Consider the following 57,671-nt stretch of genomic DNA (forward strand, 5'->3'; position numbering starts at 1 on the left):
GGCCCGTTCGGTTCGGCTCGGGGAGCCGGGTGCTACTGGGACAGGAGCTGAGCGCAGCGGATGAGACCCAGGTGGGAGTAGGCCTGCGGGTGGTTGCCCAGCGAGCGCTCCGCGATGGGGTCGTACTCCTCGGCGAGCAGCCCGGTCGGCCCGGCGGTGTCGACGATCTGCTGGAACAGCTCCTCGGCCTCGGTGCGCCGCCCGATCAGCAGGTACGCCTCGATCAGCCAGGCCGCGCAGAGGTGGAAGCCGCCCTCGTCCCCCGGGAGCCCGTCGTCGCGCCGGTACCGGTACACGGTGGAGCCGCTGCGCAGCTCCGACTCGATCGCGGTCACGGTGGCGCGGAAGCGCTCGTCGGAGGGCTCGATCAGCCCGGACAGGCCCACGTGCAACGAGGCGGCGTCCAGGTCGGAGCCCTCGTAGGCGGTGGTGAACGCCTGCACGTCCGGCTGCCAGCCGTTCTTGATGACGTCCTGCGCGATCTCCTCGCGCAGCGCGCCCCAGCCCTCCTCCACCGGGCGGTCGTACCGCTCGGCGAGGGCGATGGCGCGGTCCAGCGTCACCCAGCACATCACCTTGGAGTAGACGTGGTGCCGGGGCTGGTCGCGCTCCTCCCAGATGCCGTGGTCGGGCTCGACCCAGCGGTGCGAGACCGCGTCGGCCATCGCCTTCACCAGCTCCCAGTCGCGGTCCCGCACGCCGCCGGTGGCCACCGCGAGGTGCGCGACGAGCTCCACGACCGGCCCGAACACGTCGAGCTGGACCTGCTGGTCGGCGAGGTTGCCGACGCGCACCGGCCGCGAGCCGGCGTAGCCGGGCAGGCTGTCGATCACGGCCTCCGGCCCGAGGCTGGTGCCCTGCAGGGTGTAGAGCGGGTGCAGCCGCTCCGGCCCGGGCAGCGTCTCCAGCACGGCGTGCAGCCAGTTCAGGAAGCCCTCCGCCTCGGCGGTGGAGCCGAGAGTGACGAGCGCCTGCGCGGTCATCGCGCCGTCCCGGAGCCAGCAGTAGCGGTAGTCCCAGTTGCGGACGCCGCCGATCTCCTCGGGCAGCGAGGTGGTCGCGGCGGCCATGATCCCGCCGGTGTCGGTGTTGCACAGCCCGCGCAGCGTCAGCGCGGACCGGCCCACCAGGTCCCGCTCGAGGGCGGGCAGCGTCAGGGTCTCCAGCCAGTCCGACCAGTAGACGTCGGCGGCGGTCCGGCGCTGCGGCTCGGACTGCTCGGACGGGGTGAGGTCCTCGGTGCCGCAGCGCAGTTCCAACACGATCGGGGCCGCGTCCGAGGCCTCCACGACGGCCGAGGCCGACTCGTGCATCCCGTCGGAGGTGATCTCCCACTGGACGCCGGGCGAGTACAGCACCATCGGCTCGGAGGTGCCCATCACGCGCAGGCCGCCGGCCTCCGGGCGCAGCCGGACCGGGACCTGGCCGAACTCGGGGCGCGGGGCGAACTCGATGCTCGCCGTGCTCCCACCGGTGATCACCCGGATGAGGTCGGTGCGGTGCCCGTCGACGCCGTGCTCCAGGTAGTCCGTCACCAGGAGCCGGGACCAGCGGGTCTCGACGGTCATGGTGCCGGGGACGTAGCGCTGCCCGAGCGGCAGCGGGCTGCGCGGCGCGGCGTTGCCGCCGTGCGGGCGGATGCTGAAGTGCCCGGCGGTGGGCCCGCCGAGCAGGTCGGCGAACACCGCGGCCGAGTCCGGACCGGGGTGGCACATCCACGTGAGCCGCGCGTCCGGGGTGACCAGCGCGACGGTGCGCTCGTTGGACAGCATCGTCAGCCGCTCGATCGGCGGGGCCTGCTCGCCGTAGAGCCAGGTGCGCCGCTCCTCCATGAGGAACGCCAGCGCGGTGGCGACCTGCGTGGTGTCGGCGACGCGGAAGTCGGCGAGCGTGTCGCCCTCGCCGACCTTGATGCCGATGTCCGGTCCGTGCAGCCGGGAGAAGGCCTTCTCATCGGTGACGTCGTCCCCGAGGAAGATCGCGGCGGTGGCGGCGACCTGGTGGCGCAGCGTGTCGAGGGCGTTGCCCTTGTCGGTCTGCACCACGGCCAGCTCGATCACGGCCTTGCCGTCGGTGACCTGGACGCCTTCCCAGGTCGCGGGGCCCGAGCGGACCTGGTCGAGGACCTGCTGCGCGACGGCGTCCTCGGCGCGGCGCACGTGCACCGCGACGCTGGCGGGCTTCGCCTCCAGCTGGACCCCTTCGTGGTCCGCGACGATCTCCTGCAGCCCGCGCTGCAGGCGGGTGCGCAGCTCGGTGGCCTGCGGTTCGAGCTCGTGCACGAAACCGGCGTCGAACTCGGAGCCGTGGCTGCCGACGAGGTGGACCTCGGAGGGCAGCCTGGACAGCGTGGCCAGGTCGCGCAGGGCGCGGCCGGAGATCACGGCGGTGGTCGTCGCGGGCAGCGATGCCAACGAGCGCAAGGCGTGCACCGATTCGGGGAGCGGCTTGGCCGCGTTCGGGTCGGCCACGATCGGGGCGAGGGTGCCGTCGTAGTCGCAGGCGACCAGCAGTCGAGGGGTGCGCGCGAGCTGCACGATGGTGCGGCGCAGCTCGGCGGGGAGAGCTTCGGCGGTCAACGCCATACTCCTCTGGGGCGGTCGGACGGGTCTACGGGATCGATCCGGTGGGCGGCCTGCCAGTCGGGTCCGGGGATGGTTCCCGCTGCGCGCCCGCCGGCGAGCCTCGTGGGCCTCGCGTGGTGGCTCCCGTTCTCCGGAAAGCCCGCGATGCCAGCATTAGTTGGTGGGCGTGCCCAATGCTTCGAGAAATGATCGCGCCCAGCGATCAACATCATGAGTGAGCACCTGCCTACGCAATGCTCGCATCCTACGGCGGCCTTCGGCCTGCTCGATGTCGAGGGCGGACAGCAGCGCTTCCTTGACCCCGTCAAGGTTGTGCGGGTTCACGAGGAAGGCGCTGGTGAGCTCGGCGGCCGCCCCGGCGAACTCGCTGAGCACCAGCGCCCCGCCGAGGTCGTGCCGGCACGCGACGTACTCCTTGCACACCAGGTTCATGCCGTCCCGGACCGGCGTCACGACCATGACGTCGGCGGCGCAGTAGAACGCCACCAGGTCCTTCTTGTCCACCGAGGTGTGCAGGTAGTGCACCGCGGGGTGCCCGACCCGGCCGAACTCCCCGTTGATCCGGCCGACCTCGCGCTCGATGCCCTCGCGCATCTGCTTGTAGTGCTCGACCCGCTCCCGGCTGGGCGTGGCGATCTGGATCATCGCCACGTCCTCGGCCCGGACCTGCCCGTCGGCGAGCAGCTCGTGCATCGCGTGCAGCCGCACGTCGATGCCCTTGGTGTAGTCGAGCCGGTCCACGCCGAGCATGATCCGGCGCGGATTGCCCAGCTCGGCCCGGATCTCCTTGGCGCGCTGCTGGATCTCCTTGCTGCGCGCCATCTGGTCCAGCTCGGACGAGGCGATGGAGATCGGGAAGGCGCCGACCCGCACCGCCCGGTCGCCGACCTGCACCACCCCGGGCCGGGACCGCACGCCGACCTGGCCGCGGCTCGGCTCGAACCCCGCGAGCCGCCGCGCCAGCCACAGGAAGTTCTGCGCCCCGCCCGGCCGGTGGAAGCCGACCAGGTCGGCGCCGAGCAGACCGCGCACGATCTCGGTGCGCCAGGGCAGCTGCATGAACAGCTCGACCGGCGGGAACGGGATGTGCAGGAAGAAGCCGATGCGCAGGTCGGGCCGCAGCTCGCGCAGCATCGCGGGCACCAGCTGCAACTGGTAGTCCTGCACCCACACGGTCGCGCCCTCGGCGCTGACCTCGGCGGCGGCCTCCGCGAAGCGGCGGTTCACCCGCCGGTACGCCTCCCACCACGATCGGTCGAAAACGGGCGGAACCACCACATCGTGGTACAGCGGCCAGAGGGTCGCGTTCGAGAAGCCCTCGTAGTAGTCCTGGAACTCGTCGGACGAGAGCCGCACCGGGTGCAGGTGCAGGTCCTCGTCGGTGAACGGTTCCACGTCGACGTCGGCCACCCCCGGCCAGCCGACCCAGGCCCCGTGCCGGGCGCGCAGGAACGGTTCCAGAGCCGTCACCAGGCCGCCGGGGCTGTGCTTCCAGCGCTCCGTGCCGTCCGGGAGCTTCTCCAGGTCGACGGGGAGCCGGTTGGCCACGACGACGAAATCCGCACGGGCGGGCGTGCTGCCCTTAGTCACCGGTGTGCCTCCTCGGGAGACTTCAGCTGTCTCGGGCGGGATGGGCTGCGCCGGCGGCATCGTGTCCTCCAGCGGCGGGGACCGGCAGCGTCCGGGCTCCGGTCCCGTCCCGGATCACTCACTACCCGCAGGCGAGGCTAGCCAATCTATCCATCGCTCGCGTCGTTCGTGTGGGCCAACCACGCCGAGTTCTTGATCACTCCTGCGCGGCGGCGGCCGGCGTCCCGCGCACCCGACCGGCTCGGCTGAGCGGCTAGTCCGGCGCCGTCCGGGACGCCGGGCGAGGAACCCACCTCATTCGAGGCGGCGGCGGGTGGGGCGAAGCGGGCCGGAGAGGCGGGGGCCGGCCAGCCGGCGCTCCAGCCGCCCGAGCCGGCTGCGGACCGGCTGCGCGAGGTACTCGCCCAGCACGACACCCGCGCCCAGCGCGAGACCGGTCGCGGCCGCCAGCATCAGCGTGGACATCCCCGCCGGGTCGCTGACCACGGCGATCTCGTACAGCCCTCGGTAGGTGGCCAGTCCGGGCAGCAGCGGGGCCACGCCGGAGACCGCGATCACCAGGGCCGGGATCCGCAGCCGTCGGGCCACCACGCCGCCGGTGAAGCCGACGACCGTGGTGGCGATCGCGCCCGCGAGCACCGGGTTCACCCCCAGCGCGGTGGAGGTCAGCGCACCCGACACGCCCGCCGCGACCGCTCCGCCGAGTCCGGCGATCACGAGCGGCCGGGGCGGGGCGTAGCTGGCCAGCGCGAAGCAGGCCGAGGTGGAGGCGCCCGCGAGCGCCTGCACCGGGATCAGCAGCACCGTCGACTCGATCCGAGCGGCGCCCACCGTCTGCAGGAGATTGGCCGTGTCGCCACCGAACTGGTCGAAGATCTGCACCCCCACGTAGAGCGCGAGCACCACCCCGGCGATCAGACCGGCCGACATCAGCGCGAGCTCCGCGATCCGGCCCGCGGCGGTCACGTTGTACCCGGTGATCGCGTCCTGCATCGAGCCGACGACGGTCATCCCGGACAGCAGCACGATGATGCTCGCCGCCACCGCGAGCGCGGGCGTGGGCAACAGCTTGGCCGCGTAGCAGGCCAGCGCGATGCTCGTCGCGATCATGCCGCCGACGGCCTGCTGGAAGAAGAACGGCAGCGCGCGCTTGTTCAGCATCCGGCCGATGCGGTCCACCAGCGCCGTGGCCACCGCGGCCACCGCCGCCAGCCGCGGGTCGCCGCCACCGAGCAGCACGGACAAGGAGGCGGCCATGCCGGCCCAGGCCAGCGTCGCCACCCAGCGGGGGAAGGGGTGCGGGGCCGAGGTGATCCGGTCCAGTTCGGCGTAGGCGTCCGAAGCGGAGATCTCGCCCGCGGTGATCTTGCGGACGAGGTCCTCCACGTCCGCGAGGCGGGTGTAGTCGATGGAGCGGTTGCGCACCACGCGCAGCGAGGTGATCGGCACCTCTTCGGTCCCGCGGTAGCAGGAGACCGTGATCGAGGTGTAGATGACGTCGACCTCGCAGTGCGGCAGGCCGTAGGCGCCGACCACCCCGATGATCGTCGCCGTGACGTCGGAAGCCCCGGCACCGCTGGCCATCTGGACCTCGCCGATGCGCAGGCCCAGGTCCATGACCAGGTGAACGGTTGATTCCTCGGGCAGTGCCGGCCCGTACACGGCGTTGCGGGTCCCGACCGTCTCGACCGGGTCGCGCCGCCGCAGCACACCACGGGCGCGCTGCGTGATTCCCACCGCAGACCTACCTTCCTGCTCGCCGCCCCGCGGCGGCCGTGTTGATCGTCCCCTCGGCCATCGGCCCGCGCGGTGCGGCCGTTGCACGTCCTGTTGGTGTCCTCCATCACGAGCCTGACACCCAGGGCCTGCGCGGCTCCGAGCGAGGGCGGACCCGGTCCGGCCGCCTGCCCGGGGCGGTCCGGTGCCGATTACGATGTGCGCGCGCGGCCACGCCGTGCGTGCCGCTGTAGCTCAGTTGGTAGAGCACCCGCCTTGTAAGCGGACGGTCAGGGGTTCGAGTCCCCTCAGCGGCTCACATCCGGCGGGCGCGTGGTCGGGGAGGGGCTGAGCGGCGTCGAAGGGGCACGACGTCGCGGACGGGAACACCCGGCGGGGGCCGGCGGTCGGTGGCCGGTGGACTCGCCGCTTCCAGTGAGTTCGGACGTGGGCGCCCGCGGCGCGGGAACCGGCTTCGGCGGGCCGACCGGTGCGGCCGCGGGTGCGACCCGCCATTTCGCCTCCTGATGATCGGTGATCCGCGGCCGGATCTGTACTACCCGATCGAGCGACGACTCGGTACCCCCGTGCCCGCGGCGGTGTGCCGTCCGATCACGGCAGCGGGGTGACCAGCACCCGGACCGCGGTGGTGGCGCTGCCCGCGGCGCGGTGACCCGACCGGGGTGGATCGACCTCGCCCCCGGGAGCGCGCGTGCTCGCGTGGGACGGGTCCGGCGCGACCTCCGAGGGCGAGTCGCCGGTGCTGAGCCGCCGTCCGCCACCTCGTCGCCCCGGTCGCGCAGGTCCGGCGGGGCGGCGGAGCTCCGGCGGCCGCTTCGCTCAGCCGGCCGGCTGGATGACGCCGAAGACGGCCCACGCCGGGTCGCGCACGACGGCGAAGCGGCCCGGTTCGATCTCGTGCGGTCCGTTGAGCACCGCACCGCCCAGGCGGGCGAGTTCGTCGAGCGAGCGGTCGAGGTCGGCCACCGCGAAGTACGCGAGCCAGTGCGGCGGCACCTCCGCGGGCCAGTCCTCGCCGATCCGGATCATCCCGCCGATCTCGCGGTCGCCCAGCCGGAACACCCGGTAGTCCGCGCCGCCGATCTGACGGGCGACCGCCTCCCAGCCGAAGACGGCCGAGTAGAACTCGGTGGCCCGCTCGGGGTCGCGGGTGGCGAGTTCGTGCCAGCACGGGGTGCCGGGCTCGTTGACGGTGCCCGAGCCGAGGTGTTCGCGGGCCTGCCACAGCGCGATGTCCGCCCCGGTCGGGTCCGCGCAGAGGGCCATCCGGCCGGCGTCGAAGACGTCCACCGGCCCGGCTCGCACCTGGCCGCCCGCGCCGCGCACGGCCTCGGCGGTGGAGTCGGCCGACGTGGTGGCGACGTAGGTCGTCCAGAACGTCGGTCCCGGCGGGCGCTCGTCGCTCGGGCCGATGCCCGCGATCGGTCGGCCCGCCAGCGTGCAGACCCGGTAGCCGCCCGCGTCGGGTCCCGAGTCGTGCACGGTCCAGCCGAACAGCTCGGCGTAGAACTCCGAGGTCGTGCCGGGGTCGGGTGCGCTGAGGTCGACCCAGCAGGGCGTGCCGGGCCGGTACGAGGTGATCTCCATGAGCGTCTCCGGGGCTGGTGGTGAAGGGCCGCGCGGCTATTGACGGTCTGGTGCGCCCGGGGGTCATAGTGGGCACCCGATTGTTGTTTGGATCCTTCTAACGGCGCATCTCGATCAGGATTGATCACGAAGCGCAGTGGCGAATTGTGACCAATTGGTTGACCCATTACCTGTTCGGGTGAGGTGATGTGGCGACCTGTCCGTCCCCACAGCGTTTCGCTGCTACCCAGAGGAGATCAGCGTGTCCCTGGCACGAGTGCTGACCGGCGCCGCCGGCGTGGCCCTGGCCGCCGCCGCCTTCGCCGCCCCCGCCCAGGCCGCCGCTCCCGCGGCGCCCGCCCCGTCGTCCGACATGCAGCCGATGATCATCGACGGCGAGGAGGCGACGGACGCTCCGTGGGCCGCCCGCCTGCTCAACGCCGGCCAGGAGGCCTGCACCGCGACCGCGATCTCCGCCGACTGGGTGCTCACCGCGCAGCACTGCGTCGAGGGCGCCGGTGACGACATCAGCTTCAAGATCGGCAGCCTCAACCAGCACGAGGGCGAGGAGTACAAGGCCAAGGCCGGGGGTGTGCACATCCACGACAGCGTGGACCTCGCGCTGGTCAACGTGGACCACGCGATCAACGTCGACTTCGCCCCGCTGGGCAGCAGCGGCGACGTGAGCGTCGGGGACACCGTCCAGACCTACGGCTGGGGCGCCACCTGCACCGACCAGCCCGAGGCGCAGTGCCAGGCGGAGAACCTCAAGGTGGCCGACGTCGACGTCACCGACATCGCCTGCACCGACTACCGCGGGGGCACCGCCGTGTGCGCCAGCCGCGGCAACGGCATCCCGGCCGGTGGGGACTCGGGCGGCCCGATGTTCTCCAACGGCGTCCAGGTCGGCGTGGCCTCCACCAGCGACCGCGCCACCTCCACCGCGTACACCAACATCACGGAGTACCGCGACTGGATCAAGGAAGTCGCCGGCGTCTGATTCCTCCGGCACCACCCGGTCCGCGTCCGGGGTCGCTGCGGCGGCCCCGGACGTGTGCGTTTCGGTCGCGGAATGTGAGAGCCATCGCACCGCTGGTGGCCGCCAGGCGGGCGAAGATCGCAATTCCGGAGCGCCGGAGCGAAATTCACCCGGGCAATCGGCACGATCTCGGGCGCGCGGACTCCGCGGACGTTTTCGCTGGTCACGGCCGCTGCGCGCGAATTCGATCAGCGCACGGGTAGATCCTTATCATTGCGCTGATGCGCGGCGCAACAATCCTGTCGTGCTCATCACGTGTGAAAACGGGTATCGCCTGGTGGAGGCGTCAAGAAACGGTCACGTACCTGACGCGTTACGGATGTTCTGTTAAGTTGGCACAGCATGACCGGCGACATAACCAGCCATAACGGCGACGGACCGAATGGCGGACGGAATGCGGGGAGCGGTTCTTCCGACTCCGGAGAGATCGGCATTCCGGTCGTCGAGGACGGTCCCGCACTCTACCGGATCACCCGTGATTCGCGCGTGCTCGACGTGAACTCGTCCTACGCCTACCTGCTGTGGTGCCGGGACTTCGCGCGGACCAGCGCGGTGGCGCGGGAGGACGGCGAAGCGGTCGGCTTCGTCACCGGCTACCTGCGGCCCGACGCCCCGGACGTGCTCATGGTCTGGCAGGTCGCCGTGGACGCCTCGCAGCGCGGCCGCGGAGTGGCGGGCAAGCTGCTCGGACACCTGGTCGACCGGCTGGTGCCGGAAGGCGTCCGCTACCTGGAGACGACGATCACGGCCGACAACACCGCCTCGATCAAGCTGTTCTCGGCGCTGGCGCGGGACCGCGGGACCGAGCTGGCGCGCAGCGAGCTCTTCCGCGCGGAGCTGTTCCCCGACGCGCACCTGGGCGAGGACCTGTACCGGATCGGCCCCTTCGCGGCCCCCGGGGCCTCGGTGGGCGAGTCGGTCGCGACGCCGCGTCCGGCGGACTGAGCGCGAGCACGTCCCACAGGCGCGGTCGGTGGCCGCGCAGCACAGCCGAAACGAGTTCCGACCGGCGGGTCTCCCGGCGGGGACCATGACCGATTTGCAGCCGGTGGCCGATCCGGCCGCCGCGAACGGAGGATCGTGAACGACATCTTCGCAAGCCTCGAATCCGAGGTCCGCAGCTACAGCCGCACCTGGCCGACGACGTTCGACACGGCGCGCGGGAGCTGGCTCTACGGCGAGGACGGCACGCCCTACCTGGACTTCTTCGCCGGTGCGGGGGCCCTGAACTACGGGCACAACAACCCGCAGCTGAAGCGCAAGCTGATCGAGTACATCGAGCGCGACGGCGTCACCCACGGCCTCGACCAGGCCACCGCCGCCAAGCGGCAGTTCCTGGAGACGCTCGACGAGAAGCTGCTGAAACCGCGCGGGCTGGACTACAAGGTCCAGTTCCCCGGGCCGACGGGCACGAACTCCGTGGAGTCCGCGCTCAAGCTCGTCCGCAAGATCACCGGTCGCGAGTCGATCATCAGCTTCACGAACGCCTTCCACGGCATGACGCTGGGCTCGCTGTCGGTCACGGGCAACTCGATGAAGCGCGGCGGCGCCGGCATCCCGCTGGTGCACTCCACGCCGATGCCGTACGACAACTACTTCGACGGCCAGTACCCGGACTTCCTGTACTTCGAGCGGCTGCTCGAGGACAGCGGTTCCGGCCTCAACGAACCCGCCGCGGTGATCGTGGAGACGCTGCAGGGCGAGGGCGGCATCAACTCCTCCCGCCCGGAGTGGCTGCGCGGTCTGCGGGAGCTGTGCGACAAGCACGGGATGCTGCTCGTCATCGACGACGTCCAGATGGGCTGCGGGCGCACCGGCCCGTTCTTCAGCTTCGAAGAGGCGGGCATCGTCCCGGACGTCGTCTGCCTGTCGAAGTCCATCGGCGGCTACGGCCTCCCGCTGGCCCTGACGTTGATCAAGTCCGAGCACGACGTGTGGGAGCCCGGCGAGCACAACGGCACCTTCCGCGGCAACAACCCCGCGTTCGTCACCGCCACCGAGGCGCTGAACCTGTACTGGAGCGACGACGAGCTCCAGCGCTCCACCATCGCCAAGGGCGAGCGGGTCGGTCAGGTCCTCGACGAGATCGTCGCGAAGCACGACGGCGCGCTGGCCAAGGGCCGCGGCCTCGCTCGTGGCCTCGGCTTCGAGGACCCCGAGGTCGCGGGCAAGATCTCCAAGGCCGCCTTCGACCGCAAGCTGATCCTGGAGACCTCCGGTCCGCAGAGCGAAGTGATCAAGATCATGCCGCCGCTGACCGTGTCGGATGAAGAGCTCGAACAGGGGCTTCAGATCATCGTCGATTCCGTGCAAGCTGTGCTTGCCTGACACCACGCGCGCGATGGCCGGCCCGGAAGCCCGGGTCGGCCGTCTCGTTCGGCACCACCGGCACCACGAAGGAGGGCATTGTGTTCGTCCGCAGCCTCGAAGAGGTCGAGAACACCGACGACGACATCCAGAGCGAGAACTGGCGCAGCAAGCGCATCGTGCTGGCCAGGGAGAAGGTCGGCTTCTCGGTGCACGAGACCACCCTCTACGCCGGAACCGTGAACGACTTCTGGTACGCCAACCACATCGAGGCCGTCTTCGTGTTCGAGGGCGAGGGCGAGGTCGAGGACAAGGCCACCGGCGAGGTCCACCAGCTCAAGCCCGGCACCCTCTACATGCTCAACGAGCACGACAAGCACCAGGTCCGCCCGAAGACCGACATGCGCACCGTCTGCGTGTTCAACCCCCCGGTGACCGGCCGCGAGGTGCACGACGAGAACGGCGTGTACCCGCTGGTCGTGGAGGACTGATCCGGTAACTCCGGCGCTCCGCCAGAGCCGCCCCCGAACCGCTTCCCCGCGGTTCGGGGGCGGCTCTTCTCATGCCCTCTCGGCGTCTCCGCCGAGCTCCGATGCGTAACGACCGCGCGGCCCGGGTAGCACTGAAGAACCAGGTTGCCGCTGCGGTGCGCGATTTCTCCCGAAATCGCCGGGGGTCCGCGACCGGCCGAGTAACCGAGAAATGGCGGCCGATTTCCGGGAGATCGGGAATCGGCCGCTCCGGCGGTGATTCGCGAAGGAGGCGACACTGATGACCGTCGCGGACGTGACGACTCAGGACCGTTATCCGACCCGGCGCGGTACCGGGTCCGCATTCCTCGAACGCACCGATCCAGTCGTCTGGCCCGGGGTGAGCTCCGGGCCCGCGACGGCGGCCGAGCTCGGCGAGCACGACCGCGACGGCTTCCACGTCGTCCCCGGCCTGCTGTCGCCGGCCGAGGTCCAGGACTACTGGCGGGAGCTCGAACGGCTCACCCGGGACCCCGAGGTCCGGGCCGACGAGCGCACCGTGGTCGAGAAGCACTCGGGCGAGGTCCGCTCCCTGTTCGAGGTGCACCGCACGAGCGGGCCGATCGCCCGGCTGGTGCGGGACCCGAGGGTGCTGGACCGCGCGCGGCAGATCCTGGGCTCGGACGTCTACGTCCACCAGAGCCGGATCAACTACATGCCGGGCTTCAAGGGGACCGGGTTCTACTGGCACTCCGACTTCGAGACCTGGCACGCCGAGGACGGGATGCCCGCCCCGCGCGCGGTGAGCATGTCGATCGCGCTCACCGACAACCACCCGTTCAACGGCGGGTTGATGGTCATGCCCGGAGCGCACCGCACCTACGTGTCCTGCGCCGGACGAACCCCGGGGGACAACTACAAGTCCTCGCTCCGGGAGCAGAAGGTCGGTGTGCCGGCGGAGGAGGACATCACGCGCCTCGGCTACGAGCACGGGATCGAGCAGTTCACCGGCTCGGCGGGCTCGGCGCTGTGGTTCGACTCGAACACCATGCACGGCTCGGGCAACAACATCACGCCGTTCCCGAGGTCGAACATCTTCATCGTGTTCAACAGCGTGCACAACCGGCCGGTGGCGCCGTTCGCGGCGCGGCGGCCGCGGCCGGAGTTCATCGCCGCCCGCGACACCGCCGCGCTCGCCCGGTGACGTGACCACCCGGCCTGGTGCCGGGCCGGGTGGCCGCGGGGGTTGGAATCGTGATCTCCATGGGCGAACCTGGGAGCGGTTCCACGGCGTCCCCGCGTGCGGGGCGGTCCAGGAGAGCGGATGAGCACACTGCACGACCCGGTTCCGGCGGTTCCCGCCGGGATGCGGGACAGCGTCACCACGCCGAGCGCGGCGCGGGTCTACGACTGGTTCCTCGGCGGAGCCCACAACTGGGAGATCGACCGCGCCTTCGGGCGGAAGGTCGTGGAGATCGTGCCCGGTATGAAGGCCTACTGCCGGGAGAACCGGCGCTTCCTCAACCGCGTGGTGCGCTGCGCGCTGGACTCCGGGATGCGGCAGTTCCTCGACATCGGATCCGGGCTGCCGACCGCGGGCAACGTGCACGAGGTGGCCGAGCTGCACCGCCGCTCGGCCACCTCGGGTGACCCGGACGGGGCGCGGGTCGTCTACGTGGACAACGACCCGGTGGTGCAGTCGCTGGGCGGGCTGATCCTCGAACGGGAGGGCGACCAGCGGCGGCACCGCGCGCTGCGCGCCGATCCGATCGCCGATCCCGACGGGTTGTGGCCCCGCCTGGAGGCCACCGGCGTGCTCGACCTGGACGAGCCGATGTGCCTGCTCATGACCTCGATGCTGCACTTCTCGAAGGACGCCGGCCGGCCGCACGCCGCGCTGGACGCGCTCCGGGCGCGGTTGCCGAGCGGCTCGCTGCTGGCGGTCTCGCACTGGACGACCTCGGACGAGACCGAGGAGGAGCGGGAGCAGAACCGGCGACTGGTGGAGGCGTACGAGCGCTCCACGCACCCCGGGCAGCTCCGCACCGCCGAGGAGGTCCGGGCCTTCTTCGGGGACTTCGAGATGTTGCCCCCGGGGCTCGTCTACGCGCCGCAGTGGCGTCCCGACGGCAACGAGGAGTTCGCCGACCCGGCGCGCTCCCGAATGCTCTGCGGCGCGGCCCGCAAACCCTGACCCCCGCCCCGCGAACTCACCCCACCACGCCCACCCGCGATTTCGCGAGAAATCGCGGCCCCCACCCCCGGACACCGGCAATTTCATGAGAAATCGCGGCCCCCACCGAGGGCGAGCCCCCGATTTCTCGCGAAATCGCGGTTCCGGGGGAGGCGTGCGGTCGCCGTCCGGCGGCGCGATTTCTCACGAAATCGCGGGTCCCGGGGGCGGGGAGGTGGTGCGCGGGGGCGGGATCAGGTGGTGGCGGGGGCCGGGTCGAGACCGAGGTAGCGGCGCTCGTTGAACTTCTCGCCCGCGCAGGACGCGCCGATGTCGTGGCCGATGCGCTCGACCACGTCGGCCAGCTCCAGCCGGGACAGCCAGTTGCGCGGGAGCGCGGCCGTGCCGTGCCGGGCGCCGAGCAGCGCCCCGGTGATCGCGGCCGTGCTGTCGCTGTGCCCGGAGTGGTTGGCCGCCAGCCGCAGCGCCGCGGGGAACTGCTCCGGTCGGGGCAGCGCCAGCGCGCAGTACGCGCCGATGGCCAGCGCCTCCGGTCCGATCCAGCCCTGGCCGAGCCGTTCGACGTGCGCGACCGAGGCGCCCATCCGGGCCAGCGAGGAGGCCTCCGCGAGCAGTCCCGCCGTCTCCCCGTCGTCGCGCAGCACCCGGCCGGTCGCCTGGTCCACGGCCTCCGGCAGCCGCCTGCCCTGCACCGCGACGAGGTGCACGATCAGCGAGAGGGTGCCCGCCGAGGCCCAGCCGCCCGCCCCGCCGTGGGTGAGCGCGGCGAGCCGGCAGCCGAGCCCGTAGGCGATGGTCGCGCTCGGCGCGAAGCCGATCGGCGTGCTGCGGTCCACGCCGCCGCAGCCCTTGGAGCTGTTGCGCGGCCGGTCCGGGCTGCCGAGCTCCGGCTCGCCCAGGGCGCGCAGGCTGGTGAGCCCGGGGGCGCGACTGGCGTAGAGCTCGCCTTCGGCGAGCAGGCCGGTCGCGCCCGGCGGCGGCTTGGACTCCTGCTGGGTGATCAGCCAGCGCCGGTAGGCGGCGGTGACCGTCTCGACCGGGCGCCACTGGCCGCCGTTGTTGCCCTGCGTCCAGGCGCTCAGGTAGCCCTCGCCGGTGAACAGCGTCATCTGGGTGGCGTCGCCGAGCAGCGCCTGCGGTGGGGGTTCGGTGATGCCCTGCTCGCCGTGCTCGGCGCGGATGCCGTCCAGCTGCTGGAACTCGACGGGTGCCCCGAGCGCGTCGCCGAGCGCGCCGCCGAGCAGACAGCCCACGGCCCGATCGACCACTGTGGACGGTGTGGGCACGCGGCGGGCTCCTTCTCGGGCGCTGCTTCGACGGTGTCGATCAGGGGCCGACTCTACTGGGCGGTACCGCGGGCCCGGCATCGATCCGGCGTCCGTGAACATCTTCGCCGCGTGAGGCCTGGCACCCCCGGTTCCGGGGCCGGATCCGTGAATGATCAACTTTTCGGGCCTCGGGGTGGCCGGGGGTGAGCGGCGGTGCCGCCGAACGCGCGACGCGGGCGACCCGGCGTTCGGCTGATCGGGTGACGCCATGGCCGGTCCGGGCAGCCGTTGACCCGAAGATCGCTACCGTGTGTCGGCTGCGCCGGGAGTGGACGCCGCGAGCCCGGGTGACCGAAACTGACGAGGATCGAATTCGCAGCGAACGGCAGGTGTCGAGGGGCATGCAGGGGCAGGACGCTACGCCCGCGCGGGGCGGCACCGGCCAGGCGAGCGGTCTGCCCGCGCACGGCTTCACCTTCCAGGTGCTGGGCCCGCTCGAAGTGCGGCTGGACGGTGCGCCGCTGCGGCTCGGCTCCGCCGCCGTCCGCGGCGCGTTCGCCTGCCTGCTCCTGGAGCCGAACCAGCTCGTCTCCATCGACCGGCTCATCGACACCCTCTGGGGTGACGACCCGCCCGCCACCGCCCGGACCATCGTGCACGGGTACATCTCGCGGATCCGCCGCCTGCTGCACGAGCACGGTGACGAGAGCACTCCCGGGCGTCCCGAGATCCTCACCCGCGCCCCCGGCTACCTGCTGCGGATCGACCCCGAACGGGTCGACGCGCACCGCGTGCGGACGCTCATCAACGAGGCGCACGGCAAGGACCCCGCGACCCGCGCGGCACTGCTGGGCGAGGCGCTGCGGCTGTGGCGCGGGCCGGTGCTCTCCGGCATCGCCGCCGAGCGGCTGCCGCAGCTGGTCGGTCCGAACCTCGACGAGCTGCGGCTGCTCGCCCTGGAGGAGCGCATCGCCGCCGAGCTGGAGCTCGGCAAGCACCACCGGCTCGTCGTCGAGCTGTCCGCGCTCGTAGACCACCACCCGTTGCGCGAGCGGCTGACCTACCTGCTCATGCTCGCCGGGTACCGGGCGGGCAACCGCGCCGAGGCCCTCGCCCGCTACCACGCGCTGCGGGAGCGGCTCTCGCACGAACTCGGCATCGACCCCGGTCCCGAGGTGCGCACCCTCTACGAACGGCTGCTGCGCGACGACGAGGCCCTGCTCAGCGGAACCCAGCGGCAGGCCGACCGCGAGGTCGCCCCGGTCGGGCCGGTCCCGGCGGAGCTGCCGCCCGCGGTCGCCGGGTTCGTCGGCCGGGAGCGCGAGATGGCGGTGCTGGACCGGATGGTCGAGCGGGACCGCGGCGACGCCACGCTGCTCGCCGTGCTCACCGGCACCGCCGGCGTCGGCAAGAGCGCGGTGGCGATCACCTGGGCGCACCGGGTCGCCGCCTCGTTCCCGGACGGCCAGCTCTACGCCTCGCTGCGGGGCTTCGACTCCGAACGCGCTCCGCTGTCCCCGGGTGAGGCGCTCACCAGCATGATCAAGACGCTCGGCGTGGCCGCCGACGCCATCCCGGTCGACCTCGACGACCGGGCCGCGCTGTTCCGCTCGTTGCTGGCGGACCGCCGGGTGCTGGTGCTGCTGGACAACGCCCGCGACTCCGAGCAGGTCCGGCCGCTGCTGCCCGGCAGCTCCCGCTCCCTGGTGCTGGTCACCAGCAGGCGGCGGCTGGACGGGTTGGTGGTGCGCAGCGGCGCGCGGGTGCTGCCGTTGGAGACCCTGCCCACCGAGTCCGCGGTCGAACTGCTCGGCCGGGCGGGCGGCATCGACGGCTCCGCCGCGGAACCCGAAGCGGCCCGGGAGCTCGCCGAGCTCTGCGGCGGCCTGCCGCTGGCGCTGCGGATCGCCGCCGCCCGGCTCGCGGCCAACCCGGCGCGCGGCATCGCCGGCCTGGTCCGGGAGCTCACCGACGAGAGCAACCGGCTGCACGCGCTGGACATCGACGACGCCGACACGAGCGTGCGCCGCGCTTTCGACATCTCCTACCGCAACCTGCACCCGTTGCACGCGGCGACCTTCCGGCGGCTCGGGCTCGTGCCGGGGCACACCTTCACCGCGCACGCCGTGGCCGCGGTCTGCGAGACCGACCCGCCCAACGCCTACCGGCGGCTGCGGGCGCTCGCGCTCGCGCACCTGGTGACCGAACCCGAGCCGGATCGCTTCGGGATGCACGACCTGCTGCGGCTCTACGCGCGGGAGCTGCTCACCGCCCCCGAGGACGGCAGACCGGACCACGCGGGCGTCGCCGAGCGCGACGAGAAGGCGTTCACCCGGCTGCTGCACTACTACCTGGTGGTCGCCGACCACGCCCGCCGCTTCCTGCGGCCCGCGCGCGACGACCTCGACCTCTCCGGCGACTCCACCATCGAGCAGCCCGAGATCCGGAACCGGACCGAGGCGCTGGCCTGGTTCGACTCGGAGTGGCCCAACCTGGTCGCCGCCGTGCGCGCCGCGCACGCCCACGGGCTGCACGAGCACGCGTGGCGGCTGGTGCGCTGCCAGTTCAACTACCTGGTGGTGCGCTGCCCCTGGGAGGACTGGATCCAGATCTACACCGTCGGCCTGGAGTCGGCGCGGCTCGCCGCCGACCCGGTCGGGCAGGTGCTCATGCCCGCGGGGCTCGGGGTGGCCTACGCCCGAACCGGCAAGCACGACGAGGCGCTCGCGCACTACGCCGACTCCTACCGCTGCGCCGTCGCCACCGGTGACCCCGGGTGGCTGGCGCTGGCCCAGGTGAACATGGGCGCCGTGCTGTTCCGGATGAGCCGCTACGCGGAGGCGCAGGTGCACTGCCGGGACGCGCTGCGGGCCTACCGCACCCTCGGGGACCGCTACCGCGAGGCGGGAGCCCTGAACAACCTCGCCCAGGTCGAGCAGGCCAACGGTCGGCTCGACGAGGCCCTGGAGCACCTGCTGGAGGCCGAGGTGATGTACCGCGAGGCGGACGACCTCGAAACCCTGGCGATGGTGTTGAACAACTGCGGCGAGGTCAGCATCGAACTCGGCAGGCCCGACGACGGGGAGGGCTACCACCACGAGGCGCTCGACGTGGCGCAGCGCTGCGGTTCGGCGATGCACCAGGCATCGGCCTACCTCGGGCTCGGCGACGTGGCGCACTCGCGCGGGGACGGCTCGGTCGCCCGCAACCGGTGGGAGACCGCGCTGTCGATCTACGAGACCGGCGGCTCGCCGCGCGCGGCCCAGGCGCGGAGCCGACTTCAGGGGCTCGCCGCGCGCGAAAGCTGACTCCCTCGCAGGTCGCGCGGCCTCCGGAGCGGTGTTTAGCCGACGTTTAGCGGGCGTCTAGCGCCGACTGGGAAGGTGTTCTCGTGCGGGTCGGCATCGCGGATCCGCACCGGGTGGTCCTGGGGGAAATCCGAGGGGGGATTGCCACCCGCGACCGTCCCGGCCGAGCCCGCCCCGCGGGCAACGGTCGGGGCGGGACTCCGGGAACGGAGACCCGGGAGTACGGGGAGACCCGGAGCATCCGGGGAGGCGTGGGGGTGGGTGCGGGCCTTTGGCGTGGGGGACGACCAGAGGTCCGCACTTCGTCTTCCGCTCCCGCACCGGCGCTGCCCTCCCACCGCCCGCCCGAGCCGTCCCGGCCACGCCTCCGGCGCTCTTCTCCGGGCCCGGGGCCGCACGCTTCTCGCCACCCGAGTCCGCACCCGGCGATGCCGCGGCGGACCGCGTCCGACGACCCGTCCGGAGCGATTTCGCGAGAAATCGCGCCGCACAGCGGCCTCGGCACCGGCCTGGTGCGGACGTGATTTCTCGCGAAATCGCGGCGCGGGAGCAGCGTGACCAGGGCCTCGGGCGCGCGGGAGCGCGATTTCTCGCGAAATCGCGGAGTCAGCGGGGCGGGCAGAGGTGGTCGAGCTCGGGGCGCTTGGGGCCCCGGCCGTCGCCGCTGGAGCGGCCGCGCAGCCGACGGACGATCCACGGCGCCAGGTGTTCGCGGGCCCACTGGATGTCCTGCGCCCGTTGCACCCGCCAGGTCCGCACCGGCAGTTCCGGCCAGGGGACGCGCCAGTCCTCGTCCACCGGCGCCCCCAGCACTTCCGCGGCGCGCAACGCGACGCGGCGATGGCCTTCCGCGGACAGGTGCAGCCGATCGCCGCTCCACGCCCGCGCGTCCTGCAGCACCCGCATCGACCACAGGTCCACCACCAAGCAGCCGTGCGCGTCCGCGATCGCCCGCAGGTGCGCGTTGTAGGTGCCGATCTTGCCCCGCATCCGTCGCAGCACCGGAGTCGAGGCGGTGTCGAACCCGGTCCCCATGAGCACGTCGGCTCCTGTCGCCCGAAGCCGCCCGACGGCGGAGTCGAACAGCGCGGCGAGCTCGTCCGGGTCGCTCCCGGGCCGGATGATGTCGTTGCCGCCGCCCACCAGCGAGACCAGTTCGGGGCGCAGCGCGATCGCCTGGGGGACCTGGTCCCCGGCGATCTGGTGCAGCAGCTTGCCGCGCACCGCGAGGTTCGCGTAGGTGAGCCCCGGGTCGCGGCGCGTCAGGTGTTCGGCCAGGCGATCCGCCCAGCCGCGGAAGCCACCGCCGGGAGCGGGATCGGCGATGCCTTCGGTGAAGCTGTCGCCCAGCGCGACGAAGCTCGACCAGTTCGTCCGCGTTCCGCTGTTCTCCCGGCCGTTCATCGGCCCTCCTCCCGCGCCTGTCCGCATCAGCACGGACACCCTCGTCCTCCGCTGTCGACCTACGCCACCGTTGGTTACGGCCGAGTGATTAACGGCACTTGAAAGTATCGGTATCAATCCGGTGATTCACCCCGTTTTCGCCCTGGTGCCCGGAACGAGCCCGGCGGGGGTGGTCTCCCCCTTGCCTAACGGCGGCTGAGGTGGCACGCGCGTGCACCCGCGCAATGAAGAGGTGGCTTGCCGGGAAACCACGGTGCGCGTCGAACGCGACTGCTAATCTCGCTCGGCGGTGGCAGAAGCAACGAGGGGGCTCGTGATGTCGCGATCGACGCAGGTGGCGGCGCTGCTCGCAGTGGGGGAGCACGTCATCGGGCGGGTCCGCGACCTGCCGCCGCGGCCGCGCGCGACCCGGTTCGACCCCATCGAGGCAGGCGCCTGAGTGGGAACGACGGCAAGCCCGCAGCCGCCGCCCGTCGCCACGGGCCGGAGGGTGCGGACGAGGGGGCCGCGGTGGTCGAGGTGCATCCGAGAGCTGGGGGAGAAGTGACGTCACCGCACGATCCGGCTGCGCCGGGGCTCGCGGGTCACCCGCCGCCGTCCGCGCCGCGCGGGGCCGCCGAACCGCCTCCGCGGCGCGAGTCGCAGGGGCGCGGCGACGGCGCGCCCGCGCGTCGGCCGGGCAGGCCCGCTTCGCGCCGCCCGGCCCCTCCGGCGGGGCCGTTGCTCGGCGGTGAACTCGGGCCCGACGCGGCCTTTCGCGGAGAACGCGTGCCGTTTTCGCCCGAATTCACGTCCCGGTCCGCCGCGGAATCCTTCACGGCGGGCGAGACCGTCGTTTCCCCGGGACCGCTGGTACCAGAGGAGACCTCCGAACCCGATTCCGTTCGCGGTGGTGAGAACCCGATGCCCGGTGATTTCCGGGAATCCGGTGAGCGGCATTCGCCCGGCTCACCCGAGTCGTTCGGCGGTGAGCTGCCGGACGCCGAATCCGCTACGAGCGGTGACGAGCTCCCGCTCAGAGGTGAGCCGCGCAGGTCCGCTCCGGACATCCGCCGAGCGGGCGAACCGGCCTCCGGCGACCTCCCGGCCCGACCGGGACTCGCCGGGCGGGGAGCTGGTTCCCCTCGGCCTCCGGCCGCGCGAGGCCCGGTCGGCGAGCCGCGCCCCGAGCCACCCGTCGCCGAACCCCGTCCGCGCCCCCGCTTCGACCTGCGCTCGGAGTTCGCGGCGCTGGCCGCCGAGCCCGATCCGTTCGCGCTCTGGGAGCGCGTCGAGCAGCTCGGCGACCGGTTCGCGCACGAGCGCCGCAGGCCCGGTGCCCGCCCGCGTCCGGCTCAGCCGGAACGCCCGGACCCGGCAGGTGGCACCTCCGCGCTCTCCGGCGACCTGACCGCCGAGCCCGTCGGCTCGCCGGAGCCCGGCGCCGAGCCCGACCTCGCCGAGCACCAGCACACCGCCGAGACGCGAGTGGACCAACGCCCGAGCGGCTTCTCCGGGCCGCTGCTGGAGGAGCGCTCGGTCACCGAGCCGCAACGCCCGGCCGCCGACGGCCCGGAGGGCGCACCACCGCGTCCAGTGCCGCCGCCGATGTTCCACGGCGTGCCGCCGACGCCCCCGGCCGCGCAGGAGCCGATGCCCCCTGGCGGCCCCGTTCCGCAGGCGCCGGTGCCGCCTCGGGGGCCCGCTCCGCAGGGCGAGGCCGACCTGTTCGACCTGCCCGAGGCGCAGGCCGCTCCCGGCGGGCTGATCGGCCCGCCGCCCGAGACCGAGGAGGTGCCGCGCCCCGCCAGGTCCCCGTTCGCCTCGGGCCCGCCGCCCGCCGGTCCCGAGCAGCCGAGGCCTCCGCACCCCGGAGGGCCGCCCGGACCGCCGCGCCCGCCGCTGCCCGGCGGCCCCGAGACGCTGCGCCAGGGGCCGCCGTCCGGGCCGCACCCGATGCCGCCGTCGCCGCCCCGCGGCATCCCCGCGCCCGGTCCGCACCAACCCGGAGCGGCCGGACCGGGTGCGCCGCAGGGCCTTCCGCAGCCCTTCGCCCCCGGCGCGGAACCACCGTCGCCGCCGCGCGGGGTGCCGATGTCACCGTTCGGTGCCGAGTCGGCGCCCCCGGGCGGGACCGGGGGACCGCCCCCCGGTCCGCCGCCGATGTCGCCCGGGGCAGCCCCGCAGCCTCCGGTCGCACCGCAACAGCCGATGCCGCCGCCGGTGCGGCCGGCACCGCCCGCACCGCAGCGGCAGGCCCCGCCGCCACCGCCGGTGCAGCAGCCGCAGGCACCTCCCCCGCAGCCGCAGCGCCAGCACCCGCCGGTTCCACCGGCTCCGCCCGAGCCGACGCGGTCCGAGGAACCGCGCCCCGAGGTCCAACGCCCCGCGCCACCCCCGCCGCCGGACCCCTACCGGCAGCGCGCCGACGGTGGCTTCGGCCCGATGGGCTCGAAGTCGCGGAGCTCGTCGGCGACCGGATCGGGTCGCACCCGGCGGCGCACGTCCTGGGCGGCCTCCGAGGAGGTCCAGGCGGAGTCCCGGGAGCGGGAGTTCAGCACCGGTGGTTACCGGCCGGGCGAGCTGGAGTCCGGCGGGCGAGGTCCGCAGTTCCTGGTGGAGGCCGACGACCTCTACGACGAGTACGGCGGTGGCCGCCTCGTGGCGCCCCCGGTGCTCGGCGAAGCACCCCCGGGCTACCGCGACTTCTGACGCGCCGCTCCGTTCCCCGGCGAGCTCCGCGCGAGCTCGCTGCACCGAAGGTGAGATAGCCCCGATGGTCGACACGATCGCCCTCTCCCCGCCCGCCGTGGACGTGCTCGGCGAGCACCTCGACCTGGACGTCCGGCAGTACCCGTTCGAGCTGGGCCGTCCCGAGGCGTCGGCGGAGGAGCGCGCCCAGCTGGTGCGCCGGGTGTGGGGCGAGCTGGAGGCAGCCGGGCTCGCGGCCGACGGCCGACTGGAGCCGGAGGTCGAGGACGCGCTCTACCTGCTCTGCGGCTCCGAGGTGTCGATCGCCGCTGCCGGGCTCCTCGACGTGCGCACCGGTCAGCGGCTCGCCGCGCGGGTCGTGGCGACCGGTGAGGTCGGCGTCGCGGGCGTGCTCGACGGGCGCGGGCTGCGGCTGGACTTCCTCGATCCGCACGACCTGCCCGAGGTGTGCGCGGACCTGCTGCCGCAGGCTCCGGCCGCGCCCGGGGAGCCCGTGCGGGCCGAGCGCGCGGCGCGGTCCCGGGTGATGGAGGAGATCGTCGGGCGTCCCCGGTTCCGGATCGGGCACTTCCAGCTCGCGGGGGCGCGGCGCGGCGGAACTCCGGTGGAGGTGCCGGGGCTGACCTGGTTCGACAACGATCTCGGCCGGTTCATCCTGGCCGGGGAGGTCTTCCCGGACGGTCGCGAGGTGCTGACCTGCGCTCCCGCTGGTCGCGGCGCCGTCGTCGACCGCCTCGCGGACCTGCTGTCCAGGCTCGCCAGGGGTTGAGCGCGCGCCGGGTGTGATTCCGGCCTGGCGGTGGGTGCGCCGGAGCTGCTCGGTGCGGCAGGCTGGAGACCGTGATGGCGGATCGGCAGACCGGGCAGGCGAGCTCCGGGCGGGGGCCCGAGGACTCGGCCCCGGAACCAGGCGCGGAGCAGGACTCCTTGATGGGGCTGCTCGGCAGCCGGACCAGCGCGATGGACGCGAGCCTGCCGCCGCTCGGCTTCGGGATCGGCTGGTTCCTCGGTGGGGAGTCGATCCTCGCCGGGGGGACCGCCGCGGTCGCGGTCGGTGCCGCGATCGGCGGCTGGCGGCTGGCCAGGGGAGCCCGCCCCCTCGCGGTGCTGGTGAGCCTGCTCGCGGTGCTCGCCGGCGCGGTGATCGCGCTCTACACCGGCAACGCGGCGGACTTCTTCCTGGCGCGGCTGGTGTCCAACGCGGTGAGCGCCCTGCTGTGGTTGGTGAGCATCGCGGCCCGCTGGCCGCTGCTCGGCGTCGTCGTGGGCGCCGTGCTCGGCCAGGGGCGCGGTTGGCGGCGGGATCCGGACCTGCTGCGCGGTTACAGCCGGGCGAGCTGGCCGTGGGTGGGGCAGTACGCGGGGCGGCTGCTGGTGTTCATCCCGCTGTGGCTGGGCGACGCCGTGCTCGCGTTGAGCGTGGCGCAGGTCGTGTTGACCTGGCCGCTGGTCGCGCTGTGCATCGCGGCGAGCTGGTGGATCCTGCGGCGGACCCTCCCGGCCGACCACCCGGGTCTGCGCCACCCCCGCCTCCCCGACGGCGCCCCGCTCCGCAGCGCTTGAGCGATTTCTCGCGAAATCTCTCCCCGGCATCCGCCCAGCGCGTGGTTCGGCGGCGATTTCTCGCGAAATCGCGGCGGCGCGTGGGGCCGGGGGGCGAATTCGCGAGAAATCGGTCGTTCACCGCAGGCCGGGGTACCGGGCGGGTCGCGGGATGAGGTCGAGGGCCGCGAGCCAGGCCGCGCCCGCCGCGCCCGGTCCCGCGAGGTGCAGCGCGACCCCGGGCAGCCGCTCCGCGAGCTCGGTGCGCAGCGCGGAGCCGAGCGGATTGCCCTCGGCCGTGAGCCCGCCCGCCAGCACCACCGGCCCGGTGTCGCCCGGGCGCCGGGTCCGCTGCGCCAGGACGGCGAGCTCGACCGCGCCCCGGGCCACGATCTCGCTCCCGGCGGGGTCCCGTTTCGCGCAGGCGGCGGTGACCAGCGGCGCGAGCTCGGCGAGCCGGATCGGCGGTGCCCCGCTCGCGGCGGTGATCAGCTGCTTGCGCAGCCGCACCGGGTCGTGCTCCGCGAGTTCACCGCCCTGGTCGCCCAGCACCGCGAGCAGCACCGATCCGGCGAGTCCGGTGTCGGGTACCTCGCCCGCGTCGAGGGTGCGCAGCGCGTGCCGGACGCCTTCCCTGCCGAGCCAGTACGCCGAGCCCTCGTCGCCGAGCAGCCAGCCGTGCCCGCCCGCGATCGCCACCTCGCGGTGCCGCTCGATGCGCGCGGCGATCGCTCCGGTCCCGGCGATGAGGGCGGTCCCGTCGGCCGTGGCCGTACCGGCGGCGAACGCGACCTCGGTGTCGCTGACCACCCGGACCGGGCAGTCCAGGCCGAGCGATGTCCAGCCCTCCTGGAACAGCGCGGCGACCCGGGGGTCCGTCATCGCGCTCACCCCGGCCATCCCCAGCACGGCGGAGCGCACCGATCTCCCGTCGAGTTCGCCGAGCGCGGCGCGCGCGGCCGCGGTGACCTGCGCGACGGCCAGCTCCGGGGGGTGCGAGTTCGGGTTGCCGCCGCCCGCTGTGCCGCGACCCGCGATCCCGCCCGCCAGGTCGCCGACGAGGGCGCGGCTGGAGGTCCCACCGATGTCCAGGCCGAGCACCAGGTCGCGCATGTGTTCCGTTGTACCGCAGCCCGCACCGCCGTTCCGCGCGTCGAGCCCGCCCGCTCCCGCCGGGCGAACGAGGACCGGCCACACTGTGATGCCGATCGTCGGGAACCGGCGCGGCCGGGGGAGGACACAGCGATGACCGTCGACGCGCACCACCACCTGTGGGACATCGACGTCCGGGAGCGGCCGTGGATCGCGGGGCCCGAGATGGAGCCGTTGCGCCGCGACTTCCGGCCCACCGACCTGGCGCAGGCGCTGCGCGGCACCCAGGTGGACACCACGGTGCTGGTGCAGTCCGCGACCGATCCGGAGGAGGCGCCCGAGATGCTGGTGCTCGCCGATTCGGCGAGCTGCATCGGCGGGGTCGTCGGCTGGGTGGACCTCTCGGCCCGCGCGGTGCGCGGTCAGCTCGCTGATCTGCTGTCGCACCCGGCGGGCCGCTGGCTGAAGGGGGTCCGGCACCCGGTGGCCCACGAACCGGACGCGGAGTGGCTGACTCGGCCGGAGGTGTCGCGCGGGCTGGCGGCGGTGGAGGACGCGGGCCTGCTGTTCGAGCTGGCGGTGGGTCCGGAGCAGCTGCCATCGGCGATCAAGGTGGTGGGCGACTTCCCGCAGTTGACCTTCGTGCTGGACCACTGCGGCCGGCCGCCGATCGGCGGCGACCTGGCGGGTTGGGAGTCGTCGGTGCGCAGGCTGGCCGGTCACCCGAACTCGGTGTGCAAGCTCGCCGGCCTGGCCACCGCCGCCGGGTGGGGCGGGAAGCCCGAGCCCGCGGAGCTGCTGCCGTGCGTCGAGGTGCTGCTGGACGCCTTCGGTCCCGGCCGGATGATGTTCGGCTCGGACTGGCCGGTGTGCCTGCTGTCCGCGAGCTACCGAGAGGTGCTGGAGCTGACCTCCGAGCTGCTGGGGGGCCTGCCGCAGCAGGACCGGATGTCGATCTTCGATGGCACCGCCCGGCAGGTCTACGGGCTCTGATCACCCGAAGCGGGGAGCGGATTCGCCGCGAGGATGGAATCCGAGGCGCTCCAGCGGTGGTCATGAGTGACCCGTTCGGCGTAATCTAGCGCTGCCCGCCTCACCCCGCCCCCTCGGTGAGGCGGGCTCATCACGTCCGAGAACCGGGACCGTTCCGGCGATTTCGCCGGACGGTGCCGAGCCCGCAGGTCTCGGGACCGCTCGGTCCCGGCGCCTGCGGGCTACCTCCGAAAGGGCGAAATCGGAGGTCAGCGGGTGCGGGTGACCTTGGACAGGCCGCGCGGGCTGTCCGGATCGCCACCGCGGGCCACGGCGAGCCCGAGCGCGAGCCGCTGCACCGGGAGGATCTCCAGGACCGGAGCCAGCTCCTCGGCGCAGGCGGGTACGGGGATGTGATGCGCGGTCGCCGGTCCGGAGCCGAGCGTGCAGACGTCCGCCCCGCGCTCGCGGACCGCGTCGAGCACCTCGCGCATGGCCGCCCCGCCCCGGCCCTCACCGCTGACGGCGAGCACCGCCGTCTCGGTGTCCACGGCGGCGACGGGCCCGTGCAGCAGGTCGGCGCCGCTGTAGGCGCGGGCGGGCAGGTAGCTGGTCTCGGCGAGCTTGAGCGCGGCCTCCAGCGCGGTCGCCAGCGAGTAACCGCGCGCCGTGGTCACCAACCGCCCGGTGAAGCGATACCGGTGGACGGCCTCGGCGACCGCGTCGGCGCTGCTGGAGAGCGCGTGCTCCGCCAGCTCGGGCAGCCCCGCCGCGTCCCGGCCGGTGCCCCCGCGCACGGCGTCGATCAGCAGGTACAGCGCGAGCAGGGTGGCGCTGTAGGTCTTGGTCGCGGCCACCGCCTGCTCGCGGCCGGCCCGGACGTCCACGGCGAGCTCCGCGGTGGAGTTCAGCGCCGAGCCGGGCGTGTTCGTGATCGCCACCGTGGTGGCGCCCCGGCGGCGGGCGGAGTCGGTGACCTCGATGAGGTCGGGGGAACCGCCGCTCTGGCTCACGGTCAGCAGCAGGACGTCGCTGAGGTCCGGCCGCGCGCCGTAGAGCGTTGTGGTGGACGGCGAGACGAGTCCGGCGGGCAGCTGCAGCAGCACTTCGATCAGGTACTTCGCGTAGAGCGCCGCGTGGTCGCTGGAGCCTCGCGCGGCCAGCAGGGCGAACCGCGGCCTGCGTTCGGCGATGGTGGCCGCGACGGCGGCGATGTCGGTGGCCGCGAGCAGCTCACCGAAGATGCGCGGTTGCTCGTCGATCTCGGCTCGCATGTGGTGGCCGGGGTCGCTCATGGGTGCCTCTCGCTGGAGCGTCAGGTCTAGACCAATGCTAACGAAAGCGGGGTCTCCCGAAGCGTGACCCGCGCGACAGGGCGACGGCCACCCGGGGTCCACTCAAGATCATCACTGTGGGAAAACTGGGGAGAACGTGATGATCGTGCCGTTGTTCAGGCATGCTGGGAAGTCCTGGCGCGGCGTGCGGCGGGTCTCGCCACCACGTCGCACGCGGCCACCGCTCGTGCGGGGCGGTGGCGCACCCGGACCGGTGCCGGACGCCGGTGATCAGCGGCTGCGGCCATCGCGCCAGGCGAGGTTCGGCGGTAGGAGGACAGATGCTGGAAACGTCGGTGTCCGGCGGGACGGACACCCCGGTGCGCGCGCAGCGCGAACCCAAGTACTGGGGGCTCAAGCAGCACCTGCTGGACATGCTGCGATCACTGCCACCGGGCTCGCCGATCCCCACCGAGCGCGCGCTCGCCGCGGAGTTCGACGTCTCCCGCACCACGGTGCGCCAAGCGCTCGCCGAGCTCACCGTCGAAGGGCGGCTGCTGCGGGTTCAGGGCAAGGGGACCTTCGCGGCGAAGCCGAAGGTGGCTCAGCGGCTCCAGCTCTCCAGCTACACCGAGGACATGCGCGCGCAGGGCCGCCAGCCCGCCTCCCGGTTGCTGGAGGTCGTGGAGGAACCCGCTGATCAGGAACTCGCCACGCTGCTCGGCACCCGTCCGGGGGCGACGGCGCTGCGGCTGCGGCGGCTGCGGTTGGCGGACGGTGAGCCGATGGCCATCGAGACCACTCACCTGCCGCTGTCCCGGTTCCGCGGGCTGACCTCCCGGCTGGAGGCGGGCGGCTCGCTGTACCGGGTGCTGCGGGAGCACTTCGGCGTGGAGCTCGGCCACGCCGACGAGACGATCGAGACCGCGCTGGCCAGCCCCGAGGAGGCCGAGACGCTCGGTGCGGACGTCGGGCTGCCGATGCTGCTGCTGTCCCGGCACTCCTTCGACGCCGCCGGTGAACCCGTCGAATGGGTGCGCTCCATCTACCGCGGCGACCGCTACAAGTTCGTCGCCCGGCTCAACCCGCCCCAGTGACGTCCGCTCGCTGAACGGATCCGCGAAGTCTCCCGCGCCGATGTCGCCGCCGGAGACGTCCGCGCCGCTCGCGGGACCTCCCTCGGATTTTCCGCTCGCTCCTGCCGGACCGATTCGTCCGCCGATCAGTGGCGCGGTCGTGCTGACCACCTGATCCAGTGGCACTGCGCGGTCGCGCGCAATTCCGCTCCGTATCGATCAGGAATCCGCAGGCCATTTCGCCGTTACTCGACGTGGTAGTCATCACGAAAGTGCAACGATCGGGAGAATTGCTCCGAGATCAACCGTTGACGGGTTTGGGAGAGAGTGCGCCGGCGTACGTAGGAGCCACACCTTGGCGAAGGAGAACGTCGAACGGGGGAAGACCGGGGCCGACGACGAGGACCCGGACGCGAAGCCGAAGAAGATCAATTTGTCGGGTGCCCAGGTGGCCGGGGGCGCGCTCGCGTCCGTGACCGCCGCGGTCCTCGGGTCCTACCTCGGACTCGCGGGCACGGTGCTCGGCGCCGGGATGACCAGCATCGTCATCACCGTGGGCGGAGCGCTCTACCAGCGCTCCCTGGAGTCGACCAAGCAACGGCTGGAGACCACCAAGGGCAAGGCGAGCGTCGCGCTCAAGCGCACCGCCAAGGCCCCAGCTCCGGGCGTCCCCGCCCGCCGCGCTGGACCCGGCGAGGAGGCCACCCGGAAGATCCAGGCCCTCGGCGGGCTGCAGTGGCCCGGCGGTGAGCAGGTCGAACGGGATCCCGACGCCACCCGTCGCGTGACGTCCGTGTCCCCGGACGACGCGACCCGGATGCTGCGCTGGAGCGAGCAGTCGACGGCTGAGGCCGAGAATCCGGTGCGGAGGATCCGCTGGGGCGTGGTGGCCGCCACGAGCGCCCTCGTCTTCGGCATCGGCATGCTCGTGATCACCGGCCTGGAGGGCGTGACCGGCCGACCGCTCTCCGGCGGCGACGGCGGCACCACGGTCGGCCGGGTGCTCGGCCCCGGCGCGAACGGGGGCGAGCCGACCCCCGCGCCGCAGCCGGAGACGGCGACCCCGGAGCGGTCAACGGCACCGGAACCCACCTCCTCCGATGCGCCCGAATCATCCTCCGCCGGAGAACCCGCGCCACCCGAGACCGACGAGACCACGGAGACCGGCCAGAGCGAAGCGCCGCGGCCGAGCGTGAGCGGCGTTCCGGAGGTCCCGGAGACCGCTGTGGAGAGCGTTCCGCAGCGTCCTGGATCCGGGGCGACGGGCGAGTCGAACGCAACGGACCCTCCGTGATCGGATGAATGCGAATGGTGAAAATTCCCGGTTATCCCGCGCTCCACCGCGGATTAACCGGGGATTCTTGGTCGCCGGATGCTTCGAAAGGAGGATGTGCCGCTCGGTGGTCTCCACCAATACTGCTCCGAGTCGGGATCTTTGAGCCCCACCTCAAGGAGTAAGGAGCCCACCCATGACACGCAGAATCGCGGCCCGCGTGGCCGGGACGATCGTGCTGGCCGCCGGAACCGTCGCCGCCTTCACCATGCCCGCATCCGCCACCGACGCCCCGGCGCCGCTGGCCAAGGCCGCCACCCAGATGGAGGCGATGCAGCGCGACCTCGGCCTCACCGCCGAACAGGCGCAGCAGCGGCTGCACGACGAGGCCATCGCCAACGAGGCGGACCGGGAGCTGCGCGGCGCGCTCGCCGACGCCTTCGGCGGTTCGCGCTACGACGCCGCGCTGGGCAAGCTCGTCGTCGGCGTGACGGACGCGAACCTCGTCGACGAGGTCCGGGCCGCCGGTGCCGAGGCGAAGGTGGTCCAGTTCAGCACCGCGCAGCTCGGCGGCGTCGTGGACGGCCTCAACGCGCAGCAGGCCCCCCAGGGCGTCACCGGCTGGTACGTCGACTCGGCCAGCAACAAGGTCGTGCTCACCGCCGCCACCGGCTCCGGCGCGCAGGCCGCCGACTTCGTCCGCTCCTCCGGGGTGGACGCGCAGGCGGTGCGGGTCGTGGAGTCCACCGAGGCACCACGCGTCCTCGCCGACGTCATCGGCGGCAACGCCTACATGATCGGCAGCGGCGCCCGCTGCTCCGTCGGCTTCTCGGTGGAGGGCGGCTTCGTCAGCGCCGGCCACTGCGGCAACGAGGGCGACTCCACCAGCAGCCCGTCCGGAACCTTCGCCGGCTCCTCGTTCCCCGGCAACGACTACTCCTACGTGGAGGTCGCCTCGGGCGAGACCCCGCAGCCGCTGGTGAACGACTACGCGGGCGGCAGCGTCGGCGTGGGCGGCTCCACCGAGGCCGCCGAGGGCGCGTCGATCTGCCGGTCCGGTTCCACCACCGGCTGGCACTGCGGCACCGTCGAGGCCAAGAACCAGACGGTGAACTACGCGGAGGGCAGCGTCGAAGGCCTCACCCGCACCGACGTGTGCGCCGAGCCCGGTGACTCGGGCGGCTCCTGGCTGTCCGATGACCAGGCGCAGGGCGTGACCTCCGGCGGTTCGGGCGACTGCACCAACGGCGGGACCACGTACTTCCAGCCGGTCAACGAGATCCTCGACGCCTACGGGCTCACCCTGCTCACCCAGTGAGCCGCCCGCGCCCGGTGAACCCGGGTGCGCGGCGAACGCCCGTGAACGCCCCTCGTTCCCGGGTGACCGAGCGGTCCAGGAGCGGGCTGCGCCTCAGCCCCACGAGGCGCAGCCCGCTTCCGCGATTTCTCAAGAAATCTCTCTTCCCCCGCCGCCGTCACCGCGCGCGGTACCGCGATTTCTCGCGAAATTGCCGCCCCGCGAGCGCGGTCCGCGGCGTTGTCCGCGCGGAGCCCGGCACCCGGGGTCGACGCGTCGCACCGCGATTTCTCGCGAAATCGCAAGATCGGTGGTCAGTCGGGCAGGCCGGCGCGGAGGGACTCGGCGGCGGCGCGCGGGTCCTCGGCCTCGGTGATCGCGCGGACCACGACGATGCGCTCCGCTCCGGCCGCCACCACCTCGGGCAGGTTGGAGTGGTCGATGCCGCCGATCGCGAACCACGGCCTGCCGTGGCCCCGGTGCTCCGCCGCGTGGCGCACCAAAGCGGGCCCCGCGGCCTCTCGGCCGGGCTTCGTCGGAGTCGTCCACACCGGCCCGGTGCAGAAGTAGTCCACTCCGGCCTCGGTCGCGCCCGCGTCGGCCTGCACCACGTCGTGCGTGGAGCGGCCGATGGCGATCTCGTCGCCGAGGATCCGGCGGGCGACCGGGACGGGGAGGTCGTCCTGGCCCAGGTGCAGCACGTCGGCCTCCGCGGCCAGCGCCACGTCCGCGCGGTCGTTCACCGCCAGCAGGGCCCCGTGCCGCACGCACGCCTCCGCGAGCACCTCCAGCGCCGCGAGCTCCCGGCGCGCCTCCAGCGGAGCGCCGTCGCGCCCCTTGTCCCGCAGCTGGATCACGTCCACGCCACCGGAGAGCGCGGCCTCGACGAACTCGGCCAGGTCACCCCGCTCGGTGCGCGCGTCGGTGCAGAGGTACAGCCGTGCTTCGGCGAGCCGCGTGCGGATGCCGACACCGTCCAATCCGGGCATGACCCCAGGGTATCCCCGCCCCCGCTGGTCCTGGCCGCCTGCTGACCACGTCCCCGGTGATGAGTACGGTGGGAGGTGGTCCGCACGGGAGTCCGGAGCAACCGGGCTGAGAGGGGGCACGAGCCCCGACCGTCGAACCTGATCCGGGTCATGCCGGCGCAGGGAGCGCAGATGTCTGAGCTGTCGGCCGTCACCGTCGTGGGTGGCGGCGTCATCGGTCTCGCCGTGGCTTGGCGGGCCGCGCGCGCGGGGCACCGCGTGCGCGTGATCGACGCCGGGGAACGCGCCGCTTCCTGGGTGGCCGGCGGGATGCTCGCCCCCGTCGCCGAGGCGACGCCCGGCGAGGAAGAACTCCTGGAGCTCGGCTCCGAGTCCCTGCTGCGCTGGCCCGGCTTCGCCGAGGAGCTGGTCCGCGATTCCGGGCGCGCCACCGCCCTGCGCACGGAGGGGACCTTCGTGGTGGCCGTGGACGAGGCCGACCGCGCCGACCTGGACCGGCTCGCCGAGCATCTCGCCTCGCTCGGTCGCGAGGTCACCCGGCTCAGCGCGCGGGAGCTGCGCCGTGCGGAACCCTCCCTCGGACCCGGAGTGCGGCGCGGGCTGGCGGTGCCCGGGGACCTGGCCGTGGACAACCGGCTCGCGCTGGCCGCGCTGCGCTCGGCGGCGGAGGCGGCCGGGGCGGAGTTCCGCGACGGCCGGGTGCGCGCGGTGCGGCCCGGAGCGGTGGAGCTCGATGGCGAAGAGCTGCGCTGCGACGTCGCGGTGATCGCCGCTGGGGCGCGCTCCGGCGAGCTGCACGACGGGCTGCGCGGCCGGATCCGGCCGGTGAAGGGCGAGGTGCTGCGGCTGCGCGCGCGCCGCTCGGCGCTGCCACCTCCCACCCGGACCGTGCGCGGACCGGTGCACGGCAGGCAGGTCTACCTGGTGCCGCGCGACGACCGAGGCCTCGTCGTCGGCGCGACCCAGCACGACGCCGGTTTCGACCTCGGCGTCACCGCGGGCGGGGTGCGAGACCTGCTGGCGGACGCCGAACGGCTGCTGCCGGGGATCGCCGAGTACGAGCTGGTCGAGGCCCTCGCCGGGTTGCGGCCCGGAACCCACGACAACCTGCCGTTGATCGGGTGGCTGGAACCCGGGGTGCTGGTCGCGACCGGCCACCACCGCAACGGGTTCCTGCTCGCGCCGATCACCGCCGAGGCCGTGCTCGCGGTCCTGGCCGGGCAGCGGCCACCCGCGGCCGTCGATCCGGAGCGGGGACACGACGGAGGAGGTCGACCGTGCAAGTGCTGATCAACGGTGCGCCGCGACCGGTGACCGCGGACGACACGCTGGCCGGAGTGCTGGCGGAGTTCGGGGTGGCCGAGCGCGGCGTGGCCGTCGCCGTCGACGGTGCGGTGGTGCCCAGGGCTTCCTGGCCCGCCACCCGGTTGCGCGACGGGGCGGTCGTGGAAGTGCTCACCGCGGTGCAGGGAGGCTGACGTGGACGATCCACTGGTGATCGCGGGCCGGGAGTTCGGCTCGCGGCTGATCACGGGAACCGGGGGAGCGGCGAACCTCGCAGTGCTGGAGCGCGCGCTGATCGCCTCGGGCACCGAGCTCACCACGGTCGCGATGCGCCGCGCTGACGCGGGCGGGCGCACCGGGGTGCTCGAACTGCTGGGCAGGCTCGGCATCGAGTCGCTGCCGAACACGGCGGGGTGCCGGACCGCGGCCGAGGCGGTGCTCACCGCCCAGCTGGCGCGGGAGGCGCTGGAGACGAACTGGGTGAAGCTGGAGGTGGTGGCGGACGAGGAGACGCTGCTGCCCGATCCGGTGGAGCTGCTCGACGCGGCCGAGCAGCTCGTCGACCAGGGGTTCGTCGTGCTCGCCTACACCAACGACGACCCGGTGCTGGCCCGTCGGCTCGCCGACGTCGGATGCGCTGCGGTGATGCCGCTGGGCTCGCCGATCGGCACCGGGCTCGGGATCCGGAATCCGCACAACATCGAGCTGATCACGTCCCGGGCGGCGGTGCCGGTGGTGCTCGACGCGGGTATCGGCACCGCCTCCGACGCGGCCCTGGCGATGGAGCTCGGTTGCGATGCGGTCTTGCTCGCCAGCGCCGTCACCCGTGCCCAGGATCCGCCCCGGATGGCCGCTGCCATGCGCTCCGCCGTCGAAGCCGGCCGCCTCGCCGCCACGGCCGGCCGGATTCCGCAACGCTTCTGGGCGCGAGCTTCCAGCCCCACCCACCCCTGAACCGCGATTTCTCGAGAATTCGCCCCGGTCTCCCCGGAAGCCCAAGATCAACGGGTGGGCAATTTCTCGAGAAATCGCGCATCCGGGCCGAGCGGGTGAGCTGGTGGGGGACCGTCGGTTGGGTGGAGGGCGCCTCGGGAGGGGGTGAGTTGTCCACAGGGCGGCGATTCATCCACAGATGTGCGGATTGCCCCTGCCGCCGGAGCGGGATCTTCCGCACCGTGGAGGCATGACCACTCCCGATGAGCGGGTGGCCCCGGGTCCGCTGGTCACCCGGGCCGAAGCCCGCGAGCGCGGTGTCACGGACGCGCGGCTGCGCGGCCCGCAGTACCGCCGCGTCCTGCACGGCATCTACACCACGGCGGACACCCCGGCCTCGCACGAGCTGAAGTGCCGCGCGGCCGCGCTCACCCTGCCCGAGGACGCGGTCCTGACGGGCAGGTCGGCGGCCGCCCTGCTCGGCGTCCCGCTGGCCGGCCCGCGGGACCCGGTCGAGGCGCTGGTGCCGGGACACCGGTACGTGAACCGCCGCGCTGGGCTCCGCTGCTGGGCACGCCAGACCGCGCCGGACGAGCACGCGCCGTGGCACGGCATCCGCCGGGCGCAACCCGAGCGGATCGCGCTGGACCTGCTCGCCCGCTACTCCCTCCCGTACGGCGTGGCCTGCGTCGACGCCCTGCTGCACGCCGGCGTCCTGGGCGAGCGCCGGCTCGCCGAGCTCCTCGGCACGCGCCGCTACTACGGGATCCACAAGGCACGTCGCGGTTTCGCCCTGCTCGACGGCAGGGCCGAGTCGATCCAGGAGTCGTTGCTGCGCGTCCTGCTGGTCCGAGACGGGCTCCGGCCCGTGCCGCAGGTCGAGATCAGGGACGGCCGGGTGTTCATCGCCCGGGTGGACCTCGCCTTCGAGGACGTCAAGCTGGCGCTGGAGTACGACGGCGCGTGGCACGGCGATCCGCGCCGGTACGAGGCGGACCGCAGGCGGCTGCGCCGGATCCGGGCGTGCGGCTGGCACGTCATCGTGATCACCGCTCAGCGGCTGCGGGAAGATCCGGCAGGACTGGTCGCCGAGATCCGCGATGCGCTGCGCCGCCTGAGCGACCGGGTCCGCACGCGGCCAGCGGCGGACCCGGTCGTCCCGGGATCAGCGGATGCGCAGGCGTTCGGTGCGCACGAAGTTGATGGAGTAGCTCTTCCACGGGACGTTGCCCAGGGTCTGGTCGATGGCGGCGCGGGCGTGCAGCGCGTTCTCGACCAGCGAGCTCGCCAGCAGCTCGGTCGCGGGAGCCCCGGTGGACTGGATGTCGGGGATCTTGGCCGTGCCGCGTCCGCTGAGCAGCTGGTCGACGGCCTTCAGGGCGGGCACCGCGACGGCTCGTTCGGCTTCCGGCCGGAAGGCCAGGGTGGCGACGTCCTGGCGCAGCGCGTCCAACGCCACCGCCGCCGCGCGCGTGGTCTGCGGGTCTTCGTCGGAGTCCGGCTCGTCGAGGAGGGCGGGCATGCCGAGCAGGTCCTGGGTGCGGCGCAGGGCGAGCACGTGGGCGGACTGCATGGCGGTGCGCACTTCGTGCCCCTGCCCGGCGGCTCGGACGCTGCGCAGCAGCTCGGACACGGACCACACGGTCGAGCGGATCGCGCCGCGCACGTCGGGCACCACGCTGCTGGGCAGCACCAGGAAGCTGATGTAGCCCACGCCGAGCGCGATGGCGGCGCCGACGGCGGTGTTCGAGGCGAAGCTGATCGCCACGTTCGCCAGCGGCCGGTCGAGCCGCATCGCCTGGTCGACCACGGTGATCACGATCAGCGAGGTGAGCAGGACCTGGTAGTCGGTGCGCAGGCGTTCGACGCCGAGCAGCATGGCCGCGACCACGACCGGGACGAGCAGGTAGACCCCGGGCAGCAGGGTGATCAGCGCGGCCAGCACGACCACGCCGAGCACGGCGCCACCGGTGCGTTCGAGGGCGCCGTTCATGCTGTCCCGGGCGGCGGGGGCGAGTACGACGTAGAGCGCGAGCAGCAGGGTCGAGGCCGAGGGATCGTGCAGCAGCAGCACGATGACCATGCCGACGGCGACCGCGAGGGTGCAGCGCAGCGCGTGCCGGAACAGCGAGGACCGCAGCGACAGGTGCGCCTTGATCCCGCCGAGGGCCCGCTGGCGGCGACCACCGGGAGCGGGCGGGCTGGCGGCTGCCTCCACGCGCTGCACGACGGCGCCGCGGATCCGGTCCAGCCCTTCGTTCATGCCCCGCACGGCCTCGGGGAGGTCCTGCCGCCCGCCCGTGGCGACGACGGCCTGCGCGGGATCGACGCGGGCCATGGCGGGCAGCCCGGTGCAGGCGCGAGCGCGCACGGCGCGGGCGAGCTCGGCGGCGACGAGATCGGCTTCGGCGACGATGCGGTGCAGCCGTTCGGCCTCGATCCGGTCGGTCTGCTGGGCCTGGGCGAGCAGCGTCTCGCGAGCGGCGCGGAATCGGGCGGCCCCGGCCAGCACTTGCCCCAGCCAGGTGCTCGACCCGTCGGCGCGCCAGGCGCTCGCCGCGATCTCCAGCACGCCGGGCCCGGGTTCGAGCAGGGTGCGGGACGCCGCGGCGCGGGTGGAGCGGGTCGGGTCGCCGATGCCGATGAGCACCCGCAGCACCAGCGCGAAAACGGCTCCGGCGGCGGTGGACAGGAACAGCAGCCACGCGGGCTGTCCGGCCCCGATGCCGGTGGTGGTGGCGACGAGGGTCGCGGCGGCGAAGGTCTGCCCGCTGACCCGGTACTGCTCGCCGAGCGCGGGCAGCATCCCCGAGCCGAACACGACGACCGCGACGAGCAGCCCGGCCAGCACCGGTACCGCGTCGAGCAGCGGCCCGACCGCCATCACGGCGACCAGCGCGGGTCCGAACCAGGAGAAGCGGTGCAGGTCCGAGCGCAGCGACTGGCCCCCGGCGGCGACCAGCGCGAACACGGCGGTGAGCCCGCCGATCAGCGCGGGCGTGCGCAGGTCGAACAGCCAGCCGACCGCGGTCACGGCGATCGCGGTGAGCAGCACGGCCAGCGCGTACTGGCGTTTCCTGAGGTCGGGGGCGCCGGCCTCGGTGTTGAGCCCGGCAAGCAGCCGGTTCTTGACGGTCGTCCACCTGGGTGCAGCCACGGCGGTCGCTTCGCTCCTGACGTTCTCGTTGCGTGTGCGGGGGACAGGCGCAGCGCGCGCGTCGCCATCCGCGGTGGCGGACCGGCGGGGGCTGCGGGATGTCTCACGCTTTATGTCGACGGAACCCGCCTTGTGAGTTACCCGTGGCGGCAAAAATCACCTGATCCGGTAACTCAAGTTATCGCTTGGCGCAGTCACGCCGTCGGGCCCGCCGGGAAACTGGTCGCGTCGCCGCGATGGCGCCCCGGGTGGCGGCCGGACTCAGATCGAGCGCGGGCTCACGCGCCAGAACGTCGACACCGGGCCCACGCCCGAGCCGAGCGGGTAGGCGTGCTCCACGCTGCGGGTCACGAACCGCTTGCCGGCGGCGACCGCTTCGGGCATCGCGGCGCCCTTGGCCAGCGCCGCCGTGATCGCCGAGGCGAACACGTCTCCCGCGCCGTGCGTGTGCACCGTCGAGTAGCGCGGTCCGGGGAACTGCAGCGCGGTGCTGCCGTCGAAGAGCAGGTCGACGCACTCCGGGTCGTCGACCAGATGGCCGCTCTTGATCAGGACCCAGTCCGGCCCGAAGTCGTGCACCGCCTTGGCGGCGTCCAGCAGGTCGTTCCGGTCGCGGGCGTCGATCCCGGTGAGCAGCCGCACCTCGTCCAGGTTCGGCGTCACCAGCGTCGCACGCGGGAAGGCCTGCTGGCGCAGCGCGTCCAGCGCGTCCGGGCGCAGCAGCGGTTCCCCGCTCCGGGAAGCGGCCACCGGGTCGACGACGAACGGGGTGGCGCCCCCGCGCCCGATTCCGTGCTCGTCGCAGGCGGCCACCACGGCCTCGATGGTCGCCGCCGAGGACAGCACGCCGGTCTTCGCCGCGTCCACCCCGATGTCCGCGGCGACCGCCGCGATCTGCGCGGCCACCGTCTCCGGCGGGATCTCGACCAGCCCGGTGACGCCGACGGTGTTCTGCACGGTCACTGCTGTCACGGCGGTCATGCCGTGCACCCCGCAGGAGAAGAACGCGCGCAGGTCCGCGTGCATGCCCGCGCTGCCGCCGGAGTCCGAGCCCGCGATGGTGAGCGCCGTCGGTGGCGCCGCGTCGTTCGCGGGTGGTCGCAGGTGACCGGGTGTCTCAAGCATCCGGACCATGGTACGGCCGCCGGTCGCGGGACCGGGGTGCCCGGTCGCCCGCGCCAGGACCGCTCAGCGCACGATCGGCAGGTACACCTCGCCACCGGAACCGGTGAACTCGGCGGACTTCTCCCGCATGCCCTCCTCGATCGCCTCGACGCTGGTGAGACCGCGCTCCTCGGCGAACCTGCGCACGTCCTGAGTGATCTTCATCGAACAGAACTTCGGGCCGCACATCGAGCAGAAGTGCGCCGTCTTCGCGGGCTCCGCGGGCAGCGTCTGGTCGTGGTACGACTTCGCCGTGTCGGGGTCGAGCGCCAGGTGGAACTGGTCGGTCCAGCGGAACTCGAAGCGGGCCTTCGACAGCGCGTCGTCCCACTCCTGCGCCCGGGGGTGCCCCTTGGCCAGGTCGGCGGCGTGGGCGGCGATCTTGTAGGTGATCACGCCGGTCTTCACGTCGTCCCGGTCGGGCAGGCCCAGGTGCTCCTTGGGCGTGACGTAGCAGAGCATCGCGGTGCCCGCCTGCGCGATCATCGCCGCGCCGATACCGGAGGTGATGTGGTCGTACGCCGGGGCGATGTCGGTGGTCAGCGGGCCCAGGGTGTAGAAGGGAGCCTCGTCGCAGAGCTCCTCCTCGAGCCGCACGTTCTCCACGATCTTGTGCATCGGGACGTGACCGGGGCCCTCGATCATCACCTGCACGTCGTGCTCGCGGGCGATCTTGGTGAGCTCGCCGAGCGTCTCCAGCTCCGCGAACTGGGCGCGGTCGTTGGCATCGGCGATGGAGCCGGGCCGCAGCCCGTCGCCGAGGGAGAAGGTGACGTCGTAGTCGCGCAGGATCTCGCACAGCTCGGAGAAGTGCGTGTAGAGGAAGCTCTCCTGGTGGTGCGCCAGGCACCACGCGGCCATGATCGAACCGCCGCGGGAGACGATCCCGGTGACGCGCCGCGCGGTGAGCGGCACGTATCGCAACAGGACTCCGGCGTGCACCGTCATGTAGTCCACGCCCTGCTCGCACTGCTCGATGACGGTGTCCCGGTAGATCTCCCAGGTCAGCTTCGCCGGATCGCCACCGACCTTCTCCAGCGCCTGGTAGATCGGCACCGTGCCCACCGGCACCGGGGAGTTGCGCAGGATCCGCTCGCGGGTCTCGTGGATCCGCTTGCCGGTGGACAGGTCCATGATCGTGTCCGCGCCCCAGCGGGCGGCCCACACCATCTTCTCGACCTCTTCTTCGACCGAGGAGGTGACCGCCGAGTTCCCGATGTTCGCGTTGATCTTCACCAGGAACCGCTTCCCGATGATCATCGGCTCGCTCTCGGGGTGGCGGCGGTTGACGGGCAGCACCGCGCGGCCACGGGCGATCTCGTCGCGGACCAGCTCCGCGGGCACGTCCTCGCGGGCGGCGACGAACTCCATCTCGCGGGTGATCACTCCGGCCTTGGCCCAGGCCAGCTGGGTGCGGTGCTCAGCGGACCAGCTCTCCCGGGTGCGGGGGAGCCCGGCGTGCACGTCGACGGCAGCGGCCTCGTCGGTGTAAGGCCCGGAGGTGTCGTAGACGTCGAGGTGTTCGCCGTTGCTCAGCTCGATCCGCCGGGCGGGCACCCGCAGGTCGCCCACCTCGTGATGGACCTTGCGAGAGCCGGTGATCGGCCCGGTGGTCACACCGGCACCAGAGGAGTCCGAAGTGGACAGAGAAGAACGCGCGTCGGCCATGGCCGTTCACTCCCTACGCCGGCATTATCCGGTCAGGTTCAGGCGGTCGGCGGCCCCGGATCGTCTGATCCAGCCACCCTCTCAGCCCGCTTTCGGTGCGAGCTCCCGCGATCTGTTGTCGTCGCCGAGGCTAGCCCCGCGCTCCGATCCCTGCCAACCCCCGAGGCGGTGACACCCGAACGCGCGTCACCGCGCGACGCGGTCTGCGCGGTCTCCGACGCCCGGCTCAGTCCTCCACCGCGAAGGGGTCGCCCTCGACGGCCGGGTCCCAGGAGAGGCCGGGGACACCCCAGCCGTTGCGCTTGACCGCCTTCTTCGCCGCGCGCGCGTTGCGGCCGACGAGCCTGCTCAAGTACAGGTACCCGTCCAGGTGATCGGTCTCGTGCTGCAGGCAGCGGGCGAAGAATCCGGTGCCCTCCACCTCCACCGGGGAGCCGTCGACGTCGAAGCCGGTGACCTTCGCCCAGCTCGCCCGGCCGGTGGGGAAGGCCTCGCCCGGCACCGAGAGGCAGCCCTCCCAGTCGTCCTCCGGGTCCGGCATGGTCTGCGGGATCTCACCGGTCTCCAGCACCGGGTTCACCACCACGCCGCGGTGCCGCACGCCCTCGTCGTCCGGGCAGTCGTAGACGAACACCCGCAGGTCCACTCCGATCTGCGTCGCCGCGAGCCCGGCGCCGTTGGCGGCGGTGTTCGTCTCGAACATGTCGTCGACGAGGGAGCGCAGCGCGTCGTCGAACTGCTCGACGGGACGCGTGGGGTGGTGCAGCACCGGGTCGCCCACGATGCGGATCGGGTGAACAGCCATGCGGCGAAGGGTATCGGTCCGCCCGGCCGGAACACGTCGGACCGGCCTCCGGCCGCCCATCGGAGTGATCTTCGACGGCCTGCCCGCGCGTGGCCTCGGGGATCTTCGCCCGGGGCGTGTTGGCCGCGCACGGCGGTCTGGGTCGCGTGGTGTAATGGGCGCGGAATCACACCCGTGTGATTCCGGCGAACGCGGGGATCCCCGGATCGCGACGCGAGGAGCCAGATGGACGCCGCCCAGATGCTGACCGTGCACGAGATCGCCCGGCAGTGCCAGGAGATGGCGCGCACCGCCGGGCAGCGCGAAGCGGCGCCCGACTCCTCGCCCCGCGGGCACCTGCGACCGGTCGACGCGCCCACCGAACCGCTGCCGCGAGTTCCGCCCGAACCGTCCGCGACGGACGATCGAGCGAACGCGGAGCGGGTGGGTTCGGCGGACCGGGAGCTGGACGACCGCGAGCTGAGCATCCTCGCGTTCGAGCGGCAGTGGTGGAAGTGCGCGGGCGGCAAGGAGCGGGCCGTCCGCGAGCTGTTCGACATGTCCGGCACCCGGTACCACCAGGTGCTGAACGCCCTGCTGGACGACCCGGCGGCGGCCCGGGTGGATCCGATGCTGGTCAAACGTTTGCGCAAGGTGCGGGCGAGTCGGCAGCGTGCCCGGCAGGCCCGCCGACTGGGAATCGAGTGGCACTGATGACTTCCGGGGAACCCCCGACCAGCCCGTCCGCCGCGAAGATCGGTGGCTTCGCCCTCATCGGAGTCGGAGCGCTGGCGGCCGTGCTCGGCGTGTCCGCGCTGGTGTCCGGCGGGCCCGACGACGCGGCCGCGCCGCCGGTGGACCAGCAGCAGACCTCCGAGCCGCTGCCCCCGCTGCCGCCCGCGCCCAGCAGCTCCGAGCCGGCCCCCGCCCCCTCCACGTCCGCGCCGGCGCCCACCGCGGACGAGCCGCCCGCGCAGACCCCCGCTCCGGAGCCCCAGTCCCCGCCCGCGAACCAGCCGCGCCCGGACGCTCCCGGCGCGGGCCAGGGCGAGCAAGGACGGCCCAAGATCGTGGTGCGCGTCTACAACAACAGCACCATCAGGGGGCTCGCGCACCGCGCTGCCGACGAGTTCCGCAGCGTCGGCTACGACGTGCCGGAGGTCGGCAACTACGCCCGCGGCACGATCCCCACCACGACGATCTACTACCGCCCCGGCACCCCGGAGCAGGCGCAGGCCGAGGAGGTCGCCGCCGCGTTCCAGGCCCGCACCGAGCCCCGCTTCGACGGTCTCGACGGCGCCAGCCCGGGCGTCATCGCGATCATCACCAACGACTACAAGGGGCTGGGCAAGGGCGGCAAGTAGCGCCCCTCACCGGGATCCGGCGTAGCTCTCCAAGGCCGCGAGCTGCGCGGGATCGAGGGAGGGACGCACCACCTGCCGGGCGGTGGCCAGGTGCGCGGCGGAGACCTCGGCGGCCTCGAGGGATTCGCGCATCGCGGTCAGCGCCGCCTCCCGGACCAGCGCCGCGCAGTCCGCCGCCGAGTAGCCGTCCAGTTCCGAGGCCACCTCGGCCAGGTCCACGTCGGAGGCCAGCGGGGTGTTCCGCGCCGCGGAGCGCAGGATCTCCGCGCGCGCCTCGCCGTCCGGCGGCGGCACGTAGATCAGCCGTTCCAGCCTGCCGGGACGCAGCAGCGCCGGATCGACGAGCTCGGGCCGGTTCGTCGCGCCGAGCACCACGACCTCCCGCAGCGGCTCCACCCCGTCGAGCTCGGTGAGCAGCGCCGCCACCACCCGGTCGCCGACGCCGGAGTCGCTGGACTGGCCGCGACGGGGCGCCAGCGCGTCCACCTCGTCGAGGAAGATCAGCGTCGGCGCGGCGTTCGCGGCGCGCAGGAAGAGCTCGCGCACCGCCCGCTCGGACTCGCCGACGAACTTGTCCATCAGCTCCGCGCCCTTGACCGAGAGCACGTTGAGCCGCCCGCTGCCGGCCAGCGCCCGCACCAGGAAGGTCTTCCCGCAGCCCGGCGGTCCGTACAGCAGCAACCCGCGCGGTGGCTCCACGCCGAGCCGGGTGAACGAGTCGGGGTAGCGCAGCGGCCACAGCACGGCTTCGGTGAGCGACCGCTTCACCTCGGTCATGTCGCCCACGTCGTCCAGCGTGAGCCCCCCGGTCTGCAGGGTGTCCGAAGTGGACATCGAGATGGGCCGGACCGAGGAGAGCGCCTCGACGAGGTCGCTCTGGGCGATCGCGGGCTCGGCCGTGCCGTCCCCGTCCCGATGCCGCAGCGCGGCGCGCACTCCGGCCTCCCGGCGCAGCGCCACCAGGTCCGCCGCCGCGAAGCCGGGAGTGCGTTCGGCCAGCTCGCCCAGCGCCACGTCGGGTTCCAGCGGGGCGCCGCGCAGCAGCACCCGCAGCAGCTCGATCCGGGTCGCGGAGTCCGGCAGCGCGAGGGTGAGTTCCCGGTCCACCCGGCCGGGCTCGCGCAGCCTCGGGTCCACGGACTGCGGCTGCGCGCTGGTCACCACCACGGCGAGCCGCTCGGCGCCGAGCGCGGCGTCGAGCGCGTCGAGCGCGACGGTCGCCAGCGGCGGAGGCTCGGTGGCGGGCAGCAAGCTGTCGACGTCGGTGAGCAGCAGCACGCAGCTGCTCCCGCCCGCCGCGATCTCGGTGGCCCGGTCCAGCCCCTCCTGCAGGCGCTGGGCGGCGGAGCGGGATTCGAGGGCGGCGATGCTGGGCGCGGTGATCTCCACGAGCTCGGCGCCCACCTCGGCGGCCACCGAGCGCGCCAGGGTGGCCTTGCCCACCCCGGCCGGGCCGCTGAGCAGCACGCCGAGCTGGGCGCCCGCTCCGAGCCTGCGCAGCAGCTCCGGTTGTTCGAAGGACAGCCGCAGCCAGTCGGCGAGTCGGGTGGCGGTCTCGCGGGATCCGACCAGGTCGCTCACGGGCAGCGCGGGTTCCTCGGGCACCGCGGCCGGGGGAGGCGCGGGGGCTGGTGCCGCGTCGGACGGCGCGGGCCGGCTCGGCGCGGAGCCCTCGGCGCCGCGCCAGGACACCACCGTGGACGGTTGCACGGTGACGGCGCCGTCGGGATCGGTGGCGGCGATGGTGATGAGTTCGTTGGTCCAGGTCAGCCCGATCGACGCGGACAGCCGCCTGCGCACCTGTCCGGCGTTGGCCGCCGTCGCGGGCGCGAGGTCCTGGGGCAGCAGCGACACGGTGTCCCCGGGCCGGAAGACCTTGCCGGTCAGCGCCAGCCGGATCGCCTCGGGCGGCGCCGTCGCGGTGGCGAGCCGGGACCCGGCGACGGTCACCCGGCGCGCGGGAGCCACCCGGGCGGGCGCGACACCGATCTCGGAGCCCTCGGCCAAGCCGAGGTTCGTGAGGGCGATGTCGTCCACCAGCACCACTCCGGGCGGCCAGCCGCGCTCGGCGGCCGCGGCCAGCGCGACGGTCACGCGAGCGCCGGTGAGCGCGACCGCGTCCCACGGGCGCAGGCCCAGCGCGTCGAGCACTTCGGGGTGCAGCCGCACCACGCCTCGGCGGGTGTCGGCGGCGGCGGGCGAGAGGCGGGCGGTCAGCGTCAACGACGGCACGCCGCCGACTGTAGTGGTCGTTCCGCCCGGACCCGCGCGGAACGGGTTACGGCCTGGTGCCACCGCGATCGCGGCGCAGGCCGAGCCGACGCCAGCTCAGCCGGGGACCCTCCGGACCCCGGTTGCGGCGCATCCGCTGGCGGGTGCCGGCGAACGCGCGCCGGGGCAGCGGCGGCCGCAGCCCGAGCCGACGCTGGGTGCTCCGGCGGATCGCGCGCCGCTCGCGGGGAGCGGCCGCCCAGGCCTCCGGGTGCCGCACCAGCCAGCGATGCCGGTAGACGGCGTACGGGATGTGCACGAGGTACACCACCAGCGCGATGGCCAGCGAGATCAGCGGGAACACGATGATCCCGGCGGCCAGCACCGCCACCAGCACCAGCAGCGGTGCCATCAGCCGCGCGGGCACCTTCGCGGTCTTCAGCGACAGCGTCGGCACCCGGCTCACCGCCAGCGCGGCCACCGCCACGATCCATCCGATCACGACCGGCTGCTGCGCCCACCAGCCGAGGTAGCCGAAGTGCGCGGTGAGCACCAGCGGCAGCAGCGCCAGCAGACCCGCCGCCGGGGCGGGGACGCCGACGAAGAACTCCTTGCTGAACGCGGGCTGCGCGGTGTCGTCGAGCAGCGTGTTGAACCGCGCCAGGCGCAGGATCATGCACACCGCGAAGATGAGGGCCGCGATCCACCCCGCCCGGTTGTCCTGCAGCTGCCAGGCGTAGAGCGTCAGCGCCGGGGCCACCCCGAACGACATCGCGTCCGAGAGCGAGTCCAGCTCCGCGCCCATCCGCGAGGTCGCGTCCAGCAGCCGCGCGATCCGGCCGTCGAGGCCGTCCAGCACGGCCGCCACCGCGACCGCCGCGATGGCCCCGTTGAGCTCGCCGTTCAGCGCGAACTGCACGGCGGAGAGCCCCGAGCACATCGCCAGCACCGTGATCGCGTTCGGCAGCAGGCGGATGCCGGGCGGGGTGAGGCGCGGGCCGTTCATGCCCGCTCGCCACCAGGGAGCTCGGCGAGCACGGTTTCGCCGCCCACGGTGCGCTGGCCGGGCTCCACGAGGACCCGGCTGCCCGCGGGCACGTAGAGGTCGACGCGGGAGCCGAATCGGATCAGCCCGTAGGTGCGGCCCGCGACGGCGCGATCGCCGTCCTGGGCGGAGCAGACGATGCGGCGGGCGACGAGCCCGGCGATCTGCACGACGGCGAGCTCGTGGCCCTCGTCGGTGCGCAGCAGCAGCGAGTTGCGCTCGTTGTCGTCGCTGGCCTTGTCCAGGTCGGCGGAGAGGAACTTGCCGGGCCTGTAGGCGACCTGCTCGATCTCGCCGTGCGCGGGCAGCCGCTGCACGTGCACGTCGAAGACGGTGAGGAACGCGCTGATCCTGGTCATCTCGCGGTCGCCGAGCCCGAGCTCGGGCGGCGGGGTGGCCGCCTCCACGTGCGCCACGGTGCCGTCGGCCGGCGCGACCGCGATCCCGCTCCGGCTCGGCGTGACGCGCCGGGGCTCGCGGAAGAACCAGGCGCACCAGGCGGTCGCGATGCCGCCGAGGACGCCGGCGGGCCGCCACGCGCGGCGCAGCAGCAGGGTGGCGAGGGCGGAGCCGAGCACGAAAGGCTTGCCCGCCGGGTGCATCGGGGGGACGGTGTCGCGGGCCAGCTGGGCGAGGTGCGCCAGCGGGTTGCCGGAGGACGTGCCGGGTTCTGTCTGGGTGCTCATCGAGCTGCTACACCCCTGCGTCGGAGGTCGTCGTCGTCGCGCGTGGGAACGCGCTGCGACCGTGCCGGTACAGCATCTCCGACGGGCCCCCGGCGGGTGCGTCAGGGGGCCGGGTGGTTCCTCCGCGGTCCGGTGCGCGGGGCGGATGCCCTGAACGGGTGAGGCACTTGCCCTGGAACGGGCGAGGCGGGGAGAGAAGTGCCGGGGTGGCCCGGCGCCCCCGAAGCGCCGGTGCCACCCCGGCACCTACCGCCAGGCGCCTCCCCGTGGGCGCCGAACGGTCCCCGAAGTGGGCCCGTGCACCCCCCGACGGCACACGGAACCCGGTGTCCGCTCCCTCCTGGGGAAGGAGCTGACGTCTGAAGAGACGGAGTCGATCGACAGGTTGTTACGCGATTCCCAGTGTAATTGAGCTCACATGAACTACGTAGCCGCTATTGGAGGACATTGGTCGGCAAAATTGGTGACCCAGTGTGACAACTCGCCGGAAGGTGTCCCTCACTCGTCAGAGGACTCCTGCCGATCGTCCACCCGCATCCGCGCGCCCATCAGCTCGCCGAGGCCGCCGTAGGGATCGCCGCGCTCGTCGGTGTCCGGGGTGCTGCGCACCACGAGTTCCGCGACGTCGTCCGCCCCGGTCACCACCGCGTCCGGGCGCACCTCCGAGCTGGAGGCGTCGTCCAGGTACAGCTCCAGCTTCAGCGACCAGCCCGACTTCTCGTGGGTCAGCGTCGTGGCCGCCACGTCCCTGCTGTCCACCCACTGCGCGCCGTCCCGCTCCCGCAGCCGGTCCACCTGGGCCACCAGCAGCTCGTCGAGCTCCTCCAGCTCCGACTGCCACACCCGGGCCGAGGCGCCGGCCAGCAACCGCCGAGCCGCGCTCGCCGAGCTCGGGAGGAACACCAGGCCCCGGTCGGTGACGAGCAGGTCGTAGCGCTCGCCCGCGTACAGCACCGGGCTGACCAGTCCGGACACCGAGGGCTCCGGTTCGGCGGCGGGCTCGCGGGCGTGCTGCAGCGGGACGCCGAGGTCGACCAGCGCCCGGTGCAGGCCGGGGATCAACCGCGGATCGGCCACAGCCGGGCGCACCAGCCGATCCGGGTCCAGCGGCCTGCCGGAGCTCAGCCGCACCACGGACTCGCCCGCCCAGTCCAGCTCGTGCTGCGCGCGGCCGGCGCAGACCAGCGCGTCCACCACGGCACCCCCGAGCAGCTCGGTGAGGGTGTCCACCGCGGCCTCGTCCACCCGGTCGGGGCTCAGCCCGGGGTTGAGCACCGGGTTGATCAGGTCCGGTCCCTCGCCCCGGTGGATCGCGGCGAGCACTCCACCGATCGCGGGCGGGCACTCCAACCCGCTCTGCGCCACCGCCGAGCTCAGCAGCCCCGCCTGCCGGGCGACCTCCGCCGCGCCCGCCTTGCGGGCCAGGTCCGGCCAGGGCAGCCGGGGGCCGAGCCCGTCGACCAGCAACCTGCTCTCCAGTTCCGGGACGCTCTTGCGCGGTTCCCGCAGCAGCGCGAAGGCGGGGTGCTCCTCGGGCTCCCGGTCGCCGCCGCGCAGCCGCTTCATCGCTTCCACCCGCTCCCGGGTGGAGGGGCTCACGTCGCGCTCGTCGGCCAGCGCCTGCTTGACCCGCTCGGCGAGCTGCGGCTTGCGCTCCGGGTGGTCCATGAACGCCCGGAACCCGAGAAGCAGGTCCGGGGCGTGCTCGACCTTGGTGGCCATGCTCAGGTACTGCTCGGCGTAGTCGCGCCAGCCGAACTCGATCGCCTTCATCTTGCGCAGCGAGGTGACCGCGGCGCGCTTGCCCGCGGCCTTCACCGCGACCACGTCCGCGCCGAGCCAGAGCCGGTCGCCGACCCCGCCCGCGATCGACGTGCAGAGCCGGGCGTATCCGGTGAACAACCACTTCACCGGCCCGCCGGTGAGGCCGTTCGCGGTGCGCCGCACGCTCGTCTCGACGCGGTCGGCCAGCACCACCAGCTTGCCCGCGCCGACCGTGCGCCCGAGCTCGCGGGCCACCACGGCGCGCAGCTCGCTGGTGGACAGCCCGGCGATGAGCGGTAACCCGATCTCCAGGTGCCGGGCGCGGACCCGGAGCCCGAGCAGCGCGGTGTCCTCCCGGAGCCGGGCGCGGGGTCGCGAGGTCACCCGCACCTCGTCCGGGGTGGCGGCGCCGGATCCCGCCGTGATCGAGTCGATCATCTTCCAGATCTTCGGCTGCGCGGCGCGGGTCAGCTCGACGCCGCGCGGTCGCTCCCGCTCCCGCAGGACCGTCCGCAGGCCGATGCCGATCACCGCCGCGACCAGGACCGCGGCCAGCCCGGCGCGGACTCCGCCGCCGAAGTCGAGGCGCACGGTGTAGGCGGCTATCGCGAGCAGGCCCAGCACCATTCCGAGAGGAACGGCGAAGAAGCCGATGTGCAACGCCAGCGCCAAGGCGGCGCGCCAGGGGCCACGCACGGTGTTGAAACTCCTGAGTGAGGTCTGTCGATTGCCGGGGGAACCGCGCGGCGCCGCCAGGGGCGCCGGTGGTGCGCTGGCAGTCTTGGCGGAAAACTGCGGGACGTCAATCCATCAGAAGTACGTCCACTGTGGAACCGGCCGGTAGTTCCACCGCGTCCTCCGGCACCTCCAGCAGGCAGTTGGCGGTGGCCATCGCGGACAGCAGGTGCGATCCGGGACCGCCGTGCGGGGCCACGGTCGCGGTCTCCGGGTCGAACAGCGCTCTGCGGTACTGCCGCCGGGCGGACGGGGCCTGCAGGGCGCTGGTCAGCGTCGCCTTCCGGACGGGGCGTTCGGCGCGGTGGTGGCCCGCGGCCGCCCGCAGCGCGGGGCGGACGAAGACCTCGAAGGACACCATCGCGCTGACCGGGTTGCCGGGCAGCGCCACCACGGCGGGCCCGCCCCGGTAGCGGCCCGCGCCCTGCGGCATCCCGGGCTGCATGGCGACCTTGGTGAACTCGACGCCGTTGCCGGACAGCGAGTCCTTGACCACCTCGTAGGCGCCCGCGCTGACCCCGCCGGAGGTGATGATCAGGTCGGTGCGCTCCAGGTGCGGTGCGAGCGCGGCGTGGAAGGCGGCCACGTCGTCGGGCACGAAGCGCAGCAGCTCGGCGACGCCTCCGGCCTCGCGCACGGCGGTCGCCAGCATCAGGCCGTTGGACTCGTAGATCTGCCCGGCGCGCAGCGGCGATCCGGGCTCCACGAGCTCCGATCCGGTGGAGAGCACCAGCACCCGCAGCGGCCTGCGCACCGGCAGCCGCGCCGCGCCGACCGCGGCGGCGATGCCGAGCTGGCTCGGGCCCAGCGATGTACCGGCGGCGAGCACCGCCGTGCCCACCCGCACGTCCTCGCCCGCGCGGCGCAGGTTCGCGCCCGGCTGAGCGGGCGCGCGCACCTCGACCTCGGCGGTGCCGCCGTCGGTGCGCTCCACCGGCACCACGGCGTCCGCGCCGGAGGGCATCTGGGCGCCGGTCATGATCCGGTGCGCGGTGCCGGGTTGCAGCGGCGGGCTGTCGATCCGCCCGGCGGGCAGGTCCTCGCTCACCGGCAGCACCACCGGGCGCTCCGGAGCCGCTTCGGTGACGTCGACGGAGCGCACCGCGTAGCCGTCCATCGCGGAGTTGTCGAACGGCGGCAGCGGAATCGCCGCGACGAGGTCCTCGGCCAACGCCAGCCCGAGGCAGTCGGCCAGCGCCCGGGACTCCACCGGAGCCGGGCTGATCAGCGACGCGATCCGAGCCCGGTGCTCGGAGACCGGGGTCAGGGCGGAGGGTCCAGTTGCGTGGGGCACGCCCCGATCATCGGCCATCGGGTGCGGGGTTGTCGCCACCGGCGTGCCCAAAGTCGCCCGGGTGCCCGTGGCAGACTGCCTGCGATCGTGTGAGCGGCGCTGGAAGGAGGGGCCGTGCAGGTACGGAATCGGCACACGCCGTCGTTCGGAGTGGCCCGGTTGCTGCTCGCGTCCGGCGAGCCCGTCCGGATCGCTGCGGGATCGATGCTCGCGACCAGCTACGGCGTCGCGGTCGAGACGCGCGCCGGTGGGCTGCTGAAGTCCTGGACCAGGGGCGGCTCCGGCGCCTCCACCTGCACCGCGGGCCAGCAGGGCGGCTGGGTGGACGTCGCGTCCCCGCTGCCCGGGGACCTGCACGTGCTGGAGCTCGACGACCAGGGATGGTGCGTGGCGAGCTCGGCGTGGCTGGCCTCGGCGTCGGGCGTGCAGGCCGACGAGCAGTGGTCCGGGTTCCGGAACCTCTTCGGCGACAAGCGCGGTTTCCTCAGCCACCTGTCCGGGCAGGGGCCGGTGGTGCTCGCCTGCTGCGGTGCGCTGGACGTGATGACCTTGCAGCCGGGGGAGTTCCTCACCGTCGCGACCGGTCACGTGCTGGCCTACGGGGAGGCCGTGCAGACGCGGCTGCGCCAGGCCGAGCACGGTGCGGACCAGTCGTTGCAGTCCGGTGCGGGCCTGGTGTTCGACTTCGCGGGCCCGGGACAGGTGCTGGTGCAGACGCGGGACCCCCGTTCGCTGGCGAGCTGGCTGCATTCGCGCGGCGCGGCGCGTTCCTGATTCGGGAGCCGGGCTGCCCGGCGACGTTCTCGGTTCCGCGCGACTTTCCGCGCGAAACCGATTCCGGGACCGTTCGGAACGGTGGAATATTCCGCGAATTTCCCTCGTGCGAATCGGGGTACGGGAATCGCTCCGGCTACGCGCAGTGGCCAGGAAATGCACTCGTTTGGACCAGTATTTCGCGGAAAAGTCGCAATGGTCGGTAGCGGACGAACCGGGCGGACTCCGGTAGCGTCATCCGTGCTCCATCGGCGCTTTATCGGGGCGCCGTGCATCGCATTTCAACGAGGAGGACGCCGTGGCGGTCGGCACGGTCAAATGGTTCAACTCGGAGAAGGGGTACGGCTTCATCGCCACTGATGGTGGATCTGATGTGTTCGTGCACTACTCCGCGATCAACATGTCCGGTTTCCGCACCCTCGCCGAAGGTGACCGGGTCGAATTCGAGGTGAAGGCGGGGCGCGACGGCCGAAGCCAGGCTGACGGCGTCCGCAAGGTCTGAAGCTCGCCGACCGGTGGCCCGCCCCTCGCGCTGGGGGCGGGCCACCGGTCGTCCGGGGCTGCGAGCGGGGATCCGGTGGCGAGTCGTCGAACCCGCGGACGTGGATGATCGCGGGGCGTTAGGCTTCCTGACGTGTCGGAAGACCTCACCGGGCGCCGTCTCGGCCACTACAAGATCGACGGAGTGCTCGGCCGCGGCGGGATGAGCGTGATGTACCGGGCGACCGATACCCGCTTGGGTCGCAAGGTCGCGCTCAAGATCATGGGCGAGCACATCACCGGGGACGCGGAGTTCCGCGAGCGGTTCGTCGACGAAGCCCGCAACACCTCGGCCATCGACCACGCGAACATCGTGCCGCTGTACGACTTCGGCGAGGTCGACGGGATGCTCTACATCGCGATGCGGCTGGTCGACGGTTCCGACCTGGCCAGCCTGATCAAGGACGGCCCGATCTCGCCGCCGCGGGCGCTGGAGCTGCTCAGCCAGGTCGCCGAGGCGCTGGACATGCTGCACGAGCGCGGTCTGGTGCACCTCGACCTCAAACCGGCGAACGTGCTGGTGACCTCCCGGGAGTCCTCCAGCGAGCACGTGTACCTGGCCGACTTCGGGCTCACCCGGCGCGGCGCCACCGGGCACCGCACCAGCTCCGGCGACTTCCTCGGCTCCCCGACCTACGCCGCGCCGGAGCACCTGCGCGGCGAGCCGGTCGACGGCCGCACCGACCTCTACGCGCTGTGCTGCATGTTGTTCGCCTGCCTCACCGGAAGGCCGCCGTTCCAGGGGCAGGTGCAGGAGGTCATCCAGGGGCACCTGAACTCCGCGCCGCCCTCGGCGCTGTCGCTGGTGTCGCTGCCGGTGGGCCTGGACGAGGTGCTGCGCCGGGGCATGTCGAAGAAGGCCGACCAGCGCTACGACACCTGCAAGGAGCTGATGGCGGCGGCGAAGGCCGCGCTGAACGCGCACCCGGACGCGCCGACGAAGCGGACGACGCCCGCGCCGGGTCCCGCCTCCGGGCCGCTGCCCGCCCAGCGGCCGCCGCAGCAGCCCGGTCCCCGGCAGGGCGGCCCCCGGCAGGCCGGTCCGCCCTCCGGGCCCCAGCCGACCGGGCCGCAGCCGACCGGGCCGCAGCCGACCGGCCCGCAGCAGCCCGGGCCGCAGCAGCCCGGGCCGCAGCACTCGGGTCCCTATCCGATGCCGCAGCGCCCGGCCGGCCCGGGCGGGGACCCGGTGCGGCTGCGTCCGCCGATGCCGGTGCAGTCCTCCTCGTTCGCGACGAACGGGGGCGGCGGCTCGGCCAAGTGGCTGGTGCCGCTGGTGCTCGCGGTCGCCGCGATCGTGCTCGTGATCGTGTTCATCGCGCTGGCCTCCGGGGGTTCCGGCGGGGCCAGCGGCGGTGCGGGCGGTGAGGTGAGCTCGTCCCGGTCCACCGGCGGGCTGCCCACCGAGGTTCCGACGACCACCCGCTGAACATGGCCTCCGCCACCCCGACGAGTGGCCGAGTTGGGCCCGAACGGGGGGAATAGTGGCTGGTTGGGGGCGCTGCGCGCCGCAGCGGCTTGCACTCGCCGAGCGTGAGTGCTAAACCTGGATCTGGCACTCAGCGCAGTTGAGTGCCAGGTCGGGACGGTGAGGCCGTCCGCGCTCCGCCACACGACGGCGGTGCGTGACCGGTCGTCCGTCGCGGGCACCGAGCCTGGCCGAGCACAGAGTCCTGCCACGGGGTGCATCTGCCTTTCGTGGCGTCCAGATAGGTGGAGGACCACACCGCAATGGCCAAGATGATCGCGTTCGACGAGGAAGCCCGCCGCGGCCTTGAGCGCGGCATGAACACCCTCGCCGACGCCGTCAAGGTGACGCTCGGGCCGAGGGGCCGCAACGTCGTGCTCGAGAAGAAGTGGGGCGCGCCGACCATCACCAATGACGGCGTCTCCATCGCCAAGGAGATCGAGCTCGAGGACCCCTGGGAGAAGATCGGGGCCGAGCTCGTCAAGGAAGTGGCGAAGAAGACCGACGACGTCGCCGGTGACGGCACGACGACCGCCACCGTGCTCGCTCAGGCGCTGGTTCGCGAGGGTCTGCGCAACGTCGCCGCAGGCGCCAGCCCGATCGCCCTGAAGCGGGGCATCGAGAAGGCCACCGAGGCGATCGCCGAGCAGCTGCTCAAGAGCGCCAAGGAGATCGAGACCAAGGACCAGATCGCCTCCACCGCGGCGATCTCGGCTGGCGACCGCCAGATCGGCGAGCTGATCGCCGAGGCCATGGACAAGGTCGGCAAGGAAGGCGTCATCACCGTCGAGGAGAGCAACACCTTCGGGCTCGAGCTGGAGCTCACCGAGGGCATGCGCTTCGACAAGGGCTACATCTCGCCTTACTTCGTCACCGACACGGAGCGGATGGAGGCGTCGCTCGACGACCCGTACATCCTGCTGCTGAGCTCCAAGGTCTCGAACATCAAGGACCTGCTCCCGCTGCTCGAGAAGGTCATGCAGGCCAACAAGCCGCTGCTGATCATCTCCGAGGACGTCGAGGGCGAGGCCCTGTCCACCCTGGTGGTCAACAAGATCCGCGGGACCTTCAAGTCCGTCGCGGTCAAGGCCCCCGGCTTCGGCGACCGCCGCAAGGCGATGCTGCAGGACATGGCGATCCTGACCGGTGGTCAGGTCATCAGCGAGGAGGTCGGCCTCAAGCTGGAGACCGCCGACCTGCCGCTGCTGGGCCAGGCCCGCAAGGTCGTCGTGACCAAGGACGAGACCACCATCGTCGAGGGTGCCGGGGACGACGAGCAGATCGCCGGCCGGGTCAACGAGATCCGCGCCGAGATCGACCGCTCGGACTCCGACTACGACCGCGAGAAGCTGCAGGAGCGCCTGGCCAAGCTGGCCGGTGGCGTGGCCGTCATCAAGGCGGGTGCGGCGACCGAGGTCGAGCTCAAGGAGCGCAAGCACCGCATCGAGGACGCGGTCCGCAACGCCAAGGCCGCCGTCGAGGAGGGTGTCGTCGCCGGTGGCGGCGTGGCCCTGCTGCAGGCCGCCGTGTCCGCGTTCGACGGGCTCAAGCTCGAGGGCGACGAGGCGACCGGTGCCAACAGCGTCAAGCTGGCCGTCGAGGCCCCGCTGAAGCAGATCGCGATCAACGCCGGTCTCGAAGGCGGCGTCGTGGCGGAGAAGGTCAAGGGTCTGCCCGTCGGACACGGCCTCAACGCCGCGACCGGCGAGTACGAGGACCTGCTGGCGGCCGGCGTGCCGGACCCGACCAAGGTCACCCGCTCGGCGCTGCAGAACGCCGCGTCGATCGCCGCGCTGTTCCTGACCACCGAGGCCGTCGTCGCCGACAAGCCGGAGAAGGAGTCCGCTGGCGCGGGCGCCGCCGGTGGCGACCCGATGGGTGGCATGGGCGGCATGATGTGATCCATGCCGGTTCCCGGGGTTCGCGCTGAACCCCAGACCGCACGAGGAAGGGCCGTCCCGAACGGGACGGCCCTTCCTCGCGTCTCGGCCCCTTCCGGGGACCGGCCCGCGCGATCGGTTCCGCCCGCCCGACGCGGGCGCGTACTCCGCTCCGGCGGGGTGTGCGGGACGGCACGCCCCGCCGAACGGGGGATCCGGGGACGGGCCGGGTGGCGCGAGCCGGTCAGGTCGCGCCGCGCACCCGGTCGATGTGATCTCCTGAGCACCGAACGCGTGGTTCATGGGCGAGGAGGTTCGGGCGAATGGCCATTCCAGGTGCGCTGCGCCGGTTCGGTGGTGCGGCGGCGGTGGCGCTCAGCGCCGCGCTGATCGCCGCGAGCTGCACCGATGCGGCGCCACCCGCGCAGCAACCGCCCGGCGGCGACTCCGGACCGGCGTCCTACCCGGCCGAGGGCGTGCCGGAGGTGGTGCCGCAGCCGCGGAAGGCGGAGCGGCTCGGCGACGACGTGGCGGTCCGCGGCACGGTCGAGCTCGTCGTGGACCCCTTCGTGGACGCCCCGACGCGGGAACTCGCCGAGCGCGTGCTGCGGGAGGCCGGGGCCGCCGACGTGGTCGTGCGCGAGCCCGGCCCGGCCACCGAGGACGCGACGCTGCGGGTGCGCATCGGGGACCGGATGTCGCCCGGTGTCGTGAAGGGCCTGCAGAGCAACGGCTGGGGCGCACCGTCCCCGTTGCCCGAGGAGGGCTACGTGCTCGCGGCCCGAGGCGGCCAGGAGAGCGTGGTGCTCGGCGCCGACGCCCCGGCGGGCGCCTACTACGCGGTGCAGACGCTGCGCCAGCTCACCTCGCCGGGCCGGATCGCCGGGGTCGGTGTGGTGGACGAGCCGTCGATGCCGCTGCGCGGCACGATCGAGGGCTTCTACGGCAGCCCGTGGACGCACGGCGAGCGGATGGACCAGCTCGCGTTCTACGGCGACGTCAAGCTCAACACCTACATCTACGCGCCGAAGGACGACCCGTACCACCGGGAGCGCTGGCGCGAGCCGTACCCGGCGGACAAGCTCGCCGAGGTCCAGCAGCTCATCGGCCAGGCCGCGGCGCACCACGTGCGGTTCACCTTCGCGCTCTCGCCGGGCACCTCGATCTGCTACAGCGATCCGGACGACTTCCAGGCGCTGCTGGCGAAGCTGCAGGCCGTGTACGACTCGGGAGTGCGGGACTTCTCGGTGCCGCTGGACGACATCACCTACACCAGGTGGAACTGCGGAGCGGACCAGCAGCGCTACGGGGCTCCGGGTGAGGCCGCAGCGGGCCGTGCCCAGGCGGAGCTGCTCAGCAGGGTGCAGCGGGAGTTCGTCGACACCCACCCCGACGTCCGCCCGCTGCAGACGGTGCCCACCGAGTACTCCGACTACGAGGACTCGTCGTACAAGACCGCCCTGCGCGAGGGCCTGGACCCCCGCGTCGTCGTGATGTGGACGGGCGACGGCGTGATCCCGGAGCGGATCACCGTCTCGGACGCCGAGCAGGCCGCCCAGGTCTGGGGCCGGAAGGTGTTCATCTGGGACAACTACCCCGTCAACGACTTCGACAAGTCCGTCGGCCGGTTGCTGCTCGGGCCCTACGGGGAGCGCGAGCCCGGGCTGAGCGAGCAGGTCGTCGGCGACGTGGTGAACCCGATGAACCAGGCGGCCGCCAGCAAGGTCGTCGAGATCGGCGCGGCCGATTTCGCCTGGAACGACGGCGACTTCGACCCGCGCCGCGCGCACGAGGCCGCCGCCCGCTACCTGGCCACGGATCCGGCGGCCGCGCTGCATCCGGCCTCGGCGGCCGATCCGGACACGACCCGGGCGCTGCTGGTGTTCTTCGACCTCAACGCGATGTCGCCGCTGGCCAACGGTTCCCCGTGGCAGCCGCCCGCACCGGAGCTGGCGCGGCGGCTGGACGTCTTCCGCTCCCAGTGGACCGGCGGGGACCGCGTGGCGGCGCTGACCGAGCTGCGGGCCTACGCGCAGCAGGTCGCGGACGCCCCGGAACAGATCCGCGCCGAGGCGCCGGCGGACTTCAGCGCCGACTCCGAGCCGTGGTTGCAGGCCACCGACCTGTGGGGCGATGCGTTCCTCGCGACGGTCGACGGCTTGCGGGCGCGCGAGGACGGCAACCAGGCGGTCGCCGACGAGCGCTTCGCCGCGGCCGCAGACCTCGCCGATCGAGCCGGGCAGATCCGGACGATCCCGGGCGAGACCCGTCCGGAGGGGCCGGTCCGGCTCGCCGACGGCGTGCTGGACGTCTTCATCCGGCAGGCGCCGCAGCTGGGTTGATCAGTCCTGCGGGACGATGACCCAGCAGGCCAGGTAGAGCAGGATCCCCGTGCCGAAGCCGAGGACGGTGGCGGCGACGAGGCCGACCCGCACCAGGGTGACGTCGATGCCCAGCAGGTCGGCCACGCCGCCGCACACCCCGGCGAGCAGCCCGTCGGCCCTGCGCCGGAACCGGCGTGCCGCGCCCCCGGGCTTCCCGGATTCCGGGGGCTCGGGCGCGGTGGTGATGACGTGCGGGGCCTCGGCGGTGCGGTTCGTCGTCTCGGTCATGACACCCAGCATGGAGCGCGGGTCGGCCCGAGAACTCGGGGAGTCCCCGGGGCCGACCCCGGAACCCGGAACCCCGAGACCTCCGGGACGACCCGCTCCCCGGCGGGGCCGCCGCGCCGCGTGACATGATCGGTCCGCGGAAAGGGGTGGCGCATGAGCAGGTTCAGCGGGTTTCCCGCGCACGTCGAGAAGTACGTCGGACCGGTGCGCGGCGCCGACTCCCGGGAGGCGGACGGCCGGGATCGCGGCTACCACCTGGTCTACTGCGACCACCGCGACGGGTCGTACGTGTCGGTGCTGACCAGCGGCCTGCGCGAGCACCTCGCCGGGGCCCCGCTGCCGCAGGAGGTGCTGTGCACCGTGCACGCCGATCAGGAGCGCTACGGGCGGCACCTGACCGCGGTGATCGCTGAACTGCTCACCGAGTCCCGCAGCCGGGTCGGTTACGGCGCGCTGATCATGAACGATCGGGCGCTGCTGCCCGACACCGAGATCGCGGGCGCGCTGGCCGCGCCGCACCCCTACCTCGCGGACGACTTCGACGTGCTGCTCGACGCCGATGGCGCTCCGGTGCTTCAGCTGATCACCCTGCTCCCGATCACTCGCGGTGAGTCCCAGCTGGTGGCCCGCTACG

The 57,671-nt window shown here is 73.1% G+C and carries 45 protein-coding genes, 1 tRNA gene and 1 riboswitch (1 of these 47 running past the window's edge); of the genes, 27 read left to right on the forward strand and 19 right to left on the reverse strand.

Annotation, left to right across the window (positions count from 1 at the left end):
- Positions 1-32: 32 nt before the first annotated feature.
- The 3 genes from otsB to ACL03H_RS04810 all read right to left on the reverse strand — a co-directional run bounded on the left by otsB (position 33) and on the right by ACL03H_RS04810 (position 5,912).
- Positions 33-2,585, reverse strand: coding sequence for a trehalose-phosphatase (gene otsB, locus ACL03H_RS04800; RefSeq protein ID WP_412809849.1), 2,553 nt, complete (start codon positions 2,583-2,585; stop codon positions 33-35).
- 153 nt (positions 2,586-2,738) lie between these two features.
- Complete coding sequence (locus ACL03H_RS04805) at positions 2,739-4,175, reverse strand: alpha,alpha-trehalose-phosphate synthase (UDP-forming) (RefSeq protein WP_412809850.1); 1,437 nt, start codon at positions 4,173-4,175, stop codon at positions 2,739-2,741.
- A 294-nt stretch (positions 4,176-4,469) separates the two neighbouring features.
- Positions 4,470-5,912 carry a threonine/serine exporter family protein gene (locus ACL03H_RS04810; RefSeq protein WP_412809851.1) on the reverse strand — a complete coding sequence of 481 codons (1,443 nt, stop codon included), beginning with the start codon at positions 5,910-5,912 and terminating at the stop codon, positions 4,470-4,472.
- Positions 5,913-6,135: 223 nt separating this feature from the next.
- On the opposite strand from ACL03H_RS04810, the gene ACL03H_RS04815 reads away from it, so the two are divergent.
- A tRNA-Thr gene (locus ACL03H_RS04815) sits at positions 6,136-6,208 on the forward strand.
- A gap of 523 nt (positions 6,209-6,731) precedes the next feature.
- On the opposite strand, the gene ACL03H_RS04820 is transcribed toward ACL03H_RS04815, so the two are convergent.
- Complete coding sequence (locus ACL03H_RS04820; RefSeq protein ID WP_412809852.1) at positions 6,732-7,499, reverse strand: VOC family protein; 768 nt, start codon at positions 7,497-7,499, stop codon at positions 6,732-6,734.
- 241 nt (positions 7,500-7,740) lie between these two features.
- Here ACL03H_RS04820 and ACL03H_RS04825 point away from each other — a divergent pair, with 241 nt between their 5' ends.
- The 6 genes from ACL03H_RS04825 (at position 7,741) to ACL03H_RS04850 (ending at position 13,488) form a co-directional block, all read left to right on the forward strand.
- Positions 7,741-8,478 (forward strand): S1 family peptidase, encoded by a 738-nt coding sequence (locus ACL03H_RS04825; RefSeq protein ID WP_412809853.1) that lies wholly within the window; start codon positions 7,741-7,743, stop codon positions 8,476-8,478.
- A gap of 381 nt (positions 8,479-8,859) precedes the next feature.
- The gene (gene ectA / locus ACL03H_RS04830; RefSeq protein WP_412809854.1) at positions 8,860-9,462 is read left to right on the forward strand and encodes a diaminobutyrate acetyltransferase; all 603 of its coding nucleotides are present in this window, start codon (positions 8,860-8,862) and stop codon (positions 9,460-9,462) included.
- A gap of 135 nt (positions 9,463-9,597) precedes the next feature.
- Complete coding sequence (ectB, locus tag ACL03H_RS04835) at positions 9,598-10,845, forward strand: diaminobutyrate--2-oxoglutarate transaminase (protein WP_412809855.1); 1,248 nt, start codon at positions 9,598-9,600, stop codon at positions 10,843-10,845.
- Between the two features lie 80 nt (positions 10,846-10,925).
- Positions 10,926-11,315 carry an ectoine synthase gene (locus tag ACL03H_RS04840; RefSeq protein WP_412809856.1) on the forward strand — a complete coding sequence of 130 codons (390 nt, stop codon included), beginning with the start codon at positions 10,926-10,928 and terminating at the stop codon, positions 11,313-11,315.
- Between the two features lie 280 nt (positions 11,316-11,595).
- The gene (thpD, locus tag ACL03H_RS04845) at positions 11,596-12,498 is read left to right on the forward strand and encodes an ectoine hydroxylase (protein ID WP_412809857.1); all 903 of its coding nucleotides are present in this window, start codon (positions 11,596-11,598) and stop codon (positions 12,496-12,498) included.
- 120 nt (positions 12,499-12,618) lie between these two features.
- On the forward strand, positions 12,619-13,488 hold the full coding sequence (locus ACL03H_RS04850) for an SAM-dependent methyltransferase (protein ID WP_412809858.1): 870 nt from the start codon (positions 12,619-12,621) through the stop codon (positions 13,486-13,488).
- Positions 13,489-13,721: 233 nt separating this feature from the next.
- Here the strand turns inward: ACL03H_RS04850 and ACL03H_RS04855 are convergent, their stop codons facing one another.
- Positions 13,722-14,774 carry an ADP-ribosylglycohydrolase family protein gene (locus ACL03H_RS04855; protein WP_412809859.1) on the reverse strand — a complete coding sequence of 351 codons (1,053 nt, stop codon included), beginning with the start codon at positions 14,772-14,774 and terminating at the stop codon, positions 13,722-13,724.
- A gap of 383 nt (positions 14,775-15,157) precedes the next feature.
- Between ACL03H_RS04855 and ACL03H_RS04860 the strand changes: the two genes are divergently transcribed.
- A complete protein-coding gene (locus ACL03H_RS04860; RefSeq protein WP_412809860.1) occupies positions 15,158-18,064 on the forward strand; it encodes an AfsR/SARP family transcriptional regulator in 2,907 nt (968 codons plus the stop codon).
- Positions 18,065-18,670: 606 nt separating this feature from the next.
- Here ACL03H_RS04860 and ACL03H_RS04865 read toward each other — a convergent pair.
- On the reverse strand, positions 18,671-19,468 hold the full coding sequence (locus ACL03H_RS04865) for an SGNH/GDSL hydrolase family protein (RefSeq protein WP_412809861.1): 798 nt from the start codon (positions 19,466-19,468) through the stop codon (positions 18,671-18,673).
- Positions 19,469-19,784: 316 nt separating this feature from the next.
- On the opposite strand from ACL03H_RS04865, the gene ACL03H_RS04870 reads away from it, so the two are divergent.
- From ACL03H_RS04870 to ACL03H_RS04885, 4 genes are all read left to right on the forward strand, one after another.
- Positions 19,785-19,907 (forward strand): hypothetical protein, encoded by a 123-nt coding sequence (locus ACL03H_RS04870; protein ID WP_412809862.1) that lies wholly within the window; start codon positions 19,785-19,787, stop codon positions 19,905-19,907.
- Positions 19,908-20,371: 464 nt separating this feature from the next.
- Entirely contained in the window at positions 20,372-22,159 is a 1,788-nt protein-coding gene (locus tag ACL03H_RS04875; RefSeq protein ID WP_412809863.1) for a hypothetical protein, read from the forward strand.
- Between the two features lie 64 nt (positions 22,160-22,223).
- A complete protein-coding gene (locus ACL03H_RS04880; protein ID WP_412809864.1) occupies positions 22,224-22,928 on the forward strand; it encodes an ESX secretion-associated protein EspG in 705 nt (234 codons plus the stop codon).
- A gap of 74 nt (positions 22,929-23,002) precedes the next feature.
- Complete coding sequence (locus tag ACL03H_RS04885; RefSeq protein ID WP_412809865.1) at positions 23,003-23,722, forward strand: DUF3159 domain-containing protein; 720 nt, start codon at positions 23,003-23,005, stop codon at positions 23,720-23,722.
- A 117-nt stretch (positions 23,723-23,839) separates the two neighbouring features.
- Here ACL03H_RS04885 and ACL03H_RS04890 read toward each other — a convergent pair whose 3' ends face one another.
- Entirely contained in the window at positions 23,840-24,814 is a 975-nt protein-coding gene (locus ACL03H_RS04890) for an N-acetylglucosamine kinase (RefSeq protein ID WP_412809866.1), read from the reverse strand.
- A 132-nt stretch (positions 24,815-24,946) separates the two neighbouring features.
- Here ACL03H_RS04890 and ACL03H_RS04895 point away from each other — a divergent pair, with 132 nt between their 5' ends.
- Positions 24,947-25,786 carry an amidohydrolase family protein gene (locus tag ACL03H_RS04895; RefSeq protein ID WP_412809867.1) on the forward strand — a complete coding sequence of 280 codons (840 nt, stop codon included), beginning with the start codon at positions 24,947-24,949 and terminating at the stop codon, positions 25,784-25,786.
- 248 nt (positions 25,787-26,034) lie between these two features.
- On the opposite strand, the gene ACL03H_RS04900 is transcribed toward ACL03H_RS04895, so the two are convergent.
- Positions 26,035-27,060 (reverse strand): SIS domain-containing protein, encoded by a 1,026-nt coding sequence (locus tag ACL03H_RS04900; protein WP_412809868.1) that lies wholly within the window; start codon positions 27,058-27,060, stop codon positions 26,035-26,037.
- Positions 27,061-27,380: 320 nt separating this feature from the next.
- Here ACL03H_RS04900 and ACL03H_RS04905 point away from each other — a divergent pair, with 320 nt between their 5' ends.
- From ACL03H_RS04905 to ACL03H_RS04915, 3 genes are all read left to right on the forward strand, one after another.
- Entirely contained in the window at positions 27,381-28,136 is a 756-nt protein-coding gene (locus ACL03H_RS04905) for a GntR family transcriptional regulator (protein WP_412809869.1), read from the forward strand.
- A gap of 334 nt (positions 28,137-28,470) precedes the next feature.
- Positions 28,471-29,409 (forward strand): hypothetical protein, encoded by a 939-nt coding sequence (locus ACL03H_RS04910; RefSeq protein ID WP_412809870.1) that lies wholly within the window; start codon positions 28,471-28,473, stop codon positions 29,407-29,409.
- 175 nt (positions 29,410-29,584) lie between these two features.
- Positions 29,585-30,706, forward strand: coding sequence for an alpha-lytic protease prodomain-containing protein (locus ACL03H_RS04915; protein WP_412809871.1), 1,122 nt, complete (start codon positions 29,585-29,587; stop codon positions 30,704-30,706).
- A gap of 293 nt (positions 30,707-30,999) precedes the next feature.
- Here ACL03H_RS04915 and thiE read toward each other — a convergent pair whose 3' ends face one another.
- Positions 31,000-31,674 carry a thiamine phosphate synthase gene (gene thiE / locus ACL03H_RS04920; protein WP_412809872.1) on the reverse strand — a complete coding sequence of 225 codons (675 nt, stop codon included), beginning with the start codon at positions 31,672-31,674 and terminating at the stop codon, positions 31,000-31,002.
- A 74-nt stretch (positions 31,675-31,748) separates the two neighbouring features.
- A riboswitch (TPP riboswitch) is annotated at positions 31,749-31,856 on the forward strand.
- Here thiE and thiO point away from each other — a divergent pair.
- The 3 genes from thiO (at position 31,846) to thiG (ending at position 33,912) form a co-directional block, all read left to right on the forward strand.
- Positions 31,846-32,964: a glycine oxidase ThiO gene (gene thiO, locus ACL03H_RS04925; protein ID WP_412809873.1), complete on the forward strand. Its 1,119-nt coding sequence runs from the start codon at positions 31,846-31,848 to the stop codon at positions 32,962-32,964. Its footprint overlaps the riboswitch before it by 11 nt.
- Positions 32,952-33,152, forward strand: a complete 201-nt coding sequence (thiS, locus tag ACL03H_RS04930) for a sulfur carrier protein ThiS (protein ID WP_412809874.1) — start codon at positions 32,952-32,954, stop codon at positions 33,150-33,152. The genes thiO and thiS overlap by 13 nt, the downstream gene beginning before the upstream one ends.
- Position 33,153: 1 nt before the next feature.
- Positions 33,154-33,912: a thiazole synthase gene (gene thiG / locus ACL03H_RS04935; protein WP_412809875.1), complete on the forward strand. Its 759-nt coding sequence runs from the start codon at positions 33,154-33,156 to the stop codon at positions 33,910-33,912.
- Positions 33,913-35,056: 1,144 nt separating this feature from the next.
- Here the strand turns inward: thiG and ACL03H_RS04940 are convergent.
- From ACL03H_RS04940 to ACL03H_RS04955, 4 genes are all read right to left on the reverse strand, one after another.
- Complete coding sequence (locus ACL03H_RS04940) at positions 35,057-37,048, reverse strand: FUSC family protein (RefSeq protein WP_412809876.1); 1,992 nt, start codon at positions 37,046-37,048, stop codon at positions 35,057-35,059.
- 261 nt (positions 37,049-37,309) lie between these two features.
- Positions 37,310-38,173 (reverse strand): bifunctional hydroxymethylpyrimidine kinase/phosphomethylpyrimidine kinase, encoded by an 864-nt coding sequence (gene thiD, locus ACL03H_RS04945; RefSeq protein ID WP_412809877.1) that lies wholly within the window; start codon positions 38,171-38,173, stop codon positions 37,310-37,312.
- Between the two features lie 63 nt (positions 38,174-38,236).
- The gene (gene thiC / locus ACL03H_RS04950; protein WP_412809878.1) at positions 38,237-39,880 is read right to left on the reverse strand and encodes a phosphomethylpyrimidine synthase ThiC; all 1,644 of its coding nucleotides are present in this window, start codon (positions 39,878-39,880) and stop codon (positions 38,237-38,239) included.
- 226 nt (positions 39,881-40,106) lie between these two features.
- Positions 40,107-40,685, reverse strand: a complete 579-nt coding sequence (locus ACL03H_RS04955) for a peptide deformylase (RefSeq protein ID WP_412809879.1) — start codon at positions 40,683-40,685, stop codon at positions 40,107-40,109.
- 225 nt (positions 40,686-40,910) lie between these two features.
- Between ACL03H_RS04955 and ACL03H_RS04960 the strand changes: the two genes are divergently transcribed.
- Positions 40,911-41,378, forward strand: coding sequence for a DUF3263 domain-containing protein (locus ACL03H_RS04960; protein WP_412809880.1), 468 nt, complete (start codon positions 40,911-40,913; stop codon positions 41,376-41,378).
- Positions 41,378-42,028 (forward strand): LytR C-terminal domain-containing protein, encoded by a 651-nt coding sequence (locus ACL03H_RS04965; RefSeq protein WP_412809881.1) that lies wholly within the window; start codon positions 41,378-41,380, stop codon positions 42,026-42,028. The genes ACL03H_RS04960 and ACL03H_RS04965 overlap by 1 nt, the downstream gene beginning before the upstream one ends.
- Positions 42,029-42,034: 6 nt before the next feature.
- Here the strand turns inward: ACL03H_RS04965 and ACL03H_RS04970 are convergent, their stop codons facing one another.
- The 5 genes from ACL03H_RS04970 to moeA form a co-directional block, all read right to left on the reverse strand.
- Complete coding sequence (locus ACL03H_RS04970; protein ID WP_412809882.1) at positions 42,035-44,260, reverse strand: AAA family ATPase; 2,226 nt, start codon at positions 44,258-44,260, stop codon at positions 42,035-42,037.
- A 46-nt stretch (positions 44,261-44,306) separates the two neighbouring features.
- A complete protein-coding gene (pssA, locus tag ACL03H_RS04975) occupies positions 44,307-45,245 on the reverse strand; it encodes a CDP-diacylglycerol--serine O-phosphatidyltransferase (RefSeq protein WP_412809883.1) in 939 nt (312 codons plus the stop codon).
- Positions 45,242-45,970 carry a phosphatidylserine decarboxylase gene (locus ACL03H_RS04980; RefSeq protein WP_412809884.1) on the reverse strand — a complete coding sequence of 243 codons (729 nt, stop codon included), beginning with the start codon at positions 45,968-45,970 and terminating at the stop codon, positions 45,242-45,244. The genes pssA and ACL03H_RS04980 overlap by 4 nt, the downstream gene beginning before the upstream one ends.
- 498 nt (positions 45,971-46,468) lie before the next feature.
- Positions 46,469-48,430, reverse strand: a complete 1,962-nt coding sequence (locus ACL03H_RS04985; protein WP_412809885.1) for a M48 family metallopeptidase — start codon at positions 48,428-48,430, stop codon at positions 46,469-46,471.
- 106 nt (positions 48,431-48,536) lie between these two features.
- Positions 48,537-49,781: a molybdopterin molybdotransferase MoeA gene (gene moeA / locus ACL03H_RS04990; protein ID WP_412809886.1), complete on the reverse strand. Its 1,245-nt coding sequence runs from the start codon at positions 49,779-49,781 to the stop codon at positions 48,537-48,539.
- A gap of 96 nt (positions 49,782-49,877) precedes the next feature.
- Here moeA and ACL03H_RS04995 point away from each other — a divergent pair, with 96 nt between their 5' ends.
- From ACL03H_RS04995 to ACL03H_RS05015, 5 genes are all read left to right on the forward strand, one after another.
- Entirely contained in the window at positions 49,878-50,537 is a 660-nt protein-coding gene (locus tag ACL03H_RS04995) for a TIGR00266 family protein (RefSeq protein ID WP_412809887.1), read from the forward strand.
- 298 nt (positions 50,538-50,835) lie between these two features.
- Positions 50,836-51,039, forward strand: a complete 204-nt coding sequence (locus tag ACL03H_RS05000) for a cold-shock protein (RefSeq protein WP_184483357.1) — start codon at positions 50,836-50,838, stop codon at positions 51,037-51,039.
- 132 nt (positions 51,040-51,171) lie between these two features.
- Complete coding sequence (locus ACL03H_RS05005) at positions 51,172-52,506, forward strand: serine/threonine-protein kinase (protein WP_412809888.1); 1,335 nt, start codon at positions 51,172-51,174, stop codon at positions 52,504-52,506.
- 302 nt (positions 52,507-52,808) lie between these two features.
- Complete coding sequence (groL, locus tag ACL03H_RS05010; RefSeq protein ID WP_412809889.1) at positions 52,809-54,446, forward strand: chaperonin GroEL; 1,638 nt, start codon at positions 52,809-52,811, stop codon at positions 54,444-54,446.
- A 302-nt stretch (positions 54,447-54,748) separates the two neighbouring features.
- The gene (locus ACL03H_RS05015) at positions 54,749-56,767 is read left to right on the forward strand and encodes a beta-N-acetylhexosaminidase family protein (protein WP_412809890.1); all 2,019 of its coding nucleotides are present in this window, start codon (positions 54,749-54,751) and stop codon (positions 56,765-56,767) included.
- On the opposite strand, the gene ACL03H_RS05020 is transcribed toward ACL03H_RS05015, so the two are convergent.
- The gene (locus tag ACL03H_RS05020; protein WP_412809891.1) at positions 56,768-57,037 is read right to left on the reverse strand and encodes a PspC domain-containing protein; all 270 of its coding nucleotides are present in this window, start codon (positions 57,035-57,037) and stop codon (positions 56,768-56,770) included. It lies immediately after the preceding gene.
- 153 nt (positions 57,038-57,190) lie between these two features.
- On the opposite strand from ACL03H_RS05020, the gene ACL03H_RS05025 reads away from it, so the two are divergent.
- On the forward strand, positions 57,191-57,671 hold the 5' portion of the coding sequence (locus ACL03H_RS05025) for a suppressor of fused domain protein (RefSeq protein ID WP_412809892.1). It continues 77 nt past the right edge of the window; only the first 481 of its 558 coding nucleotides appear in the window; it begins with the start codon at positions 57,191-57,193; the stop codon falls past the right edge of the window.

The sequence above is a fragment of the Saccharopolyspora antibiotica genome (assembly GCF_047200635.1).
In the GTDB taxonomy this organism is placed as follows: Bacteria; Actinomycetota; Actinomycetes; order Mycobacteriales; family Pseudonocardiaceae; genus Saccharopolyspora_C.

What these genes read in the sequence shown, in the direction of transcription:
- otsB (WP_412809849.1), bottom strand. Translation starts at nt 2,585, where the DNA reads ATGGCGTTGACCGCCGAAGCTCTCCCCGCCGAGCTGCGCCGCACCATC.
- ACL03H_RS04820 (WP_412809852.1), bottom strand. Translation starts at nt 7,499, where the DNA reads ATGGAGATCACCTCGTACCGGCCCGGCACGCCCTGCTGGGTCGACCTC.
- ectA (WP_412809854.1), top strand. Translation starts at nt 8,860, where the DNA reads ATGACCGGCGACATAACCAGCCATAACGGCGACGGACCGAATGGCGGA.
- thpD (WP_412809857.1), top strand. Translation starts at nt 11,596, where the DNA reads ATGACCGTCGCGGACGTGACGACTCAGGACCGTTATCCGACCCGGCGC.
- ACL03H_RS04850 (WP_412809858.1), top strand. Translation starts at nt 12,619, where the DNA reads ATGAGCACACTGCACGACCCGGTTCCGGCGGTTCCCGCCGGGATGCGG.
- ACL03H_RS04860 (WP_412809860.1), top strand. Translation starts at nt 15,158, where the DNA reads ATGCAGGGGCAGGACGCTACGCCCGCGCGGGGCGGCACCGGCCAGGCG.
- ACL03H_RS04865 (WP_412809861.1), bottom strand. Translation starts at nt 19,468, where the DNA reads ATGAACGGCCGGGAGAACAGCGGAACGCGGACGAACTGGTCGAGCTTC.
- ACL03H_RS04870 (WP_412809862.1), top strand. Translation starts at nt 19,785, where the DNA reads ATGTCGCGATCGACGCAGGTGGCGGCGCTGCTCGCAGTGGGGGAGCAC.
- ACL03H_RS04875 (WP_412809863.1), top strand. Translation starts at nt 20,372, where the DNA reads ATGCCCGGTGATTTCCGGGAATCCGGTGAGCGGCATTCGCCCGGCTCA.
- ACL03H_RS04880 (WP_412809864.1), top strand. Translation starts at nt 22,224, where the DNA reads ATGGTCGACACGATCGCCCTCTCCCCGCCCGCCGTGGACGTGCTCGGC.
- ACL03H_RS04885 (WP_412809865.1), top strand. Translation starts at nt 23,003, where the DNA reads ATGGCGGATCGGCAGACCGGGCAGGCGAGCTCCGGGCGGGGGCCCGAG.
- ACL03H_RS04890 (WP_412809866.1), bottom strand. Translation starts at nt 24,814, where the DNA reads ATGCGCGACCTGGTGCTCGGCCTGGACATCGGTGGGACCTCCAGCCGC.
- ACL03H_RS04895 (WP_412809867.1), top strand. Translation starts at nt 24,947, where the DNA reads ATGACCGTCGACGCGCACCACCACCTGTGGGACATCGACGTCCGGGAG.
- ACL03H_RS04900 (WP_412809868.1), bottom strand. Translation starts at nt 27,060, where the DNA reads ATGAGCGACCCCGGCCACCACATGCGAGCCGAGATCGACGAGCAACCG.
- ACL03H_RS04905 (WP_412809869.1), top strand. Translation starts at nt 27,381, where the DNA reads ATGCTGGAAACGTCGGTGTCCGGCGGGACGGACACCCCGGTGCGCGCG.
- ACL03H_RS04915 (WP_412809871.1), top strand. Translation starts at nt 29,585, where the DNA reads ATGACACGCAGAATCGCGGCCCGCGTGGCCGGGACGATCGTGCTGGCC.
- thiE (WP_412809872.1), bottom strand. Translation starts at nt 31,674, where the DNA reads ATGCCCGGATTGGACGGTGTCGGCATCCGCACGCGGCTCGCCGAAGCA.
- thiO (WP_412809873.1), top strand. Translation starts at nt 31,846, where the DNA reads ATGTCTGAGCTGTCGGCCGTCACCGTCGTGGGTGGCGGCGTCATCGGT.
- thiD (WP_412809877.1), bottom strand. Translation starts at nt 38,173, where the DNA reads ATGCTTGAGACACCCGGTCACCTGCGACCACCCGCGAACGACGCGGCG.
- thiC (WP_412809878.1), bottom strand. Translation starts at nt 39,880, where the DNA reads ATGGCCGACGCGCGTTCTTCTCTGTCCACTTCGGACTCCTCTGGTGCC.
- ACL03H_RS04955 (WP_412809879.1), bottom strand. Translation starts at nt 40,685, where the DNA reads ATGGCTGTTCACCCGATCCGCATCGTGGGCGACCCGGTGCTGCACCAC.
- ACL03H_RS04960 (WP_412809880.1), top strand. Translation starts at nt 40,911, where the DNA reads ATGGACGCCGCCCAGATGCTGACCGTGCACGAGATCGCCCGGCAGTGC.
- ACL03H_RS04965 (WP_412809881.1), top strand. Translation starts at nt 41,378, where the DNA reads ATGACTTCCGGGGAACCCCCGACCAGCCCGTCCGCCGCGAAGATCGGT.
- pssA (WP_412809883.1), bottom strand. Translation starts at nt 45,245, where the DNA reads ATGAACGGCCCGCGCCTCACCCCGCCCGGCATCCGCCTGCTGCCGAAC.
- ACL03H_RS04980 (WP_412809884.1), bottom strand. Translation starts at nt 45,970, where the DNA reads ATGAGCACCCAGACAGAACCCGGCACGTCCTCCGGCAACCCGCTGGCG.
- moeA (WP_412809886.1), bottom strand. Translation starts at nt 49,781, where the DNA reads ATGGCCGATGATCGGGGCGTGCCCCACGCAACTGGACCCTCCGCCCTG.
- groL (WP_412809889.1), top strand. Translation starts at nt 52,809, where the DNA reads ATGGCCAAGATGATCGCGTTCGACGAGGAAGCCCGCCGCGGCCTTGAG.
- ACL03H_RS05015 (WP_412809890.1), top strand. Translation starts at nt 54,749, where the DNA reads ATGGCCATTCCAGGTGCGCTGCGCCGGTTCGGTGGTGCGGCGGCGGTG.
- ACL03H_RS05020 (WP_412809891.1), bottom strand. Translation starts at nt 57,037, where the DNA reads ATGACCGAGACGACGAACCGCACCGCCGAGGCCCCGCACGTCATCACC.